General features: G+C 71.8%; 37 protein-coding genes and 2 pseudogenes (1 of these 39 running past the window's edge). 21 read left to right on the top strand and 18 right to left on the bottom strand.

Translation table 11 applies throughout. The features are described 5' to 3' along the window. Together ACWEOZ_RS03915 and ACWEOZ_RS03910 are read left to right on the top strand one after the other, a co-directional pair. Nucleotides 1-147, top strand: a 147-nt coding sequence (locus ACWEOZ_RS03915) for a sigma-70 family RNA polymerase sigma factor (RefSeq protein WP_451909250.1), incomplete at its 5' end; no start/stop codon positions are given. A gap of 74 nt (nt 148-221) precedes the next feature. Next, complete coding sequence (locus ACWEOZ_RS03910; RefSeq protein ID WP_451909226.1) at nt 222-1535, top strand: alpha-amylase family protein; 1314 nt, start codon at nt 222-224, stop codon at nt 1533-1535. Between the two features lie 45 nt (nt 1536-1580). On the opposite strand, the gene ACWEOZ_RS03905 is transcribed toward ACWEOZ_RS03910, so the two are convergent. Further along, complete coding sequence (locus tag ACWEOZ_RS03905) at nt 1581-1736, bottom strand: hypothetical protein (RefSeq protein WP_203777291.1); 156 nt, start codon at nt 1734-1736, stop codon at nt 1581-1583. Between the two features lie 83 nt (nt 1737-1819). Continuing rightward, a complete protein-coding gene (locus ACWEOZ_RS03900; protein ID WP_451909225.1) occupies nt 1820-3577 on the bottom strand; it encodes a sulfatase-like hydrolase/transferase in 1758 nt (585 codons plus the stop codon). 158 nt (nt 3578-3735) lie between these two features. Between ACWEOZ_RS03900 and ACWEOZ_RS03895 the strand changes: the two genes are divergently transcribed. The 4 genes from ACWEOZ_RS03895 (at nt 3736) to ACWEOZ_RS03880 (ending at nt 8520) form a co-directional block, all read left to right on the top strand. Continuing rightward, nucleotides 3736-4107, top strand: a complete 372-nt coding sequence (locus ACWEOZ_RS03895; RefSeq protein WP_451909224.1) for a DNA polymerase ligase N-terminal domain-containing protein — start codon at nt 3736-3738, stop codon at nt 4105-4107. 117 nt (nt 4108-4224) lie between these two features. Beyond that, nucleotides 4225-7083, top strand: coding sequence for a GH92 family glycosyl hydrolase (locus ACWEOZ_RS03890; protein WP_451909223.1), 2859 nt, complete (start codon nt 4225-4227; stop codon nt 7081-7083). A 140-nt stretch (nt 7084-7223) separates the two neighbouring features. After that, a complete protein-coding gene (locus ACWEOZ_RS03885) occupies nt 7224-7895 on the top strand; it encodes a DedA family protein (protein WP_451909222.1) in 672 nt (223 codons plus the stop codon). A gap of 43 nt (nt 7896-7938) precedes the next feature. Beyond that, nucleotides 7939-8520: a hypothetical protein gene (locus ACWEOZ_RS03880; RefSeq protein ID WP_451909221.1), complete on the top strand. Its 582-nt coding sequence runs from the start codon at nt 7939-7941 to the stop codon at nt 8518-8520. Between the two features lie 4 nt (nt 8521-8524). Here the strand turns inward: ACWEOZ_RS03880 and ACWEOZ_RS03875 are convergent, their stop codons facing one another. Then, entirely contained in the window at nt 8525-9484 is a 960-nt protein-coding gene (locus ACWEOZ_RS03875) for a Dyp-type peroxidase (RefSeq protein WP_451909220.1), read from the bottom strand. A gap of 10 nt (nt 9485-9494) precedes the next feature. Beyond that, entirely contained in the window at nt 9495-9851 is a 357-nt protein-coding gene (locus ACWEOZ_RS03870; protein WP_451909219.1) for a colicin immunity domain-containing protein, read from the bottom strand. A 572-nt stretch (nt 9852-10423) separates the two neighbouring features. Between ACWEOZ_RS03870 and ACWEOZ_RS03865 the strand changes: the two genes are divergently transcribed. From ACWEOZ_RS03865 to ACWEOZ_RS03840, 6 genes are read left to right on the top strand one after another with little or no spacing between them, the layout of a single operon-like run. Continuing rightward, nucleotides 10424-10948 (top strand): IS110 family transposase, encoded by a 525-nt coding sequence (locus ACWEOZ_RS03865; RefSeq protein ID WP_451909218.1) that lies wholly within the window; start codon nt 10424-10426, stop codon nt 10946-10948. Then, nucleotides 10894-11586, top strand: coding sequence for a transposase (locus tag ACWEOZ_RS03860; RefSeq protein ID WP_451909249.1), 693 nt, complete (start codon nt 10894-10896; stop codon nt 11584-11586). The genes ACWEOZ_RS03865 and ACWEOZ_RS03860 overlap by 55 nt, the downstream gene beginning before the upstream one ends. A 16-nt stretch (nt 11587-11602) precedes the next feature. After that, a complete protein-coding gene (locus ACWEOZ_RS03855) occupies nt 11603-13033 on the top strand; it encodes a flavin-containing monooxygenase (protein ID WP_451909217.1) in 1431 nt (476 codons plus the stop codon). A 2-nt stretch (nt 13034-13035) separates the two neighbouring features. Then, nucleotides 13036-13869, top strand: coding sequence for an SDR family NAD(P)-dependent oxidoreductase (locus tag ACWEOZ_RS03850; RefSeq protein WP_451909216.1), 834 nt, complete (start codon nt 13036-13038; stop codon nt 13867-13869). A 45-nt stretch (nt 13870-13914) separates the two neighbouring features. Next, nucleotides 13915-14904: an ATP-binding cassette domain-containing protein gene (locus ACWEOZ_RS03845; protein ID WP_451909215.1), complete on the top strand. Its 990-nt coding sequence runs from the start codon at nt 13915-13917 to the stop codon at nt 14902-14904. Next, nucleotides 14901-15731, top strand: a complete 831-nt coding sequence (locus ACWEOZ_RS03840; protein ID WP_360815674.1) for an ABC transporter permease — start codon at nt 14901-14903, stop codon at nt 15729-15731. Before ACWEOZ_RS03845 ends, ACWEOZ_RS03840 begins: the two co-directional genes overlap by 4 nt. Here the strand turns inward: ACWEOZ_RS03840 and ACWEOZ_RS03835 are convergent. The 3 genes from ACWEOZ_RS03835 to ACWEOZ_RS03825 form a co-directional block, all read right to left on the bottom strand. Beyond that, nucleotides 15728-18931: a BTAD domain-containing putative transcriptional regulator gene (locus ACWEOZ_RS03835; RefSeq protein WP_451909214.1), complete on the bottom strand. Its 3204-nt coding sequence runs from the start codon at nt 18929-18931 to the stop codon at nt 15728-15730. The two genes, ACWEOZ_RS03840 and ACWEOZ_RS03835, sit on opposite strands and share 4 nt — an antisense overlap. Nucleotides 18932-19072: 141 nt before the next feature. After that, nucleotides 19073-20236 (bottom strand): hypothetical protein, encoded by a 1164-nt coding sequence (locus tag ACWEOZ_RS03830; RefSeq protein WP_451909213.1) that lies wholly within the window; start codon nt 20234-20236, stop codon nt 19073-19075. 6 nt (nt 20237-20242) lie between these two features. After that, nucleotides 20243-22384 carry an alkaline phosphatase family protein gene (locus ACWEOZ_RS03825; protein WP_451909212.1) on the bottom strand — a complete coding sequence of 714 codons (2142 nt, stop codon included), beginning with the start codon at nt 22382-22384 and terminating at the stop codon, nt 20243-20245. A 116-nt stretch (nt 22385-22500) separates the two neighbouring features. Between ACWEOZ_RS03825 and ACWEOZ_RS03820 the strand changes: the two genes are divergently transcribed. Together ACWEOZ_RS03820 and ACWEOZ_RS03815 are read left to right on the top strand one after the other, a co-directional pair. Beyond that, complete coding sequence (locus ACWEOZ_RS03820) at nt 22501-22989, top strand: DUF6174 domain-containing protein (RefSeq protein ID WP_451909211.1); 489 nt, start codon at nt 22501-22503, stop codon at nt 22987-22989. 100 nt (nt 22990-23089) lie between these two features. Then, a pseudogene (locus tag ACWEOZ_RS03815) lies at nt 23090-24232 on the top strand (glycoside hydrolase family 18 protein); the annotation flags it as partial. On the opposite strand, the gene ACWEOZ_RS03810 reads toward ACWEOZ_RS03815, so the two are convergent. From ACWEOZ_RS03810 to ACWEOZ_RS03795, 4 genes are all read right to left on the bottom strand, one after another. Further along, a complete protein-coding gene (locus ACWEOZ_RS03810) occupies nt 24229-25029 on the bottom strand; it encodes a LamG-like jellyroll fold domain-containing protein (RefSeq protein WP_451909210.1) in 801 nt (266 codons plus the stop codon). The pseudogene ACWEOZ_RS03815 and the gene ACWEOZ_RS03810 sit on opposite strands and share 4 nt — an antisense overlap. A 161-nt stretch (nt 25030-25190) precedes the next feature. Further along, nucleotides 25191-26717 carry an MFS transporter gene (locus ACWEOZ_RS03805; RefSeq protein ID WP_451909209.1) on the bottom strand — a complete coding sequence of 509 codons (1527 nt, stop codon included), beginning with the start codon at nt 26715-26717 and terminating at the stop codon, nt 25191-25193. Nucleotides 26718-26829: 112 nt separating this feature from the next. Beyond that, on the bottom strand, nt 26830-28155 hold the full coding sequence (locus ACWEOZ_RS03800; protein WP_451909208.1) for an NAD(P)/FAD-dependent oxidoreductase: 1326 nt from the start codon (nt 28153-28155) through the stop codon (nt 26830-26832). A gap of 37 nt (nt 28156-28192) precedes the next feature. Next, nucleotides 28193-29185, bottom strand: a complete 993-nt coding sequence (locus tag ACWEOZ_RS03795; RefSeq protein ID WP_451909207.1) for a DUF2867 domain-containing protein — start codon at nt 29183-29185, stop codon at nt 28193-28195. A 37-nt stretch (nt 29186-29222) separates the two neighbouring features. Between ACWEOZ_RS03795 and ACWEOZ_RS03790 the strand changes: the two genes are divergently transcribed. The 3 genes and pseudogenes from ACWEOZ_RS03790 (at nt 29223) to ACWEOZ_RS03780 (ending at nt 31749) form a co-directional block, all read left to right on the top strand. Next, entirely contained in the window at nt 29223-29864 is a 642-nt protein-coding gene (locus tag ACWEOZ_RS03790) for a TetR/AcrR family transcriptional regulator (RefSeq protein ID WP_451909206.1), read from the top strand. Nucleotides 29865-29931: 67 nt separating this feature from the next. Next, a pseudogene (locus ACWEOZ_RS03785) lies at nt 29932-30390 on the top strand (trehalase-like domain-containing protein); the annotation flags it as partial. Then, entirely contained in the window at nt 30364-31749 is a 1386-nt protein-coding gene (locus tag ACWEOZ_RS03780; RefSeq protein ID WP_451909248.1) for a glycoside hydrolase family 15 protein, read from the top strand. The pseudogene ACWEOZ_RS03785 and the gene ACWEOZ_RS03780, both read left to right, overlap by 27 nt. A 2-nt stretch (nt 31750-31751) precedes the next feature. On the opposite strand, the gene ACWEOZ_RS03775 is transcribed toward ACWEOZ_RS03780, so the two are convergent. Next, a complete protein-coding gene (locus ACWEOZ_RS03775) occupies nt 31752-32702 on the bottom strand; it encodes a sporulation protein (RefSeq protein WP_451909247.1) in 951 nt (316 codons plus the stop codon). Nucleotides 32703-33036: 334 nt separating this feature from the next. Between ACWEOZ_RS03775 and ACWEOZ_RS03770 the strand changes: the two genes are divergently transcribed. The 3 genes from ACWEOZ_RS03770 to ACWEOZ_RS03760 are packed head-to-tail and all read left to right on the top strand — an operon-like array spanning nt 33037 to nt 35804. Next, nucleotides 33037-33567, top strand: coding sequence for a SigE family RNA polymerase sigma factor (locus tag ACWEOZ_RS03770; RefSeq protein WP_451909246.1), 531 nt, complete (start codon nt 33037-33039; stop codon nt 33565-33567). Continuing rightward, nucleotides 33564-34733 carry a hypothetical protein gene (locus ACWEOZ_RS03765; protein ID WP_451909205.1) on the top strand — a complete coding sequence of 390 codons (1170 nt, stop codon included), beginning with the start codon at nt 33564-33566 and terminating at the stop codon, nt 34731-34733. The genes ACWEOZ_RS03770 and ACWEOZ_RS03765 overlap by 4 nt, the downstream gene beginning before the upstream one ends. Before the next feature lie 42 nt (nt 34734-34775). Further along, entirely contained in the window at nt 34776-35804 is a 1029-nt protein-coding gene (locus ACWEOZ_RS03760) for a lysylphosphatidylglycerol synthase transmembrane domain-containing protein (RefSeq protein WP_451909204.1), read from the top strand. Here ACWEOZ_RS03760 and ACWEOZ_RS03755 read toward each other — a convergent pair. Genes ACWEOZ_RS03755 through ACWEOZ_RS03740 form a run of 4 tightly spaced genes read right to left on the bottom strand, consistent with a single transcriptional unit; the run spans nt 35770 to nt 38738 of the window. Continuing rightward, a complete protein-coding gene (locus ACWEOZ_RS03755; protein WP_451909203.1) occupies nt 35770-36489 on the bottom strand; it encodes a tetratricopeptide repeat protein in 720 nt (239 codons plus the stop codon). The two genes, ACWEOZ_RS03760 and ACWEOZ_RS03755, sit on opposite strands and share 35 nt — an antisense overlap. A 45-nt stretch (nt 36490-36534) precedes the next feature. Then, nucleotides 36535-37212, bottom strand: a complete 678-nt coding sequence (locus ACWEOZ_RS03750) for a tetratricopeptide repeat protein (RefSeq protein ID WP_451909202.1) — start codon at nt 37210-37212, stop codon at nt 36535-36537. Next, nucleotides 37188-38138 (bottom strand): cyclase family protein, encoded by a 951-nt coding sequence (locus tag ACWEOZ_RS03745; protein WP_451909201.1) that lies wholly within the window; start codon nt 38136-38138, stop codon nt 37188-37190. Before ACWEOZ_RS03745 ends, ACWEOZ_RS03750 begins: the two co-directional genes overlap by 25 nt. Nucleotides 38139-38150: 12 nt before the next feature. Continuing rightward, on the bottom strand, nt 38151-38738 hold the full coding sequence (locus ACWEOZ_RS03740) for a TMEM165/GDT1 family protein (RefSeq protein WP_360551232.1): 588 nt from the start codon (nt 38736-38738) through the stop codon (nt 38151-38153). 240 nt (nt 38739-38978) lie between these two features. Here ACWEOZ_RS03740 and ACWEOZ_RS03735 point away from each other — a divergent pair, with 240 nt between their 5' ends. Then, nucleotides 38979-39914, top strand: coding sequence for an NAD(+)/NADH kinase (locus tag ACWEOZ_RS03735; RefSeq protein ID WP_451909200.1), 936 nt, complete (start codon nt 38979-38981; stop codon nt 39912-39914). Here the strand turns inward: ACWEOZ_RS03735 and ACWEOZ_RS03730 are convergent. Together ACWEOZ_RS03730 and ACWEOZ_RS03725 are read right to left on the bottom strand one after the other, a co-directional pair. Continuing rightward, nucleotides 39911-41506 carry an alpha/beta fold hydrolase gene (locus tag ACWEOZ_RS03730; RefSeq protein ID WP_451909199.1) on the bottom strand — a complete coding sequence of 532 codons (1596 nt, stop codon included), beginning with the start codon at nt 41504-41506 and terminating at the stop codon, nt 39911-39913. The two genes, ACWEOZ_RS03735 and ACWEOZ_RS03730, sit on opposite strands and share 4 nt — an antisense overlap. A gap of 97 nt (nt 41507-41603) precedes the next feature. After that, a protein-coding gene (locus ACWEOZ_RS03725) for an MFS transporter (RefSeq protein ID WP_451909198.1) crosses the window boundary here: on the bottom strand, nt 41604-42229 show its 3' portion. It continues 604 nt past the right edge of the window; only the last 626 of its 1230 coding nucleotides appear in the window; its start codon lies beyond the right edge, outside the window — the gene reads right to left on this strand; it ends in the stop codon at nt 41604-41606.

Raw genomic sequence — 42229 nt, 5'->3', positions numbered from 1 at the left:
CAGAAGATCCTCACCCTGCGCTTCTACGGCAACCTGACCCAGTCGCAGATCGCCGACCAGGTGGGCATCTCCCAGATGCACGTCAGCCGCCTGCTCACCAAGGCCCTGACGAAGCTGCGTACGCAGCTCGCCAGCGAGACCATCTGAGCAACCGCAGACTGAACGCCGGCCCGGTTCGGGCCGGCGTTTCTGCGTATCCTCAACCCCGAGGGAGTGACGTCGTGAGTGAGCCGGACTGGGTTGAACACGCGGTGTGGTGGCAGGTCTATCCGCTGGGCTTCGTCGGCGCCTATCCCGAGGGCCGCGAGAACGGCCGGCTGGAACGGCTCACCGCCTGGCTGGACTACGCCGTGGAGCTGGGTGCATCCGGTCTCCTGCTCGGGCCGATCTTCGCCTCGCAGACCCACGGCTACGACACCCTCGACCACTTCCGGATCGACCCGCGCCTCGGGAACGACGCCGACTTCGACGCCCTGATCGCCGCCGCGCACGAGCGTGGGCTGCGGGTGCTGCTCGACGGCGTGTTCAACCACGTCGGGCGCGGGCATGCCGCCTTCCAGGCTGTGCTCACCCAGGGCCGGGAGGCACCGACCGCGTCGTGGTTCCGGCTCACCTGGTCGGAGCACGGCGGCGAGCCCGGCTACGACAATTTCGAGGGCCATGACGCACTCGTCGCCCTCAACCACACCGAGCCGGCCGTCGCCGACTACGTGACCGACGTCATGACCCACTGGCTGCGGCGGGGCGCCGACGGCTGGCGGCTCGACGTGGCGTACGGGGTGCCGGCCGAGTTCTGGGCCACGGTGCTGCCCCGGGTGCGCGCCGAGTTCCCCGGGGCGTACGTGATCGGCGAGGTCATCCACGGTGACTACGCGGAGTTCGTCGAGAAGTCCACGATGGACTCGGTGACCCAGTACGAGCTGTGGAAAGCGATCTGGAGCGCGCTGAATGCGGCCAACTTCTTCGAGCTGAGCTGGGCCCTCGAACGGCACAACACGTTCCTGGACAGCTTCGTGCCCCAGACCTTCGTCGGCAACCACGACGTGACCCGGCTGGCCAGCAAGCTCACCGACGAGCGGCACGTGCCGATCGCCCTGGCCCTGCTGTGCACCGTGGGCGGCACGCCGTCGATCTACGCCGGCGACGAGCAGGGCTTCCGGGGCGTCAAGGAGGACCGCGAGCACGGCGACGACGCGGTCCGGCCCGCCTTCCCGGCCGAGCCCGCCGACCTGGCGCCGTACGGCTGGACGCTCTACCACCTGCACCAGGAGCTGATCGGGTTGCGCCGCCGGCACCCCTGGCTGCATCACGCCCGGACCACGACAGTGCACCTGACCAACGAGCAGTTCGCCTACGAGGCCTCCGACGGGAGCCGGAAAGTCATCGTGGCCCTGAGTGTCGGTGCTGCTTCCGCGGAGCTGCCCGTGCCGTACGGGAAATCGGTTCTGAATGGCAGCGCGGAATTGCGGCGGGCCGGCTCGGCCGACGCCGCGGTGGTCCTGCCGGCTAACGGCTGGGCCGTGCTCGAGGCATGAAAAAGCGCCCGCCGTCCGGCGGGCGCTCTTCAACGATTCAGGCGATCAGAACCATACCTTGCGACCGCCGACCGGCCGGCCGACAGCGCCCAGGATCCACAGGACGGCGCCCACGACCAGCAGAACAGCACCGATCGTGTAGAGGATCGAGACGTTCAGGAAGATGCCCAGCAGGAGCAGGATGAGACCGAGGATCAACATGGGGGACTCCGTTCATCGGCGGCGTTTCCGCCGACCCCCAGATACCCAGAGCCCTCGATTTCCAATCACGCCCCAAAACCGGTTCAGCGCTTCGGTGGTGCGAGCACCCGGTTGACGTCCCCGGAGGGGCCGAAGGTGGTCAGGAACCGGTCCCGGAATTCGTCCATCGGCCAGATCGGGGCCCGGGGGTCCGGCTTGATCCCGTCGGTCCAGCCCCAGCTCGCCGTCTTGGCCATGACGGCGCGGTCCTTGGCCAGGATCGTGATCGGCACGTCCCGGCTGGCGCCGTCGCCGACGACCATGGCGGACGGCTGGTGGTCGCCGAGGAAGACCATCACCGTATTCTTGTCGCCGTAGAGCTCGAGCCAGGAGACCAGGGTGGTGAGGGTGTACTGGATCGAGCGGGCGTACTCGCGCCGCAGCTTCACCGGGTCCCGCCAGACCTGCTTGACCGTCTTGCCCTCCTGGTGGATCTGCTTGTAGACCGAGCCGTCACCGACGTCGTCCCAGTCGATGAACTGCGGCAGCGGCGCCCACGGGGTGTGGCTGGAGACCAGCGGCATCTCGACGAACATCGGGTCGTGGGCCGGGCCGTGCACGTTCTTCTCGAACCACGACAGCGTGTACTGGTCCGGCTGCGGCGCCCAGCTGAAGGCCGGTCCCTGGTAGCCGGTGTTGCGGGAGTCGTAGACCTTGTCGTAGCCGTAGAAGTTGCCCTCGGGCCAGGCCCGGGTGGCGCCCGGCATGACACTCATGGTGTCGAAGCCGGCCTTCTTGAAAGCGCTCGTCAGGGTGAGCCGGTTGCTCGACGTGAGGTTGCGGTAGCGGTTCTGCTTGTCGATCCACAACCCGGACAGCAGCGTGGAGTGCGCCAGCCAGCTGCCGCCGCCGGCCGTGGGCGAGCCGAGCCAGCCGCTCTTGGTCACATAACCGGCCTTCTTCAAGGTCTCGGAGCTCTCGGCCAGCAGCTCCGTCGTGCCCGGGCTGAGCGCCGGGTCCTCGATGGCCGAGCGGCCGTAGCTCTCCACGAAGAAGACCATGACGTCCTTGCCGCGCAGGCCGGTGAGGAGCTGGTCACCGGACTTGCCGGCGAACGCGTCGGTGGCGGCGAGCCGCTCGAACTCCTTGCCGCTGCGCAGGCCGCCCTTCACCATGTGGGCGCGGTCCCAGACGTACATCGCCGAGCTGCGGGCGGCGATCGGCATGTCGTCGAAGGTCTGCACGCCCAGCACGAGCAGGACCACCCAGACGGCCGTACCGGTCAGGGCGGTGCCGGTGGTGGCCCGGCGGTGCCGGGCGGCGACCCGGGTGACGCGCATCGCGGCCAGGCTCATCAGGGCCATGATCGCGATGATCAGCAGGATCACGCCGATCAGCGCGCCGGTCGCGCCGGCCTTGCCGGCCGAGTCCTCCAGGAAGGCCTGGGCGTCGTCGAGGAGCACCCAGTCGAGCACCGGGTCGAAGGGCCGGGACAGGGTCGCGTAGAAACCCATGTCGGTGATCTTCTCGATGGTCAGCACGGCCAGGCCCGCGCCCAGGACGCCGGCGGCGATCCGCTTCCACCGGCCGGGCAGCAGGATGACCAGGCCGACGGCGACGAAACCTTCGATGGGCAGGCGCAGGTAGGTGCCGGGCCGCTCGAACCGGCTGACGATGTTCGGCATGATCAGCGCGCCGAAGATCAGGGCGATGGCCGAAACGGTCAGGACGTGGCCGGCGATCGTGCGCACCCGGCCACGCTGAGTGGCGGCCGGCGTCTCGCCGTCAGCCTCCGCAGTGACCTCGGGTGCCGCGACCACCTCGGGATCCGGATCCGGGGATGCCACGGCCTCGGCCGTCACCTCGGGCTCCGCGGGTGCCGCGGCCTCGGGCTCCCGTGCCGTGCGACCAAAACGGGAAGCGAGCGCTTCGCGTACCGAACCAGACAAGACTTGGCCCTCCTCCGGGACATCCCGAAGAGGGGAACGGATCTCGGCGCGATGGAGTTCAATCGGAGGAGATGAACAACCCCCCGGCCGTGCCCGAACCGGCCTTCGTCCTGCACGACCACCGCAAGCCGCGACCCCATTTCGACCTGCGCCTGGAGCAGGACGGCGTGCTGCGGTCCTGGGCGCTGCCGCGCGGACTGCCCACCGACCCGGCGCGCAACCGGCTGGCCATCGCCGTGCCGGATCACGCCCTGGATCACCTCACCTACACCGACGAGCACAAGTTCATCGCGGACATCGGCTGGTGGCGGCCGGAGGACAGCAACGACCGCCGGCTGCTGTTCACGCTGCACGGGCGCGGTCCGGTCCGGCGTTACGCGCTGATCCACACCGATGGCACGAGCTGGCTGGCCCACCTGACCAAAGACCAGCCGGCCACCTGATCCCGGCGCTGTCCACAAGTTGTCCACAGGCCCGGGTCCCGGGTTGACACATAGGACCAGATCAATAGAGGCTGATCCCCGACATGGCCTGACATCGATGTCATCAGGGAGCAGCGGATGTTCGGATCCCGTACCGTCGCCGTGCTCGCGGGGATGGTCCTCACCGTGCCGATCGGTGCGGCGGCCCAGGCAGCACCGCCACCGCCGCTGGTCGCCGATCCGGCGGCGTACGTGAACCCGTTCATCGGCTCCACGAATCTCGGCAACACCTACCCGGGCGCCGTCACGCCGTTCGGGATGCTCGCCTGGAGTCCGCAGACCTCGCGCGGCAATCAGCTCTCCACCCCCGCGCCCGGCGGCTACCAGTACACCGCGACCCGGATCCGCGGACTGAGCCTGACCCACCTCAGCGGCGTCGGCTGCTCCGGCGCGAACGGCGACATCCCGATCATGCCGCACGTCGGTGAGATCACCAGCTCGCCGACCGCGGACGCCACCGACGCGGTCTTCGCCAGCACCTTCTCGCACGCGAACGAGTCGGCCGAGCCGGGCTGGTACCGGGTCGGCCTGGACAGCGGCGCGGGCGCGGAGCTGACCGTGACCCCGCGGACCGGCTTCGGCAAGTTCACGTTCCCCGCCGACAAGCCGGCCGGACTGCTGTTCCGCACGTCGCTGTCGGAGACCGGCAGCGAGGCGGCGACGGTGCACATCGATCCGGCCACGCGGACGGTCAGCGGTTCGGTGAGCGCCGGCAACTTCTGCGGCCCGCAGAGCACGGACAACTCGCACGCGTACTACACGCTGCACTTCACCGCCGAGCTCGATCAGCCGTTCGCCGCCACCGGCACGTGGACCGACACGACGTTGCAGCCGGGCAGCACCGACGCCACCGGCGGCAGCGGTTACAGCAGCGCCGGACGGCCGAATCCGGGCAAGGGCTCCGGCGGCTACGTGAGCTTCGCTCCCGGCACGACCAGCGTGGGGATGCGGGTCGCGATCTCGTACGTGAGCCGGGCCGGCGCCGAGGCGAACCTGGCCGCGGAGTCACCGGAGCGCCTCAGCTTCGCGGCGATCCGGGCCGGCGCCCGCAGCGCGTGGTCACGACGGCTCAAGAAGATCGGCATCGGCGGCGGGACCGAGGACCAGCGGACCACCTTCTACACCGCGCTCTACCACGCGATGCTGGAACCCACTCTGACCAGCGACGTTGACCGCCGCTACCAAGGCGCCGACGACGCCGTCCACAAGTTGTCCACAGGCCAGAGGGCCCAGTACGGCACCTTCTCCGGCTGGGACGTCTACCGCGCCCAGGTGCAGTTGCTGGCCTTGCTGGATCCGAAGATGGCCAGTGACTACGCCCAGTCGCTGTACAGCTATGCCACCCAGCGCAACGGCGAATGGGACCGCTGGCTGCTGCAACACGGCAAGACCGCGGTGATGTCCGGTGATCCTGCCGCGGCGGCGGTGGCCGGCATGTACGCCTTCGGCGCGCGCGACTTCGACGTGCGGGGCGCGTACGACTCGCTCGTGCGGGCGGCGACCGTACCGACCGAGAACGACTCCAGCGACGCCGGCTGCAACGTCGAGTGCGTCGGGCAACGGCCGTCCCTCGACAAGTACCTGACCTTGGGATACGTGCCCGCCGACGACTGCCACTGCTGGGGCGGGGCGGCCGAGACCCTGGAGGACGCCGCCGCCGACTACGGCATCGCCGAGCTGGCCAAGGCGCTGGGCGACACCGACCGGTACCGGGAGTTCCTGGACCGCTCGCACAACTGGCGCAACGTCTTCGACCCGGCCGCGCGGGCCGACCCGGGCCTGGCCCACAACATCCGCGAACGGATCACCGAGATCACCGCCAGTGCCGACAACCCGCCCGGCGAGGCCAAGACCCAGGTCTTCGACGGTGACAAGGGCACCAAGTGGCTCACCTTCGCCACGACCGGCTGGGTGCAGGCCCGCACAGAGGCCCCGCTGACCGTCGGCACGTACGCGCTGACCTCGGCCAACGACGTCCCCGCGCGCGACCCGAAGGACTGGCGGCTGCAGGGCTCGGCGGACGGCTCGACGTGGACGACCCTCGACACGCAGACCGGGCAGAGTTTCTCCGCCCGCGGCCAGACGCGCGAGTTCACCGTGGCGGACCCGCAGCCGTACAGCTACTACCGGCTCCAGGTGGACGCCAACGGCGGCGCCCCGATCGTGCAGCTCGCCGAGCTCGAACTGGCCGACCCGGCCGTGCCCACCCCGGTCCCCGCCGACGGCGCCTTCGTGGGCTGGATGCGCGACCGCTACGCCGACGGTCACTGGGCCGAGGGCTTCAGCCCGTCGACCGGCGCCGGCTTCGTCGAGGGCAGCAGTGCGCAGTACACCTGGATGGTCTACTCCGACGTGGTGGGCCTGGCCGCGGCGATGGGCGGCACCGACGTGGCGACCGAGCGGCTGGACGAGTTCTTCCGCAACCCGGACGGCACGTTCGACCTGAGCGCCACCAAGGGCACGAAGTTCGACGCCACCAACGAGCCCGACATCCAGACGCCGTACCTCTACAACTACTTCGGCGCCGCGTACAAGACCCAGGAGACCGTCCGGGCGATCATCGACGGCAAGTGGAGCAACGGTACGGGTGGCATCCCCGGCAACGACGACGCCGGCACGATGAGCGCCTGGTACGTCTTCTCCGCGCTCGGCCTCTACCCGACGGTGCCGACCCGGGCCGAACTCGCCCTCACCAGCCCGCTCTTCCCGCGGGCGGTGATCCACCTGGCGAACGGGCGGGACGTGACCATCAAGGCCCCGCGTACGGATGACAAGTCGGTCTACGTACACGAACTGACGGTCAACGGAAAAACGACCACCAGGGGATGGTTGCCCGCATCCGCCCTCACCCGGGGCGCGGCGCTGACCTACAAACTCGCCCCGACACCCAGCCTGACCTGGGGAAGTGGGCCTGGAGACGGCCCACCGCAGAACTAGGCGCGAAACCGGCGGGAACCGGACGGAGGGCCCGGGCGAGGGATCGTCCGGGCACCGGAAGGTTTGTGATCCGCCCGGGTGGATACGGTTGGGGCCGGGGCCGCAAGCCCCGACGCCGACGACGGGAGACTGCACAACCCATGCCCCCCGCCGACGATCTGCCCAGTTTCCTGCACAGCGTGGCCCCCATCCTCGACCGGTGGGGCTATCTGGCCGTGGCAGGCGTGATCGGTGTGGAGAGCTTCGGGGTCCCCGCGCCCGGGCAGACGATCATGGTCGCCGCGGCGATCTACTCCAGCTGGGGCCGGCTGGACATCTTCGCCGTCGCCGCCATCTCCTTCATCGCCGCCGTGCTCGGCGACAACGTCGGCTACTGGATCGGCGTCCGCGGCGGGCGCAAGGCCGTGCACCGCTTCGGCAAGTACATCTTCATCACCCCGGCCCGCCTGGAACGCGCCGAGAAGTTCTTCGCCCGCCGGGGCAACCGGGTCGTGGTGGTGGCCCGCTTCATCGACGGCCTGCGCCAGCTCAACGGTGTCATCGCGGGCATCACGGCGATGCCCTGGCGCACCTTCCTGATCTACAACGCGATCGGCGCCGCGCTCTGGGTGGGCTGGTGGTGCACGATCTCGTACCTGCTGGGCACCCACCTGGTGGAGATCATCGACCAGCTGCACAAATACATGTACTGGGCGATCGGGGTGGGGGTGATCGCCGTCGGCACGTACATCTGGCTGCACATGCGGCACATCCGCCGGCGCCGCGCCCGCGAGGCCGGCGAGCCGGTCACGGCCGAAGACGCCCCGGCCTGACGGTTGCCGGGCACCCGTCCGGGTATCAGCGAGGTGAGACCGGATGGGAGTGATAGATGTGACCACGACCGCCCGACCGCTGGACCGTCGCCGCGACAAGGCCGGCACCGCGAATGCCGCGGCCGCCGCCGCCGACGCCGCGGTGACCGACATCGACCGGCAGCTCGAGACCCTCTCGAGCCTGACCGAGCAACAGCAAGGGGCCCTGCGTCGCGCCGCCGAGGAAGCCGAACGGCTCAAGCGGAGCCTCAAGGCCGCCGGCAAGCGCCGCGCCGAGCTGGCCAAGGAACGCAAGAAGGCCGTCGCCAAGGCGGAACAGGCCCGGGCCAAGGCCGACCTGGCCGAAGCTAAGTACGACAAGGAAGTGCTGGCCGAGCTGGTCCGCCGGGAGAAGGAGAAGGACCGGGCCACGGCTCAGCCGGCCGCCGGCAAAGAGCTCGAGGCTGCGCCGGAACGTGCTCCCGCCGTACCGTCGTCGTCCCGCCCGGCCGCTGACGCACCGTCGGCCCGGTCACCGCGGCGTGCGGCCGCGGATCCGCCGCCGGAGAAGCCCGACGAGGCCACGCAGTCCGCGCGGCGCACGGCCGCCCGCAAGACCGCGAAAGCAGCCCGGCTGATCCGCTGACGCGTCAGCCCGGGACCGGGGCGGGCGGCAGGTCGTCGAGGAAGTCGCCGGTCGGGGCGAAGAACAACGAGCCGGTACGGGCCGTCGAGAAGTCCAGGATGCGGTCGTGGCTGCCGTACGGGTCACCGAGGAACATCCGGCGCAGCATCAGCTCGGGCACGTCGGGGGTGGCCGCGTACGCGATGTAGTAGGTCCCGAACTCCCCGGCCGCGACCGACCCGAACGGCATGTTGTCCCGCAGGATCTTCAGCTCGGTGCCATCCGGAGCCTCGACGGTGTTGAGCGCGACATGCGAGTTCGCCGGCTTGTCGGCGAGCTCGATGTTGTCGAGCTTGGTCCGCCCGATCACCGCCTCCTGCTGCTCGACCGTCAGCTCGTTCCACGCCGTCATGTCGTGCACATACTTCTGCACCATGACGTAGCTGCCGCCGGCGAAGGCCGGATCCTCGTCCCCGACCAGCACCGCGGCGGACGCGGCCGGGCCGACGGGGTTCTCCGTGCCGTCGACGAACCCGAGCAGGTCCCGCTCGTCGAAATACTTGAACCCGTGCGTCTCGTCGACGATGTCAGCGACGCCGCGCAACTGCTCACCGATCTTGGCGGCCAGCTCGAAGCAGACATCGACCTGCCCGGCCCGCAGATGGAAAAGCAGGTCACCCGGGGTGGCGGGCGCGGTGTGCCGGGCACCCTTCCACTGCCGGAACGGGTGCAGCTGCGCGGGCCGCGGCCCGGCGAACAGCCGGTCCCAGAGCTGCGAGCCGATCCCGGCGACGCAGGAGAGCTGGGCCGCGGGCACCCGGAAGCCGACGGACCGCTGCAGGCCGCTCAGGTCTTCGAGCAGGTCGCGGACGGCGGTCTCGCCGCCTTCCCGCACGGTGGCGACGAGGAAGATCGCCGCATCGGTCAGCGGGCTGAGCACCGCCTGGTGGTTGACGGTCGGTCCAACTGATCGAGGCGCAGTCACGAGGCGCAGCCTAGCCGTAGCCGCGAGAACGGCCGCGGTATTCGGCCGCGGTCTTCTCCAGGCAATGCGCCCACCCTCGTCGCTGGTCGTCCCCTGATCTCTCCTGGTCCTCGACAAACTCGAGAAGGCCACGCGCCGCCGCGAACAGTTCCGCCTCGCCAACTACGCCCGGTCGTGACGAGGGCTCCTCCACGAACTCTTCAGCGGCGTAGAAGAGGGAGTCGAGCACCTCATCGGCACGCTCGTCGAAAAAGCGTTTCTCCGCCTTGAACTCCCGCAAGAAGCGGGTCATGAACTCACTCGGGCTGATCAGCTTCTCGACCAACTGCAGCGACAGGTCCACGTAGACCCGCGGCACGACGGACACGGCCACCACTGGGTCTACCGCCAAGGGCGCGCAGGATCGAAGGGTTCGGTCAGCCCATCCCACAAAGATGACAGCGTTCTGGAAGAAAACATCGTCCCCGTTCCGATAGAGAGACCACCAGAATATGGCCTGTACCCCTATGGGCAATTGTGCACGAGCACCGGGGTATTGCCGGCGAGCGCATAGTACGTGCAGTTCGGTGATCGTGAGGTCGTGCATGTGACGACGGCCCGGTGCGGGTGAACTCCTTGAACGCGTGCCGGGTGTCCCGTCAGCGGTGCGCAGCTCGGTTCTTGTGCGGAGCGGTGACACGTTCGGCTATAAATTCAGCCCGGGCCCGATAATCGGCTACTTATCTACTGGTGGCACGACCGCTGCCCGGCCAGGCATGGTCGAGGTGACCGGTGGAGTCGCTCTCTTTTCGGCTGCCCACCGTAGGTTGGTGTGGCTCTCATTTGGCGTGCGTTCTGCCGGTCACCGCGGCGCGGAGAGGCTCAAGAGGGGTATGCCCAGCTCAAAGTAGCGGTGCCCTCCTAGCCGACACCACCGTCGGCTCGAGGAAGGAAAGCCAGATGGCGCCAGTCATCATCGGCGTGGACCCGCACAAGCGTTCCGCCACTATCGAGATCATCAACGACCGGGAAGTGACTGTCGGACAAGGCCGGTTCGCGACCGACCGCGACGGCTACAAGGCGATGCTGACCGCCGGCCGTAGGCACCCAGATCGGTTCTGGGCTGTCGAAGGATGCTCCGGTATCGGCCGTCACGTCGCTCAGCGGCTGGTCGCCGACGGCGAAACCGTGGTCGACGTGCCGGCGAAACTGTCCGCCCGGGCACGAGTGTTCGCCACCGGCCAGGGCCGCAAGACCGATCCGGTCGACGCCCGCAGCGTCGCCGTGGTCGCCCTACGCACCAACGGTCTGCGGCCGGTCGCGTCGATGACACCACGGTGGCGTTACGGCTGCTGGTCGACCGCCGCGATCAACTCGGCCGGACCCGCACCGAGGTCGTCAGCCGGTTGCATCACCTGCTGCTCGAACTGGTGCCCGGCGGCGCGAAGAAATTCCTGTCCGCGCAACAGGCCCGCGCGATACTGAACACCGTGCGCCCCCGCGACGTCGTCGGCAAAACCCGCCGCTGGCTGGCCTCAGAGCTGATCCACGAACTCGTCACGATCGACAAGAAGATCAAAATCGCCAATCACGAACTGACCGACCTGGTCGCCAGCACCGGCAGCCGACTGCAGAACCTGCACGGCATCGGCCCGTCCGGCGCCGCCCGCCTGCTCGGCGACATCGGCGACATCACCCGCTTCGCCAGCCGCGCCCATTTCGCCTCGTGGAACGGCACCGCACCGATCGACGCCTCCTCCGGGGACCAGAACCGCCACCGGCTCTCACGGGCCGGGAACCGGCGCATCAACCGGGCCCAGCACATCATGGCCATCGTCCAGCTACGACACGACACCGAAGGCCGCCGCTACTACCGGCGCAAACTCGCCGCTGGCAAAACCGCGATGGAAGCCCTGCGGGCACTCAAACGCCGACTCTCCGACGTCGTCTACAAACAGATGGCCGCCGACGCAAGACTGCTCGAGACGGGCCCGGGAGGACACCTGGGGGCGACTCTCAAATCCAGCGCGACCGACCCGATCCCCATGGCCGGCACTTCGGACAAGTCACTTCCCGGACCCGCCACACCACAGCCTAAAACACCGCTCATGACCAACGCTTGACACAGAGGGGTGCCAGATGAGTGAGCACAGGGAGGTCCTCGTCATCGGCGCGGGGCTGTCCGGCATCGGCGCGGCCTACCGGCTGCAGACCGAGTGCCCGGGCCGAAGCTACGCGATCCTCGAGGCCCGGGAGACCAGCGGCGGGACCTGGGACCTGTTCCGCTATCCGGGGGTACGGTCCGACTCCGACATGTTCACCCTCGGCTACCCGTTCCGGCCCTGGCGGCAGCCGAAGGCCATCGCGGCCGGCGGCACCATCCTGGAATACCTGCGCGAAACCGCCGCCGAGTACGGCATCGACAAGCACATCCACTACGGCCGGCGGGTGGTCGCCGCGTCCTGGTCGACCGCTGAGGCCCGCTGGACGGTCCGGACCGGCACCGGCGAGATATGGACCTGTTCTTTCCTGTACGTCTGCACCGGTTACTACCGTTACGACAGCGGCTACGAGGCCGACTTCCCCGGCCGGGAGAGCTTCACCGGTGCGGTCGTGCACCCGCAGCACTGGCCCGAGGATCTCGACTATGCCGGCAAACGGGTGGTGGTCATCGGCAGCGGCGCGACCGCGGTGACGCTGGTGCCGGCGATGGCGGAGCAGGCCGCGCACGTGACGATGGTGCAGCGCTCCCCCAGCTATCTGCTCTCGCTGCCGGCCAAGGAGGGCGGCGCCCGGGTGGTCGGCCCGCGGGTGGTCCGGGCCCGCAACGTCCTGCTGACCTGGGCGTTGTTCCAGGCGTCGCGGCGCTGGCCCGCCCGGGTGGCGAAGTCGTTGCGGGCGGGTGTGGCCAAGCAGCTGCCGGCCGGCGTACCGGTGGATCCGCATTTCGTCCCCCGTTACGACCCGTGGGACCAGCGGCTCTGCGTGGTGCCGGACGGCGACCTGTTCGCGGCGATGCGGGCCGGCCGGGCCTCGGTGGTGACCGCCACGATCGACGCGTTCACGCCGGACGGGATCCGGCTGACCGGCGGCGAGCACCTGGCCGCCGACGTGATCGTCACTGCCACCGGGCTCACCATGGTCGCGTTCGGCGAGATCGCGCTCAGTGTCGACGACCGGCCGATCGACTCCCACGAGCTGCACGTCTACAAGGGAATGATGTTCGACGGCGTACCCAACCTGGCCTGGTGTGTCGGCTACACCAACGCCTCCTGGACGCTGCGGGCCGATCTCACCTCCCGGTACGTCTGCCGGCTGCTCAACTACCTGGACCGGCACCGGATCGACATCGCCACCCCGCGGCTGCCCGCCGGCGCCCACGACACCGGCGAGCCGCTGATGAACCTCTCCTCCGGCTACGTCCGGCGCGCCGCCGTCGTGCTGCCCCGGCAGAGCGACCGCCGGGCCTGGCGGATGCTCAACAACTATCTCCTCGATATGCCGCGGATGCGACTGAGCCGGATCGACGACGGTGACATGATGTTCGCCCGGACCAGGACGGGAGAATGACCGTGGAACGCTTCGCATTCGCCGGGCGCACGTGTGTCATCACAGGCGCGGCCAGCGGCATCGGTGCCGCGCTCACGCTCGACCTGGCCCGGCGCCGGGCCGTGCTCGCCCTGGTGGACCGGGACGCCGAGGGCCTGGAGCGGGTCGCCGCGCTGGCCCGCGAGCTGGGCGCGCAGCAGGTCAGCACCCACGTGGTGGACCTGTCCGACGGCGGTGACCGCCTCGATCTGGCCGCCGCGGTCGCCGAGCGCCACGGCGGCGCCGACCTGCTGGTCAACAACGCGGGTGTGGCCCTGAACGGCACGTTCGAGCAGGTCAGCATGAAGGACTTCGACTGGTTGATGGAGATCAACCTGCACGCCGTGATCCGCACGACCAAGGCGTTCCTGCCGCAGCTGCTCAGCCGCCCGGGCGCCCACGTGGTCAACATCTCCAGCCTGTTCGGCCTCATCGCACCCCCGACCCAGGTCGCCTACGTGACCAGCAAGTACGGCGTGCGCGGCTTCTCCGAGGCGTTGCGGCACGAGCTGGCCGGCAAGGTCGGTGTCACGGTGGTGCACCCCGGCGGCATCAAGACCAACATCGCCACCAGCGCCCGGCTCAGTGGCCCGGACGTGGACGGCAAGCAGGCCGCGCAGGCCGCCGAGTTCACCCGCAAGGCGCTGACCCTGCCGCCCGAGGAGGCGGCCATGCTGATCGTGGCGGCCGTCCAGGCCCGCAAGCCACGCCTGGTGATCACCCGGGTGGCCAAGCTGGCCGACGTGCTGGCCCGGGTCGCGCCCGGCCGGTACTGGAACGTCATCCAGCGCCAGCTCGACAAGCGGGACCTCATGTAGGCGCCGTGTCGGTGCCGTGTCAGCGGGCCCGCGCACCCTGGGGGCATGACAGCTGATCTCGTGATCGAGGCCGAGGGCCTCGTCAAGCACTTCGGGTCGACGAAAGCCCTGCAGGGCGTCGACCTCGCCGTGCCCCGGGGGACCGTGCTCGGCGTCCTGGGACCCAACGGCGCGGGCAAGACCACCGCCGTCCGCATCCTCTCCACCCTGCTCACACCCGATGCCGGCCGCGCCCGGATCAGCGGCTTCGACGTCGTCCGCGACGCCGAGCGGGTCCGCCAGGTGATCGGCCTGACCGGCCAGTACGCCTCGGTCGACGAGGACCTGACCGGCCGGCAGAACCTCGAGCTCTTCGGCACGCTGCTCGACCTGGGCCGGGCCGGTGCCCGCCGGCGGGCCGCCGAGCTGCTCGACTGGTTCGACCTGACCGACGCCGCCGGCCGCCAGGCCAAGACCTATTCCGGTGGCATGCGGCGGCGCCTCGACCTGGCCGCGAGCCTGGTCGGCTCGCCCGACGTGATCTTCCTGGACGAGCCCACCACCGGGCTGGACCCGGCCAAGCGCGAGGACATGTGGGACGTGGTCCGCTCGCTGGTGGCAGCGGGCTCCACAGTGCTGCTCACCACGCAGTACCTGGAGGAGGCGGATGCGCTGGCCGACGCGATCACGGTGATCGACCACGGCCGGGTCATCGCGCACGACACCCCCGAAGGACTCAAGCGGGTGGTCGGCGGTCAGACCCTGGAGGTACGCCCGTCCGACGCCACGCAGCTCGACCTGACCGCCGCGATCCTCTCCGAGGTGTCCTCGGGAGCCCAGGCCGACGAGATCCGCAAGGGCATGCTTGCCGTGCCGGTCACCGACGACAGCGCGCTGACCGAAGCAGTCGCCCGGCTCGCCGCCGCGGGTGTGGCGGTCACCGAGCTCTCGCTGCACCTGCCGAGCCTCGACGAGGTCTTCTTCACCCTCACCGGGCGCACCGCCTCTGACGACGACACCACAACCACCACGATCAAGGAAGAGGTGGCGGTATGACCACGACCCTCAACGCCCCCCGGACCAGCCGCCCGGTCATGCCCGCGGCCGTGCAACCGCATCCGCGGCCGTTCCGGCTCGCGCGGCACTCCTTCGCGCTCGCCAAACGCAGCCTGATCAAGACAGCCCGGACGCCCGAGGCGCTCATCGACGTGACGCTGCAGCCGGTGCTGTTTTTGATCATCTTCGTGTACGTCTTCGGCGGCGCGGTCGCCGGTTCGACCCACGACTACCTGCAGTTCCTGCTGCCCGGCATCCTGGCCCAGACGATCGCGACCGGCTGCATCGCGATCGGCGTCAACCTCAACACCGACATCGCCAAGGGCATCTTCGACCGCTTCCGGTCGCTGCCGGTGCCCCGCTCGGCGCCACTGCTGGGCGCGGTCCTCGGCGACATCGTCCGGTACGTGATCGTCACGCTCTCCACGCTGGCGATCGGCTACGTGATGGGCTTCCGGATCACCACCGACCCGCTGAGCGCCGTCGCGGGCTGCGCGCTGGCCGTGCTCTTCGCGCTGTGCCTGAGCTGGCTGCCGGTGTTCGTGTCGATGAAGGTCCGTACCCCGGGCGCGGTCCAGGGCCTGATGTTCGCGCTGATCATGCCGCTGAGCTTCGCGTCCAACGTGTTCGTCGGGACCAGCACGCTGCCGGGCTGGATGCAGGGCTTCGTCGACGTGAACCCGCTGACCCACCTGGTCGGCGCGGTCCGGGGCCTGTTCCTCGGCTCGCCGATCGGCAACCACGTGTGGTGGACCCTCGCCTGGTGCGCCGGCTTCGTGGTGGTGTTCATGCCGCTGGCGCTGCGGGCGTACCGGAAGAAGGTCTAAGCCAGCAGGGCGGCCATGAGCTCGCGGATCCGTGAGCTCATGGCCGTCGCCGTTCGCGGCGCGATCGCGGCCAGCAGCTTCCGGCGGTCGGCCTCGCCGCCGAGGACCGCGTCCAGGCGACCGTCCTCCCCCGGCGGGAACAGGTTGCCGACGTTGGCGCCGATCCGCATCCCGAGGGTCCACAGATCGCGCGCGGTCGCGTCGTCCCGGCGGAAGGCCGCGAGCTCGGCCCCGCCCAATGCCCACACGCCGAGCAGCGGATTGTCGTGGACGGACAGGGTCTCGTCCCGGGCCAGCCGCAACAGTGCCGTCGCGTCGGCGTCGGCGTCCGGGGTCGGCCGCGCCTGCGCCACCCGTACGCGCAGCACCGCCACCGCGACCCGGCAGACGACCCGCATCTGCGGCGAACGGTCGGCGGAGGCCTCCACGGTCCGGCTGACCGCGTCGCCGTAGGCCAGGGCCTCGTCGTAGCGCTCACGCCGGCAGGCCAGGTGGGCCAGACCCAGGTACGCCTGGGCGGCGTCGTTGTCGTCGGCCTGGCCCGAGGTCGCCAGCGCCCGCAGGCGATGCTCGGCGTTGGGGTCGCCGGCCAGCGCCTGCTGCACATCCAGCAGTACCCGGATCGACCGGGCGTCCTGCGTCGCACCCACCAGCTCCATGTGCCGCACGCTGCGGCCCAGCCACTCGGCGGCCCGCGCGTCGCCGCGGGCGCTGATCCAGTGACCGGCGGCCTGGGCGGCCATCGCCATCCCCCAGTGGTCGCCGGCCACCTCGAACCGCTGGTACGCCAGCTCGGCGTCCTCGGCCGAGGCCTCCGCCATGCCCCCGTTCTCCCGCATCGCCGCCCGGATGAAGTACCCCAGCGCCTGCACGTACGGGTCGGAGTGGTCGATCAGCTCCACCGCACTCCGCAGGCCGCGCTCCGGGTTGTAGGAGTCGAAGGCCGGAAGCGCCGACGCCAGTACCCGCTGCCGCGGCGACACCTCGCCGGGACGTTCGGCCAGCAGGCGTTTGAGGACGCGACGGGCCAGCGCGATGAGCCGGGGCGGACCGGTGATGCCGGCGTTGATCCCGACGACCAGGCACAGCCAGGCCAGCCGGTCGGCGTCGGGCAACGGCCGCCCGGTGGACCGGCCGTGCATCAGGGCCGACCGGCGGCGGGCCGCGGGGTCGTGCAGGTTCAGCAGGTCGCCGGCCCAGGTGCTGACCTCGACGTGGAGCCCGCGGACGGTCCACACGTGAAAGAGCGCGGCGGCGATGTCGACGGCCGCCGGCTGGTCGTCGTGAGCCAGGGCGAAGCGCAGGCCGGCCAGCAGGTTCTCCTGCTCGGCGGCGCATTCGGCGAAGGCGTCGAGCTGCCCGGGGCCCACATAGCGCGAGGTCAGGCTGAGCGACCGGGCCCGGGCCCAGTCCGTCAGCCCGGCCGAGGCGGCCGGGGCGTCGGCGCCGAGCCGGGCCTCGCCGTACTCGCGGACCGTCTCGAGCATCCGGTAGCGCGGGTTGCCGCTCTCCGCGTCCAGGCTCACCAGTGACTGCTCGACGAGATCGGCCAGCGCCCGCCGGACGTCCGGGCGGCCGGCCACCGCGGCGGCGATCTCGGCGGTGAACGCGGCCGGGATGACCGCAAGGCGTTGCAGCAGCTCACGGGCGTCGGGACCGAGCAGCTCCCGGCTCCAGTCGACCATCGCCCACAGGCTGGCGTGCCGCTCGGGCAGGCCACGCAGAGCGTCGTCGAGCAGCGCGAACCGGTCGCTCAGCCCGGCGAGCACGTCGTCGATGGGCATGTGCCGCAGCCGGGCCGCCGCCAGCTCCAGAGCCAGCGGCAGGTTGTCCAGGTGGTGACAGAGGGCGAGCGCGCGGTCCCGGTCCCAGGCCGGTACGGCTCCGGCCGCCCGCGCCCGGGTCTCCAGCAGCCGCAGCGCCTCCTGGTCCGGCAACGCCGCCAGCCGGTGCACGACCTCACCCACGAGAGCGAGCGGCGCCCGGCTCGTGGCCAGCACCGCGACCTCCGGACCGGTGGCCGCGAGCAGATCGGCGACGACTGCCGCCGCGGCGTCCAGCACGTGCTCGCAGTTGTCGAGCACGATCAGCCCGTCGAGATCGGCGGCGACGGCCCGCAGGCGGTCCCGCGGGCTCAGCACCCGCCGCTCCAGCGTGATGCCGGGCGCGGCCGAAGTGTCCGCCCCGCCGAGTACGGCCAGCACGGCCGGCAGCACCTCGTCCGGGGCGCGCAGGCCGGCCAGCTCGACCACCCGGACCGGCCCGGCCGAGCGCCGGGCGACCTCAGCGGCGAGCCGGGTCTTGCCCGCCCCGCCGGTGGCCACGATCGTCACCAGCGGTGCCTCGGTCAGCGCGGCGGTCACGGCCAGCACCTCGGGCTCCCGCCCGACCAGCGCGGTCGCCGACCGCCGCCAGCCCCGCGGCAGCACGCTCACCGGCCGGCGGGGCGTCCCGGGGGGCGCCAGCTCACCACGCAGCAGGGCCAGATGGGCCTCGGCGAGCACCGGGGAGGGGTCCGCGCCGTACCGGTCGGCCAGCTCGGTGCGGAGCTGCTCGACCACCTCCAGCGCCTCGGCGTCCCGGCCCTGCGCGGCGAGCATCCTGACCAGCAGGGCAGCGGCCGGCTCGTCCGGCGGTGCCTGCCCGACCAGCCGCCGCAGGTCGGCCTCGTCGAACGCACCCGCGCCGGCCAGCGCGGCCTCGGCCCGCACCGCGGCCAGCTCGGCGAAGAGCCGGCCGTCCCCGGGGGCCGGGTCCGGAACCTCGGGGAACAAAGCCCGGGCCTGATCGGCCACGGCCCGCGCGGCCACCGCATCACCCGAGCTCAGCGCGGCCCGGGCCCGATCAACCAGCACGCGTACGGCGACAGCGTCTACCTGCACCCGGTCGGTCGGCACCCGGTAGCCACCGGCGACCGCGTCCACGGGCACCCCGAGCCGCCGTACCCGGGAGATCAGGGCCTGCAACGCCCCCGCCGCATCGTCGGGAGGATCGCCCTGCCAGACCGCCTCGACCAGCGCCACAGTGGAGACGACGCGTCCGCGGGCGCCGATCAGCTCCCGCAGCAGGGCGGCAAGCCGCTCACCCCGCACCGGCCGCCCGTCGACAGCCAGCGTCCCCAACGTCGTGATCGTGCTCTGCTTGATGGCCTCGCTCCGCTCGGCGGGGATTGCGCCCCACGAGGTCGTTGTCGAGGTCACCGAAAATGACTACGGCAAAGGGCCCCTGGTCATTTCGGCGCCCTCGACAACGACGGGCGCAATCCGACTTTGGTTGCGGTCAGGGGCCACCGGGTGCGGGCGGGCGTTTCGGGTGGGGTTCGATGCGGTCGGTGGTCCTTGCTAGAAAAAGGTTAGGCGTTTGCGGTTCTGGCCGTTGATCGTGGTGAAGTCCCCGCCGGCGGCGATGCGGCTCTGCGGGCGGTCCACCGCCAGGGCGCGGACGCCGATCACCCCGTTCGCCTGCGGGGCCCACGGGGTCAGGCCGCCCCGGCTGTCGATCGCCGCGAGTTTGACCCGGTTCACCGCGCCGTCCGTGCAGGCGCCCTGGTTGCCGTTGCGGTTGGTCAGGCAGGCCCGGTCGAAGTGGCCGCCCACGTAGACGATGCCGGCCAGCGTCGCGACCGCCACGGTGTCGCCGTCGAAGGTACGGGACCAGCGGACCGTGCCGCCGGCGGAGTAGGCGAGCACCTTCCCGCCCTGGCCGCCGGTGGCCGCGTAGACCCCGTTCGCGTCGGTGGCCAGCGCGTTGACCTGCGCCGGTGCGTTGGGCCGGAAGGCGCTGAACACCATGCCGCTGGTGGCCGAGAGCGCGGCGATCCGCAGCGTCCCGCTCGTCCCGTTGATCTTGTGGAAGGCGCCACCGGCGTAGAGCCGCGAGCCGGCCAGCGTCAGGGCGTGCACGGAGTCGTCGGCGCCGGCCCGCCAGCCGCGGTCGAGGCCGCCGCCGGTCAGGGAGAACGCGGCCAGGTTGGACCGCGTGATGCCGTCGATGGAGGTGAAGCTGCCGCCGACGTACAGCCGGCCGTGGCCGGCCGCGAGGGTGTACGGCGCCCCGGCCACCGAGTGCGAGAACGTGCCCACCTCGCCGGAGGTCGCGTCGATCCGGGCCAGCGCGTCGCGCCGCCAGCCGGAGACGCGGTGGAAGTCACCTCCGGCGTACACGGAGGTGCCACTGACGGCCAGTGCCCGGACGGTGGCGTCGGCGGCCGGTGACCAGTTCAGCAGCGCGCCGGACGACGCATCGAACGCCGCCAGCCGTTGCCGGTCGTAGGTGCGTCCGCCCCAGCCGACGCTGGTGAAGGAGCCGCCGACGTAGACGGTGCTGCCGCGGTACGCGACCGCGTACACGGAGCCGTTGAACAGCGGGGCCTTGCCGGGGCTGGCGCTGACCGCCCGTACCGGGGCCGCCCCGGAGGCGATGACGACGGCGGCAGCCGCGCCGACGGTCAGCAGACGACGGGAGGTGGTACGCAGCGAACTACGTACGAACTGGAAGAAACGCACACAGGCTTAACCGTCGCGGCTGGGCGAAAGTCGCGCCGCCGCGCCGTCGTGCTGCGCGCCACGCGGGGCCAGGTCGGTCAGCTGGAGCTTTTCGCCGGTGACGAGCTCGCCCTGGGCCGCCGGCCGGGTGCGCAGTCCGAGCATCGTCAGCCACTCGACGAGCTGCCGGTGCACGGCGTCGGGGCCGACCAGGTCGCCCTGGGTGATCTGCCACTCGGCCGGGTGCACCAGCATCGCCTCGGTCTGCCAGCCGCCCAGCCCGCCGTGCGAGCCGACGAGCTCCTCGAAGGCCGCCACCTCGTCGGTGACCGGGTCGACCGAGCTGATCAGCACCAGGTCGCCGATGTGCTCGGCCTCCTGGTGCCGCAGCAGGTCGGCCCGGGCATGCGGCCCGTACGGCAGCAGCGGGTCGACGCCCTCCACCGTGCCGTCGGCGAGCCGGTGACTGCCCGCGGCCCCGACGGCCACCGGCCCGCCGTCGTCCACGATCACCAGACCGACCCCCGGATGCCTGGTCAGCCCGGGGATGAGCTGCGGATACTCCCGATCGATGACGGCCCGGTCGACCCGCTGCGGGAACCGGGTCAGGTAGATCAGCGCCAGGTTGCCGGACGAGACGACGAGCAGCGGCGCGATCGGCGACGGCGGAAAGCCGGGCTCCGCGGTGGCCTCGGACTCGGCCGGGGTCGAGGGGGCGTCGGCCGGGCACGCGGAGAAGCGGGCGACCGCCTGCTTCAGCGTCTCCCCGTGCCGCTGACGGAAGGTGGCGCCCTGGCTCTGGCCGTGGTCGGAGAGCACGACGATCTGATACTTCCGGGCCGCCTCGGGCTCCAGCCGTTCGATCACGCCGAGCATCCGGTCCAGGCTTTCCAGCTGCCGCATCGATTCGGGGCGGGCCGGGCCGGCGTGGTGGGCCACCTCGTCGTAGTCGACCAGGTCGCAGTAGACGGCCGGGGCACCGCGGGCCATCTGCTCGGCGATCAGCGACACGTTGACGTCGCGCAGCAGCATCGAGGCGGGCCGCAGCGCCAGGAACGCGCCGGACCGGCTCACCCGGGGCTGCAGGTTGCGGCGGCGCTGGAGCCGGGCCTGGTGCAGCTCGGTGAAGACCTCGCCGACGCCGAGCACGAGCGCCCGGGTGAAGCCGAACGGGCTGGCCATGAAGGCGGCCCAGCCCCGGGCCGAGCGGCCGGGCAGCGCGGCGTGGCTGACGGTGAGCAGGCTGATCGTGGCGTCGCCGGAGAACGCGTTGCCGATGCTGACGCCGCCGTCGCGCAGCAGTCCCCGGCCGTCGGAGAGCCGCGGTTCGATGACCGCCGCGTCGCGGGGGCGGTTGGACACCATCAGCCGGCCGGTCGCCTTCTCGTACCAGCGGAAGGCCGGGATCTGCCGGGAGGCGCCGTGCAGGATGCCGGCCTGCGCCGCCGGGGTGGTCGACGGCAGGCCGGTGTGCCAGCCGCGCATGGCGTGGGTGCCGGTGCGCAGCCAGCATCCGATGGTGGGCAGGTTGCCGGCGCGTACGGCCCAGCGCAGCACCGGCTCGCTCACCCCGTCGAGCTGCACCATCAGCAGGCCGGGCTCGGTGCCCTGCTGCGGCCGGCGCAGGCTGAGCAGCCGGCCGCCGCCCTGCCGGGCCTGGCGCCGCCGGATGCCGCGCATGAGCCGGCGGGCCTCCTTGACGAAGGTGTCCTCGGTGCCGCTGTCGGCCATCCAGTCCAGGATCGCCGCGCAGACCACCGCCAGCAGCGCCGCGACGCCGACCGTGGGCCAGCCGCTGAGCCGCTTGGACGGGTCCAGCTCCAGGGCGACCGCCATCACGATCACCTGGGCGGTGACGCCGAGCAGCATGGCTCCCCAGCCGCCCAGCGCGACGACACCGGCGAGCAGCAGCGGGCGCAGCACCGCGCCGACGGCGGCGACCAGCAGCACCAGGCCGAGGGTGTCGATGACGTCCGTGCTGCGGACCCCGGGCATCAGCCACAGGGTGAAGGTGAGCACGACGAAAGTGGTGAGCGCGCTGCGGAAGACGGCCCGGGCCCGGTCGATGACCCGGGGCCAGGCGAACAGGGCGCGCAGTTCCGCCCGGCGGTTCCGGGCACCGGGAACCGGCACCGGATCCCGTGGGCTGCCCCCTGTGCTTACGGCCACCCGAAAACGATCGCACAAGGCGTGCGGCTGCGGTTCCCCACGTAGCGAACGCCACTCGCGCGGCGGGCGGAACCGGTCACCCGGCCGGCCCGTCGTACCGGACAGCGTCGACTTCCGTGGAGGACTCTGTGCGCGTCAAGACGGTTCTGCCCACCATGCTGCTGCTCGCCCTCACCGGCGGTTGCGCCGGCCAGCAAGCCGGCGGCACGCCGGAGCCGGCCGCCGCCACCTGGACCCCGCCGGCCAAGTACGGCTTCGTTCTCGACTCCCAGTGCGGCGAGCGGGCGCTCATCGGCCGGTTCCGGGTGACCGTGCAGGACGACAAGGTGGTCCGCACCGAGGGTCTCGACGACAGCGCGCGGCGGGCGCTCATGTTGCGCATCGCCGATCTGGTCCCGACGCTGCGGCAGCTGGAGGCCGAGGCGGAGGCAGCGCGCCGGGACGGCGCCGACGTGGTGGAGGTCGAGCGGGACAGCACTGATGGCCATCCCACCCGGATCAAGATCGACACATCCCGGGACGCCGTGGACGACGAGGCCTGCTACACGATCGAGGAGTACACGATCGGGTTAACGGGCGGCCCGGCGCCGTCGCCGTCGCGATAGGTTCGGGGCTCGGCGAGGGACTGGGGAGGCCCGCATGCGGGTCGTACCCGTCGTCCTGGCGGCAGCGCTGCTGCTGACCGGGGCCTGCGACTCGCCCGCGCCGGTGAAGCCGGCGCCATCGCCGGCCCCGGCCGGCCAGCGCGTCGTCGGTTACTTCACCGACTGGGGTGTCTACGGCCGCAACTTCCAGGTGCGCAACGTCGAGGCGAGCGGCGCGGCCGCCGGGCTCACCCATCTGGTGTACGCATTCGGCAAGGTCACCGACGGCGGCTGCCGCACCAGCGACAAGTGGGCCGACCACGAGAAGCCCATCGCGGCGGCGGACAGCGTCGACGGGGTGGCCGACGCCCCGGGTCAGGGCCTGCGCGGCAACTTCGGCCAGCTCCGCAAGCTCAAGGCCCGCCATCCCGGGCTCCGGGTGATCTGGTCGTTCGGCGGCTGGACCGGCTCGAAGGGCTTCACCGGGGCCGCCGCTGATCCGCGCGCGTTCGCCGAGTCCTGCCGGGCGTTGCTCACGGACTCCCGCTGGGCTGACGTCTTCGACGGCATCGACATCGACTGGGAATACCCCAACGCCTGCGGGCTGGTCTGCGACAAGAGCGGGCCGGGAGCCCTGGCCGGGCTGATCGGGGCACTGCGCGCGGAGCTGGGTCCGAAGGCGCTCATCACCGCGGCGGTGCCGGGTGACCCGGGCAAGCTGGCGGCCACCGACTACGCCGCGGCGGCACGCGATGCCGACTGGCTCAGCGCCATGACCTACGACTTCTTCGGCACCGGCGGCGGGCCGGGACCGACGGCGCCGCATTCGCCGCTCACCGCGTACCCGGGCATCCCGCGCGCCACCTCGACCACCGACGCCGCGATCAGCAAGCTGATCTCCCTGGGCATCCCGGCCCGGAAGGTGCTGCTGGGCGTGGGTTTCTACGGCCGTGGCTGGGCCGGGGTCAGCGTCGCGGCGCCGGGCGGCCGGGCGACCGGCCCGGCGCCGGGCAGCAACGAGAAGGGCATCGAGGACTACGCGGTGCTGCGCCGGACCTGCCCGCCGACCGGCACGGCCGGCGGGACGGCGTACGCGCTCTGCCGCGGCCAGTGGTGGAGCTACGACACCCCGGAGACCCTCAGGACCAAGATGGCGTACGCCCGCAGCCACGGCCTCGGCGGCGCGTTCGCCTGGGAGCTCTCCGGGGACACCGCGGACGCCCAGCTGGTCGGGGCGATGGCCGCCGGCCTGCGGGGCAGCTAGCCGATCCGCACCCAGACGTCGTCCAGCGTGCCCTGGAACTGGTCGTTGTCGGAGTAGGCACCCTTGCCGCCGATGCTCAGCGGACGGTCGTTGGCCACCGACAGGCCGGCCGCGATGGCCCGGTTCCCCCGGACCGCACCGTCCACGAGCACCGTCAGGGCGGTCGCCGTACGCCGGCACTCCACCACGTGCCACGTGCCGTCGGCGACCGAGACCGTGCTGGTCACGAGCTTGATGCCGGGGCGGGCGCCGACCAGCACACAGCTCGCCCGGCCGGCCGCTCCGTCCACCTGCAGCTTGTACTGGCTGCTGGTGGCCGAGTAGCCCTTCTGCACGACGTTCTGGCCCTTGCTGGTCTGGCTGGGCGACAGCAGCACCCTGGCGCCGTACGAGATCGGTCTGGTGCCCGGGTTGAGGTTCGCCGCGCTGGGGCTCTGCAGCGCGGCGTGCGGGCACCGCTTCTTGCCGGTGCACTTGCCCGGGAAGCGCAGCGCGTGGCCCTGGCCGCGCCGGACCATGCTCACGGTACCGCCGTTGCCGGTGATCAGCCTGAGGGTGTGGCCGTGCCCGGATTCGTCGGTGATCGAGGTGGCCCGGCCGCCGTCGAAGCCGTACCGCGCGACCAGGGTCCCCCCGGTGGCCGCCCTGCTCACCGTCGCCGCGTCCGCCGCGGTACGGGCCGCCGCCACCGTGGCGGAGGGCGTGCCGACCTGCTCATGGGCCGAGGCCGCGTCCGGCACGGAGCCGGCGAGCAGGCCGGCGAGAACCGCGGGGACGACGAGAGAACGAGATCGCATGTCCGAATTATTACTTGTGAACCATTTGCTGGGTCGGTCAACCGCCTACGACGGTCGGCCGATCATGGTGACTTTTCGGACTAATTCCGGCCCGTAACCGCAGACCGCCCCGGCCGTGAGCGGCCGGGGCGGGTCGTGGGCCTGGTCCGGCCGGACTGCTTTCAGCCGACGTGGACCGCGGCCTCGCCGGTCGGCAGGTCTTCCTTGCCGACCTTGATCAAGACCGCGGTGATGATGCCGGCGAGCAGGATCAGCCCGGCCGCCCAGGTGAACGCGTCGGCATAGCCGTCCACTTGCGCCTCCAGCTGCACCCGCTGCGAGGGCGGCTGCCCGGCGGTGAGGTGGCTCGCGATGTAGGCCGTGATGGCGCTGGTGGCGATCGTGTTCAGCAGGGCGGTGCCGAGTGAGCCGCCGACCTGCTGGGTCGCGTTCAGCGCCGCGCTGGCCGCGCCGGCGTCGTGGTCCGGCACGCCGACCAGCGCGAGGCTGGACAGCGGCACGAACGTGAAGCCCAGGCCCAGGCCGAGCAGCAGCTGCGCCGGCATCAGGTGGGCCCAGAAGGACGTGTCCAGGTCGATGAAGCGCAGCGAGATCATGCCGGCCGCGGCGAGCACCGGACCGATCAGCATCAGGACCTTCGGACCGATCCGGGGCAGCAGGTTCGACGCCACGGTGGCCGAGATCAGCACGCCGACCGTGGTCGGCAGCGAGGCGAAGCCCGCCTCCAGCGGGGTGTAGCCGAGCACGTTCTGCAGGAACAGCGTCAGGAACAGGAAGGCGCCGAACAGGCCCGCGCCGACCAGCATCGAGGTCAGGTAGGCGCCGCCGCGGTTGCGGTCGAGCACGATGCGCAGCGGGAGCAGCGGGTTCCGGCTGGACCGCTCGATCAGCACGAAGATCACCAGCAGCAGCAGGCCGGCGCCGAGGAAGCCCCACGTGGTGCCGGAGTCCCAGCCCTTGTCCGGCTTGGCCGCCTGGGTGAAGCCGTAGACCAGCGAGGTCAGGCCGAGGGTGACGACGATCGCGCCGGGCACGTCGTACGAGGTGTCGCCGTCGGACTTGCTCTCCGGCACCAGCGGGATCGCCAGGAACAGGGCCAGCAGCGCGATCGGGATGTTGACGAGCAGGCACCAGCGCCAGCTCGCGTACTCGGTCAGCACGCCGCCGAGCAGCAGACCGACCGCCGAGCCACCGCCGGCGATGGCGCCGTAGACCGCGAAGGCCTTGGCCCGCTCCCGGGCCTCGGTGAACAGCACGGTGAGCAGCGCCAGCGAGGCCGGGGCGAGCAGCGCGCCGAAGGCACCCTGCAGGGCCCGGGCGCCGAACAGCAGCGGACCCGTGGTGGCGAGGCCGCCGATCGCGGACGCGACCGCGAAGCCGACGGCACCGACCATGAACGTGCGCTTGCGGCCCCAGTAGTCGGCGATCCGGCCACCGAGCAGCAGCAGCCCGCCGAAGGCCAGCGTGTAGGCCGTGATGACCCACTGCTGGTCGGCCACGGTGATGCCCAGGTCGACCCGGGCGCTGGGCAGGGCGATGTTCACGATGGTGGCGTCGAGCACGACCATGAGCTGGGAGATGGCGATCACGCCGAGCGCGGCCCAGCGCCGGGGGTGCAGCGGGGGAGCGTGCTCCGGCCGCACGTCTGACGCTTCTGCGGCAGCGGACATCAGTCGATCCTTTCGCATATGCGGAGCCGGCCAGGACGCCGTCCCGGACCGGCCCGCACACCGACACTACTGAGATCCACTCCCCCGACAGGCTGCTGAGCTGGGAAATGAGACGCGACTCGCACCCTGCTCAGGAGGGTTTGGACTCCGCGGTGACCCCCGTGTCCGGCATCGCCTGCGGGAACGCGCTGTCCAGGGGCACCGCCCCCGCCGCCACCAGTCCGAGCTGGACGCCCTGCTTGGGGAGGACGGCGTCGAGCAGCCAGTCCGCGGCCACCCGCACCCTGTTGCCCGGCATCGACAGCAGGTGGTAGCCCCGGGTGACCACCTTGGCGGGGAAACCGGACAGCGGCACGCCGAGCGGGTTGGCCGCCGAGTCCAGCCCGCCGAGGTCCACCACGAAGCCGAGGTCGTGGTGCTTGTACGCGCGGCGCCGGCCCCGGCCGTACGAGGCGGCGATATTTTTCGCGACCATGGCGCCCTGCCGGGTGGCGTGCTGGGCGGTCATCCCGGTGATTTCCCCGGGCCGGGTCAGGTCGGGCACCGCCGCGGCGTCCCCGCAGGCGTAGACCTCCGGATGCCCCGGCACGTTGAGGAACTCGTCGACCACCAGGCGGCCGTGCGCGGTCGGCAGCCCGATGTCGGCGACCAGCGGGTCCGGGCGTACGCCGACACACCAGATCAGCGAGCGGGTCGGGACGAACGAGCCGTCGCTGAGCCGTACGCCGTTCTCGGTCGCCTGCTGGACCGAGCTCTTGAGCAGCACCTCGACGCCACGCTCGCGCAGCACCCGGTCGGCGGCGGTGGCCAGTCGGGTGTCGAGGCTGGGCAGCACCCGATCGGCCGTGTCGATCAGCAGCCAGCGGGGCCGGCCCTTGAGGTTGTCGCGGTGCCTGGTCAGCGCCTCGGTGAACAGCACTCCCTGGGCGGCCACCTCCGTACCGGTGTAGCCGGCGCCGACCACGACGAAGGTGGACCGGGCCGCCCGCTCGGCCTCGTCCGTGCTGTTGTCGGCCATCTCGATCTGCCGGGTGATGTGGTCGCGCAGGTACAGCGCCTCCGGGATGCCGCGGAAGCCGTGCGCGTACTCGGTGACGCCGGGCACCGGGAGCAGCTTGTTGACGCTGCCGGCGGCGATGACCAGCCGGTGGTAGCCGAGACTGCCCTTGCCGCCCTCGGGATCGGCGTAGGAGACCGTGCGGCCGTCGAAGTCGAAGCCGTCCACCTCGCCGAGGACCACCTTGACCCCGGGCAGGGTGGCGGCCAGCGAGACGGAGACCCGCCGCGGCTCCAGGATCCCGGCGGCCACCTCGGGCAGCAGCGGCAGGTAGAGGAAGTAGTCGGTGGGGTTGACGATGACGATCTCAGCGGCGCCGCGGGAGAGCTTGGACAGCGTGCGGGCGGCCTGGAAACCGGCGAAGCCGGCTCCCACGATGACGATCCGGGGTCGAGCCATGACGAGTCCTTCCGTGGGGACCTGTACCGGGTCCACGCTAGGCGACAGCTGTGGACCGCCACGGGGCGACGGTGGTGCGGCCGGCGTGGCGCAGCATCGCCCGGACCACCAGCGGGTGCACCAGCCGTACGACAGCGAGGTAGGCCCGGCCGGCGCGGGAGCGGGTCGCGGCCAGGGTCGCCACGGTGATCGTCGTGCCGCCGGCGTCCGGCTCGACCAGGACTCCGGCCCGGAAGTCCAGGTGGCCGGCGTCGGTGCCGAGCACGACCTCGCGCTCGTTGCGGGTGATGGTGTCGAAGGCCGAGGCGTCGCCCTGCTCGATGCCGAGGGGGGCGACCAGCCGATTGCGCAGGTGCAGCAGCGCGACCACGATCCGGGGCGGGTCGCGGAAGACCGCATCCGCCCAGTCCTGCGGGTCGGTGGTGGTGCCGGGTGGCACCCGCAGCGCGAAGGCGTCGGCCAGGTCGGGACGGTCGACCGAGCCGTGCAGCAGGGTCGCGGCGGCGGGAACCGGCACGCCGCGGACCCGGGTGCTCTCCATGCCGACGGCGAGCCGGGCCCGCCACGGGTAGCGCACCGGGTGGGCGACCGTGCCGGTCACGGCGCGTTCCGCATTGTCGAGCAGGTGCTCGATGACGGTGTCGTGGCAGACCCGGACCAGAGCCGGCCAGAGCAGGCGCATGCGGCCGACCGGCCGGGCGCTCAGCCGGTGCCGCAGCACGCAGGCGTGCGGGCCGTGCTGCTCCACCTCCAGGGTGTGGGTGCCGATCAGGCCGGTCCGCGGGTGGAAGGTGAGCTCGATCCGCCGGCCCGGCTCATAGCCGGTGACGTGATAGCGAACGGGACCGTGCCCACCGTCGGCGCCGACCGCGAGCGGCCGGTCGAACCGCACCGGAGCCCAGGCCGGCACGGGCCAGAGCGGGTCGTCGGCCGCGCCGATCCGGCCCACCAGCCGGCCCACCTCGGCCGCTCCGACCGGAAGCTCCCGCTCGTGGATGTTGTGCACCATGGCCGCCATCGTCGCCTCCATACGGTACCGTATGTTTTCCATACGCTACCGTACAGTGGTGAGTGAGCAACGCGTCAAGGGCAGTGCCCGAAGGCGGACGGCACCCCGGCTGACTGCCGACGACTGGACCTCGGCGGCCCTGGAGGCGATGGCCGGCGGCGGCCTCGCGGCGGTCGCGGTGGAGCCCCTCGCGGCCCGGCTCGGCGCCACCAAGGGCAGCTTCTACTGGCACTTCGCCAACCGGGACGCGTTGATCGAGGCGGCCGTGCTGCGGTGGGAGCGTGATCACACCGAGGCCGTCATCGGCCTGGTCGACGCCGAACCCGACCCGCTGGACCGGCTCCGGCTGCTCATCGGCCTCGTCCTGAACTCCACCGTGCGGCCGGAGGACGGTTCCATCGAGCTGGCGATGCTGGCCACCGCCGGCCACCCGCACGTCGCCCCGGTGCTCGCCCGGGTCACCGAGCGGCGGGTGGCGTACACCGCGGGCCTGTTCGCCGCGCTCGGCTGGCCGGCCGCGGAAGCCCGGCGCCGCGGACTGCTCGCGGTCACCGCGTACCTGGGTTACGCGCAGATGGCCCACGTCGCGTCCGGATCGCTGCCCCGGGAAGAGGCGGACCGGCGCCGCTACGTCGATCAGGTCGTCCGGCTGCTCACTGCGGCCGAGCAGCCGGAGACCCCAGCGGTCAGGCGCTCCTGACCATCACCGCCGACCGGTTGATCCCTTGAGGAACGGACCGTCGGCTGGGTAGAGACGCCGCCACTTCGGGTATGGGCAGGAGATGGCCCTGCCGATCGAGGACTACGCGATCATCGCCGACACCCAGACCGCCGCGCTGGTCGGGCGCAACGGCTCGATCGACTGGCTGTGCGTGCCCCGGTTCGACTCCGGCGCCATCTTCGCCGCCCTGCTGGGCAGCGAGGAGAACGGGCACTGGACGATCGCCCCGGCCGGCGAGGTCCGCTCGGTGCGGCGCCGCTACCGCAGCGAGACGCTGGTGCTGGAGACCGAGTTCGAGACCGACGAGGGTGTGGTCCGGCTCGTCGACTTCATGCCGCCACGCGGCGAGGCGCCGGACCTGATCCGCATCGTCGAGGGGGTCCGCGGGCAGGTGCCGATGACCATGCGGCTACGGCTGCGCTTCGACTACGGGCACGTGGTCCCCTGGGTCTACCGGGAGCAGGGTGACCTGGTCGCGGTGGCCGGGCCGGACGCGGTCTGGCTGCGTACGCCGGTCGAGACCCACGGTGAGAATCTGGCCACCCGCGCCGACTTCACCGTCGCGGCCGGCGACCGGACCCCGTTCGTGCTGACCTGGCGGCCCTCGCACCTGTCGCCGCCCGAGCCGGTCGACCCGGTCGAGGAGCTCGGCGCCACCGAGGGCTACTGGCGCGGCTGGGTCTCCGCCTGCACCTACGAGGGCGAGTGGCGCGACGCGGTGGTCCGGTCGCTGCTCACCCTCAAGGCGCTGACCTACGCGCCGACCGGCGGCATCGTCGCCGCCGCGACCACCTCGCTGCCCGAGAAGCTCGGCGGCGTCCGCAACTGGGACTACCGCTTCTGCTGGCTGCGCGACGCGACCATCACCCTGCAGTCGCTGCTCTACTCCGGCTTCCAGAGTGAGGCCAAGGCCTGGCGCAAATGGCTGCTGCGGGCGATCGCGGGCGATCCGGCCGAGCTCCAGATCATGTACGGCGTGGCCGGCGAACGCCGCCTCGACGAGTACCGCGCGGAATGGCTGACCGGTTACGACGGCAACCCGGTGCGGATCGGCAACGCGGCCGCCGAGCAGTTCCAGCTCGACGTGTACGGCGAGGTCATGGACGCGCTGCACCAGGGCCGGCGGGCCGGGCTCAAGGCCGACGACCCGGCCTGGGGACTCCAGGTCAAGCTGATGGACTTCGTACGGCAGCACTGGACCGAGCCGGACGAGGGCATCTGGGAGGTCCGTGGCGGCCCCAAACAGTTCGTGCACTCCAAGCTGATGGCCTGGGTGGCCGCCGACCGCGCGGTGAAGGCGGTCGAGGAGTTCGACCTGGACGGTCCGGTGGACGAATGGACCGAGCTGCGCGACGCCATCCGCGCCGACATCCTGCAGAAGGGCTACGACCCCGCGCGCCGCACGTTCACCCAGTTCTACGGCTCCGAGGAGCTGGACGCCGCCCTGCTCATGGTGCCGCTGGTCGGCTTCCTGCCGGCGGACGACGAGCGGGTCGCCGGCACGGTTGCGGCGATCGAGAAGCACCTGCTCAAGGACGGCTTCGTGCAGCGCTACACCCAGCACCCGGACACTGATGTGGACGGCCTGCCGCCGGGCGAGGGCGCGTTCCTGGCCTGCACGTTCTGGCTGGCCGACAACTACGCGCTGATGGGCCGGCACGACGAGGCGCGCGAGGTCTTCGAACGGTTGCTGGCGCTGCGCAACGACGTCGGACTGCTCTCCGAGGAGTACGACACCGAGGCCGGCCGGCTGGTCGGCAACTTCCCGCAGGCGTTCAGCCACGTGCCGCTGATCGACACCGCGCGGACCCTCACGGACGCGGTCGCGGCCACCGAGGCCCGCGCCCGCGAGGGTCGCCGGTAGGACTACTCCTCGCCGCCGCCGTCGTCCTCGAAGACCTCTTCGATGACCTCGCCGGCCAGGTAGCCGGCGGCCAGGCCACCCGCGACGCCGGCCACCATGCCGCCCGCCCCGGAGCCGTGACCACGCCCGTGGCCGCCGTGACCGTGGCCGCCGCCGTACGCGGGAACGCCGTAGCTCTGGTGCTGAGTGACGGCCTCGCGCACCCAGCCGTCGACGACCTGCACCCAGTCGGCGGTGTCCGCGTCGGCGTGCGGGACGGTGTAGCGGCCGTACGCGTCGTGCCCGCCACTGAACATGCCGCCGCGCTTGTCGAACTCCAGCACCACCTCGACGGTGTGCGGGTTCGTCACGAAGGTGAGCTCGACCTCGTTGATGCCCTGCGCGTACTGGGCCGGCGGGTAGTATTCGATCTCCTGGTAGAACGGCAGGCTCTGCTGCACGCCGGCGATCCGGCCGTACTCCAGGTCGGCCTGCTTGAACTGGAAGCCGAGCCGGGCGAACGCGTCCAGGATGCGCTCCTGCAGCGGCAGCGGGTGCACGGCGATCGGGTCCAGGTCCCCCTTGTCGACGGCCCGGGCGATGGCCACCTCGGTGCGTACACCCATCGTCATGCCGCGCAGGTGCTGACCGTAGACGGCGGTGATCGGCGTCTCCCACGGCAGCACGAGCTGGAACGGCAGCGACAGCTCCTGCTTCTCGGCCAGGCGCAACGGCCCGCTCACCCCGAGGCGGTGGAACTCGCCGGTGGCGCCGTACTCGCCCTGGCCGCCCTCGACCTCGACCCGGGTGACCAGTCCCAGGGTGATGTGCTCGATCTCGACGTCATGGCTGCCACCGACCACATTGACCGTTCCGGTGAGCGTGCCGCCGGGACGCCCGGACGGCTCGGCCAGCACGGTGTCGACACTCGGCCCACCCACACCGAAGGCACCCAGCATCTTCTTGAAGCCCACGAACACCCCTCATCCACCGACGGTCAGGTCGGGCAGAAGCTAACAAGTCCGGCTGAATGCTTCCTGAGAAGGCGATACCACCGGAACTCGCTGGCCGTTCGGCCACGACGAAATCAGCCGAACGTACTGTCACCCGCAGCACGCCGTTCGCGCGTCCTTCCTGGCGTACGCGCGTGAGCCGGCGCCGGTGGCAACGGGGGGCATCGGCTGGCGCGGCCACCGGGGCACACCGCGGAGAAACCGGGTTCGGAGACGAGAAGTGAGCACTGACGCGGCCATTGACCAGCCGCTGTACGCTCACGACTCCTTCCGGACGCCGATCGGACAGCTGGGGATGGACGACGCGCGCGACTCTGCCTACGCGGATTTCGTTCGTGAGCGGTCCCATGCCCTGCTGCGCTCGGCCTTCCTGCTGACCGGCGACCAGCACCTCGCCGAGGACCTCGTGCAGGAGGCGCTGGCCCGCACCCACCGCGCCTGGTCCCGGCTGGAGAAGCCGAGCAACGCCGAGGCGTACGCCCGCAAGGTCATGTATCACGCCCAGGTCTCCCTCTGGCGGCGGCCGAAGGTCGCCGAGTCCCTGCCCGGCGACGACCTGGAACGCCACGCCGGCAGCACCGACGACCCGGCCGAGGCCGCGGTCCGTCGGGTCACCCTGCAACGGGCGCTGCTCTCGCTCAGCCCGAAACAGCGCGCGGTGATCGTGCTGCGCTACTTCGAGGACCACACCGAGGCCGAGGCGGCGCAGATGCTCGGCATCTCGGTCAGCACGGTCAAGACCCAGTGCGGCCGCGCGCTCGACAAGCTCCGCACGCTGGTGCCCGACCTGCGGGTCCTGGCCGACGTGCACGAGGCCGGCCGATGACCGGGCCCGATCCGTTGCGCGACGAGCTGCGCGAGCTGGCCGACGCCGTCGCGCCCGCCGACCTGTACGAACGCTCGCTGGCCCGCTCACGCCGGCTGGGCCGCCGGGAGGCCGCGGTGGGCACGACGGCCGCGGTGGTGGCCCTCGCGTTGCTGGGCAGCGGTCTGTGGCAGCTGCCCCGCTCCGGTCCGCAGCCAGTGGCGCCGGTGGCCGGTCCGCCACTCGCGTCCTCGGGCCCGGTCCCGGCCGCGACTGAGGACAGGAGCACCGCGGCGGCCGACCAGACCAAGGCGCCCCGGCGCCAGAGCCGGCCCGACCGGCCGCGTCCGGCGCGCACCACGAGCAGCCCGCGCTCGACGTCCATCGCCGACCTGCCCGGCCACGTCTTCTACGCGGACACCGGCGACGAGGGCCGGCTGGTCCGGCTGACCCCGGGAGATCAGCCGGAGACGGTGCTCTCGAAGCCGTACGCGACGGTCGGCGTCTCCCCCGACGGGGCCCGGGTGGCCTACGTGGCCGACGGCAGTCTCATGGTGGTGGACACCGGTGGCGGCGAGCCGCAGCAGGCGTACACGGGGACAACCTCGGCGACGCAGGCCCCGGCGTGGTCCCCGGACGGCGCCCAGCTGCTCATCGACGCCACCGAGCCGGCCGTGCTGGACGTGGCCACGGGCGCCCTGAACCCACTGCCCAGCGGCCTGGACGGGCAGCATTTCCGCTGGTCCGGCGACGGCTCCACGCTGGTCTACGCCACCGCCGGCTGCGGGCTGGAGGTCGCGGAGGCGAACGCGCAGTCCGGCACGCCCGTGCCCGAGAGCGATGACACGGCCGGCCGCGCCGCCTGCCGCCCGGTGAGTGTCGACGCCACCGGTGACCTCGTGACCGTGCACCTGGAGCAGAACACCACGAATCCGGCCGGCAGGACGGACTCGGCCGCGGCGCCCGCCGACGCGGTGCTGGACACGGTGACCGGCGACATCGTCGACCTGCCGGTCTCCGGCCGGATCATCGGCGCCGTCTTCGACCCGGCCGGCAACCTGCTGGTCCGCTCGTACCACGACGGCAGACGCAAGCTGTCCCTGTTCGCCCCGGACTTCACCCTGCTCCTGCGGGCCCGCGAGCCGGCCGCGCTGGAGGGCCTCTCGCTGGTGGCCTACACCCGCTGAACGCCGTGCCGGCCGGCACGGATGGTGCGACGATGAGCGGCGATGGCCGTTTCGCAGGAGACCGCACCGCCGGCCTGGTGGCGCCGCACACCGGCCGTCGTAGCCGTCGTCGTGCTCATTCTCGGCACCGAGCTGGTGATCGGGTGGTCGTCGCTGGCCGGGGCGGTGCACCAGCTGCGTACCCCGGCCTGGAACTGGGTCGCCGGCGCGGTCGTCGCCGAGATCGCCTCGATGGGCACCTACGCCCGGATGCAGCAGGCGCTGCTGCGCGGCGCCGGCACCAGCGTCCCGGTACGCCGGCACGTAGCCCTGGCGTACGCGGCCCACTCACTGAGCGCGACGTTGCCCGGCGGCCCGGTCTTCTCCACCGCCTTCAACTTCCGGACCTTGCGCCGCTACGGCGCCTCCTCCGCGGTCGCCTCCTGGTGCATCGCCCTCAGCGGGGTGTTGTCGGCGGGCGCCCTGGTCGTGATCGGTGCCGTCTTCGGCATCCTGACCCGCAGCACCGGCAGCTGGCGGACGTTGCTCTGCTACATGGCCGGCGCGCTGGCCGTCGCGTTCCTGGTGCGCCTGGTGGCCCAGCACCCGGAGTGGCTGATCGGCCCGGCCCGCCGGCTGCTCCGCGGCGTCAACAAGGCGCGCCGGCGGCCCGGGGACTCGGGGCACGCCCGGCTGGTGAACTTCGTCGACCAGCTGCGCTCGGTACGGGTCCGCCCGGCCGACTTCACCATCGCGGTGGTCCTGGCCGTGGCGAACTGGCTGCTGGACGCGCTGTGCCTGTGGATGTGCTGCATCGCGGTCGGCGCCACCGGCATCCATCCGGCGCAGCTGGTCATCGCGTACTGCGCCGGGATGGCCGCGGCCAGCGTGCCGATCGTGCCCGGCGGCCTCGGCGTGGTCGACGGCGCGCTGGTGCTGGGTCTGGTCGCGGGCGGGCTGACCAGCGCTTCCGCGGTGGCAGCGGTGGTGCTCTACCGGCTGATCAGCTTCGGCTTCATCATCGGTACGGGCTGGCTGGTCTGGCTGATCATGCGGGCTAGGGCAGGTACTCCTCGGGGCGTACCGGCGTAGCCGCGGCACCGCCGCGCTTGCCGAACAGCTTCCAGCCCCGCTTCTTCTTCTCCGGCGCCCGGACGTTCTCGCCGTTGAGCACCGCGAGCCGGTGCTGGGCGACCGGGTTCTCCGGCTCCAGTTTCAGCGAGATCAGGAACGCCTGGCGGGCCTGGTCGGCGTGCCCGAGCGCGTCCAGCGTCACGCCGTGGGTGAAGTAGTAGTGCGCCTCGTCGGGGGCCAGCCCGATGGCCGTGCGGGCGGCCTGCTCGGCGTCGGCGTACTGCCGGTCGGCGGCCAGCAGGGACCAGGCGACCCGGTCGTGCCACAGCGGGTTCTTCGGCTCGACGATGACGGCCCGGTAGGCCATGGTCACCGCCTCCTCGTGCCGCCCGAGCAGCGTGAGCGCGCGGCTGGCGATGGCCAGCGGCCGGGGATCCTCCGGGACCAGCGTGATCGCCCGGTTCGCCGCGTCCAGGGCCTTGTCCACCTCGTCCAGCACGAGCCGGATGCGGGCCAGCAGGATCCAGCCGGCGGCGGACTCCGGGTCGGCGGCCAGCACCGGCCCCAGATGGGCCGCCGCGGCCGCCGGGTCCACCCGCTCGAAGAGGGCGGCGGCCCGCGCCACCCCGATCTCCGTGGGCGTGCTCAGCCCGGGCGCGCCGGGCTGCTGCACCCGCGCCCGCGCCGCGTCCAGGTCGGTCATCGCCTTGCTCCGGAGTTAAAGCTCACACCGCCATCATCGGCACCGTCACGGCTGTTCTGAGCGGTTTCCGGGAAACCCACCCAGCAGGAGCACCGCCGCCAGCACCAGGCAGGCCACCGCGCCCGCGGTCGCCTGACGCACCAGCAGCACGGTTCCGACCAGCACCATAACCAGCGCGGGGACGAGCATGGCGCGGTTGCCGGAACTGGCCCGGGCTTTTCGCGGGGCGGGCGCCTCCAGCCCGGCGAGCAGCTGCTTCGCCACCGCGTGCCGCGGATCCAGCTCCAGCACCGCTAGCAGCGTGCGCCGCGCCTGGCTGCGGCGGCCGAGCCCGGCCTGCACGGCGGCCAGCGTGAGCAGCCGGTCCGGGCTGCTCGGCTCCAGCGCGGCGGCGGTCCGGACGGCCTCTTCGGCGTCCGCGAACCGCCCGGCGCCGAGCAGGGCGCGGGCCAGCCGGTCATAGCCGGCGGCCCGGCGGGGATGGGCTCGCACCGCCCGACCGGCGAGATGTACTGCCTCGTCGTGCCGGCCGGCCGCGGTGAGATCGGCGCAGAGCGCGTCGGCCGTGGCAGCGTCCGCCGGGAGGTCGGCGCGGAAGGCGTCGGCCGCGGTGAAGTCGGCGGAGCGGGCGTCGGGAGCGGGATCGTCGTCCGCGCCGGGCGAGGCGTCCAGGTCGAGCGGGGCGTCCGGGTCGGGGGTCACCCGCCTGACGTCGGCAGCCACCCTCCGGACCTGAGGTGGTCGTGCGGCTCGACGGCCGGCACCGACGCGTACGCCCGCACCGGGAACGTGCCGAAGGCGGACACCCGGGGCGGCGCGGCCGTGAACCGGGCACCGGTCGGCGGCAGCTCCCCCAGCCCGGTGAGGTGCTCGACGATCGGGATGCCGGCGGCGAGCAGCAGCGTGTGCGCGGGTCGTTCGCCGGCCGGGGTCATCGCGTCGATGTTCGCCGCGTCGATGCCGACCAGCGCCGCGCCGTGGTCGACCAGCCACTGTGCTCCGGCCGCGCTGAGGTGGGGCGCGTCGACGACGTACTCCGGGGTGGCCCAGTGGACGTCACCGCCGGTGTGCAGCAGCACCGCCCGGCCCGCGACCTCCAGGCCCTCCAGCGCGTCGACGCCGACCGTCCGGACCCCGCTGCCCGCGGTGCGCACGACAACAGCGGGCAGGTCGGCCAGCCGTTCCAGGGGCAGCCCGGCCAGGTCGGTGCCGTCCGGGTAGCGGTGGAACGGGCTGTCCAGGTAGGTACCCGTGTTGCCGGCCATGGTGATCAGGTCGATGGCGAACTCGGTGCCCGGCGCGTACACGGCGCGGGAGGCCTCGCGGGTCAGGTGCGGGGTGAACTGGGGAGCCGGCAGGTCGGGCAGGGTGACCAGTCCCTCGGCGATGACGTGGCTGAGCTCGACCCAGCGCCGGGCCGGCTCGGCCGGGGCGGCTGGGAGGCCCAGATGCGGCTCGGCGAAGATCCGGACGTTGCGCAGCTCGACCCGTTCCACGTCGCGCAGCCGGCACGCCGCCACGAACAGCGCGCCGATCTGCGCCTCGGTGGCGTCGGCGTACGGCACGTCGACTTTGAAACTCTGCGCGTGCAGGCCCCCGCCGGTGCTGAACATGACGGTGGCGTCGAACTCGGCCCGGTACTGCAGCACGGCGTCCCCTTGCTAGTTGAGCTCGATGAGGGCTTCCACGAGCAGCCAGATGCCGAAGATAGCGAAGAGCGCGGCGGCGCCGTACTTGATGACCTTCTCCGGCAGGTGCCGGCCGAGCAGCCGGCCGACCAGGATGGCCAGCGCGTCGGCGGCGACCATGCCCAGGGTGGAGCCGAGCCAGGTGCCGAACCAGCCGTGCTGGGTGGCCAGGGTGATGGTGGCGAGCATCGTCTTGTCGCCCAGCTCGGCCAGGAAGAACGCGCCGCCCACGGCCAGGATCGCCGAGCCGGTCGACCGCTCGGCCTTGGTCTTCTCCTCGTCGGTGAGCTTGTCGCCGCGCAGCGTCCACGCGCCGAACGCGAGGAAGGCGATGCCCGCGACCAGGGAGATCCAGCCGGTCGGCAGGGTGGCGCCGAGACCGTAGCCGATGCCGACGGAGACGGCGTGCACCACGGCGGTGGCCACGGTGATGCCGATCAGCACCGGCACGGGTTTGAAACGGGTGGCGAACGTGAGCGCCATGAGCTGCGATTTGTCGCCCAGCTCGGCGACGAAGATCACCGCGAAACTGAGCGCGGTGGCGACGAGGAACCCGTCCATGAGAACTCCCGGTGAGCAGCGGACCGGGGTTCGGACGCAGGGCGACCTCGACCCGGCCGTGAAGAAACGCGGCCAAGTCGAAGGTCTCGCTCGCCCCGAAATCCCGTACGGCGGATCCGAGGCCGTGTGGCCGGGCTCTCGAACCGCAGAGCCAGTATGTCGACCAGCACGTTGGGAGCTACTCCCCTTCGCGGAACGAAGCCTACCGGGCAGCCCGGTGGATCTCGCTAGGGTTGGCCTGTGAGCCTGGAAACAGCGGTGGACACGGTCGGTCTGGTCCTGCATCCCACCAAACCGGTCGCCGATTCGGTGGCCACGCTGGCGGCCTGGGCGCGTACCCACCGGGGCCGGGTGCTGGCCCGCACGGCCGACGCGGGCCGGGTGCCCGCGGACGTCGAGACCGTTCCGGAGCAGGAGTTCCTCGAGCGGGTCGGTGGCCTGGTGGCGCTGGGTGGCGACGGCACGATGCTGGGCGCGATGCGGCTGGTGGCCGACCGGCCGGTGCCCGTGCTCGGGGTCAACCACGGCAACCTGGGTTTCCTGGTCGAGGTGACGCCCACAACGCTGGGCGAGGCGCTGGAGCAGCTGCACCGCGGGGACTTCACGGTGGAGTCGCACGGCTGCCTGGTGGCCGACGCCGGCCCGGTCGCCCTGACCACCCGCTACGGCTTCAACGACGTGGTGCTCGCCCGGCTCGGGCGCGCCGGCGCGGTCTCGGTGGACCTGACGGTCAACGGCCGGCAGTACGGCTACTACCGCTGCGACGGCGTGGTCATCTCGACGGCGAACGGCTCGACGGCGTACAACTACGCGGCCGGCGGCCCGGTGCTGTCCCCTTCGGCCGCCGCCGTCGTGATCACCCCGGTCGCGCCGATGGCGGGCATCGGGCGGTCGGTGGTGCTCGGCGCGGGTGACCGGGTGGCGCTGACCGTGGCCGCCGACAGCGCGCCGGTCGCGGTGGACGTCGACGGTACGGCGGCCGGCGAGCTCACCGGCGGCGACGTCCTGTCGGCCGGGTTCAGGGAGAAGGCCGCCGAGGTGGTCCGCCTGTCCCCCGACCGGCACCAGAACCGCAGCCAGGTCAAGCTGAGCCTGCTGGATCTGCCGTTGCGCCGGGACCAGCTGCTGGAGCTGATCCCGGCCGAGCTGCGGCACAAGGTCGTGCCGGAGGACTAACGGATGAACTTCTGCAGTTCCAGCCGGGTCCGCACGGCAGCACTCTCAGTGCGCTTCGTCGTGGTCGCGCCTGGTGTCGGGTCCGGCGGCGCGATGGGCTTGCACTGCTTGTCCGACCGGTCCGCCTTGACCCGCCGGGGCAGGGCGCCCGTCGCGAGGTAGGCGGCGACCGTGTGGTCCACGCACCGGTTGCCGAAGAGCGAGCCCGCATGGGTCGTGCCGCCGACGCCCTCGATCAGCGCCGAACGCGGGAAGCGCGTGCGGACCTCGAGGCTGCCCGTGAACGGGGTGGCCGCGTCCAGGGTCTCGCTGATCAGCAGGAGCGGCGGGGCCTTGCGCCCGTCGACCGCGACCGGCTTGCCGGGCTCGCCGGCCCAGTCCCGGCAGGGCGCGTTGTACCAGGCGTTGCCCCAGGTCTCGAAGGGTGCGCGCCGGTGCACCCGCCAGTTGTCGGTCTGCCAGCGCTGCCACGACGCCGGCCAGCGGGCGTCGGTGCACTGCACCCCGAGGTAGATCGCGTAGCCGTTGTCCGAGCCGGGCTCTTGGGTGTTGTTGTCGTCGTAGAGCTTGCGCAGCGCCGCCGGGTCGTCGTCGTTGACCCAGCTCGCGAACGCCGACGCGACCGTCTCCCAGCCGAAGACGTAGTACCCGGCCTGGAGGAAGACGTCGGTCAGCTCGTCCGGGCCGAGGACCCCACCGGCCGGCTTACGGGCCAGCTTCGCCTGCTCGGCGTAGAAGAGCTTCTCGACCTTCCGGGCGGTCCGGCCGAGGTGGTAGACGTCGTCGTGGTCGGCCAGCCAGCGGAAGTAGATCTTGATGTTGCGGTCGAACGCGAGGTCCTGGTCCAGGTTGGCGTCGTACCAGACCCGGCCGGGGTCGACGTTGCCGTCGAGCACCATCCGGCGGACCCGGTCGGGGTGGCGGGTGGCGTACACCTGGCCGAGGTACGTGCCGTACGAGAAGCCGTAGAAGTTGATCTGCTCCACGCCGAGCGCGATCCGCAGCCTTTCCAGGTCCCGCACGGTGTCGGTGGTCCGCAGGTGGTCGAGCAGCGCGCCGCCGTTCTTGGCGCAGGCCGCGGCGTAGCCCTTGGCCCGGGCCAGCCAGGCCTTCTCGATCGCGCGGGTGCTGGGCACGTACGGCGGCCGGTTGTACCCGGCGTACTTCGGGTCACAGGTCAGCGCCGGCTTGCTGGACCCGACGCCGCGCGGGTCGAGGCCGATCCAGTCGTACGCGGCGCCGGCCTTGTCCGGAACCAGATCGCCGAGCACCGGCAGGGCCAGTCCGGAGCCCCCGGGGCCACCCGGGTTCACCACCATGACGCCCTGGTAGTCGCGGTCCGGGACCGAGTGCCTGATCCGGGAGACGGCGAGCTGGATCTTCGGCCCGGCGGGCGCCGCGTGGTCCAGGGGGACGGCCAGGAAGCCGCACTCCGCCTTACGCGTCTTGAGGGCGGCGTTCTCGCACTCGCCCCAGGTGATCGTGGGGTATCCGGGAGCGCCACGCGGCGGCTCCGCGTGCGCGCCGGACGCGACGGCTGCGCCGCCCAGTGCCAGCGCGAACGTGGCGGCAGCCGCCAGAAGTCTTGTCATGCCCAGCCCTTCGTGTGGTTTCGCCCCATATGCTCCGGCGCGAACGACTGTTCAACAGCCGTCCACGCCGGGGGGTTACCACGAAAGAGCCGGTCGGTCAGGCCCGCCGTACCCGCTGAGCAGCCAGCGCGGCCAGTCCGAGCGCGACCACGACCAGTCCGTAGACCACCGTGGTGGGGTGCAGGCCGGCGGAGGTCGCGGCGAGCCCGGCGATCACCGCCGGCAGGCTGAAGGCGACGTACGCGATGGTCAGCGCGACCGCGAACAGCTCGCCGCGCTCGTGCGGGGCGGCCAGCACCGCGAGGGTGCCGAAGCTGGCCAGCGCGGAGGCGCCGAAGCCGATCCCGGCCAGCGCCGTGCCGACCGCGCCGAACACCACGTTCCCCGTCTGTACGCCGACCAGGGTCACCGCGGTGCCCACGGTGAGCAGCGCTCCGGCGATGGTGAGCACCCGCGGCGTGGGCCAGGCCCGCAACGCGAACGCGGTCACCGCGCCGGTGCCGCAGAGCAGGGTCACGACCAGGCCGCCGATCAGATGGTTGGAGAGGCCGAAGACACCGACCGCGACGGACGGGCCGAGCGAGAGATAGAGACCGCCCAGGGCCCAGCTCGCCACGATGATCGGCACGAGAGCGAACACCGCGCCGCGCAGCCGGACCGGCACGCCGAGCCGGGGGATCAGCGACGCGATGCCACCGGGACGCCGGCCTGAGGTCTCCGGCA

The sequence above is a fragment of the Actinoplanes sp. NPDC004185 genome (assembly GCF_053603475.1).
Note: the sequence above shows the minus strand (reverse complement) of the source record. Positions and strands in the feature narration are given on the sequence as shown.

Excerpts from the sequence above, each read along its gene's own strand:
- ACWEOZ_RS03765 (WP_451909205.1), top strand. The coding sequence starts at position 33,564 with ATGACCGGGCCCGATCCGTTGCGCGACGAGCTGCGCGAGCTGGCCGAC.
- ACWEOZ_RS03840 (WP_360815674.1), top strand. The coding sequence starts at position 14,901 with ATGACCACGACCCTCAACGCCCCCCGGACCAGCCGCCCGGTCATGCCC.
- ACWEOZ_RS03740 (WP_360551232.1), bottom strand. The coding sequence starts at position 38,738 with ATGGACGGGTTCCTCGTCGCCACCGCGCTCAGTTTCGCGGTGATCTTC.
- ACWEOZ_RS03885 (WP_451909222.1), top strand. The coding sequence starts at position 7,224 with ATGCCCCCCGCCGACGATCTGCCCAGTTTCCTGCACAGCGTGGCCCCC.
- ACWEOZ_RS03895 (WP_451909224.1), top strand. The coding sequence starts at position 3,736 with ATGAACAACCCCCCGGCCGTGCCCGAACCGGCCTTCGTCCTGCACGAC.
- ACWEOZ_RS03880 (WP_451909221.1), top strand. The coding sequence starts at position 7,939 with ATGGGAGTGATAGATGTGACCACGACCGCCCGACCGCTGGACCGTCGC.
- ACWEOZ_RS03845 (WP_451909215.1), top strand. The coding sequence starts at position 13,915 with ATGACAGCTGATCTCGTGATCGAGGCCGAGGGCCTCGTCAAGCACTTC.
- ACWEOZ_RS03795 (WP_451909207.1), bottom strand. The coding sequence starts at position 29,185 with ATGGAGGCGACGATGGCGGCCATGGTGCACAACATCCACGAGCGGGAG.
- ACWEOZ_RS03770 (WP_451909246.1), top strand. The coding sequence starts at position 33,037 with ATGGACGACGCGCGCGACTCTGCCTACGCGGATTTCGTTCGTGAGCGG.
- ACWEOZ_RS03760 (WP_451909204.1), top strand. The coding sequence starts at position 34,776 with ATGGCCGTTTCGCAGGAGACCGCACCGCCGGCCTGGTGGCGCCGCACA.
- ACWEOZ_RS03905 (WP_203777291.1), bottom strand. The coding sequence starts at position 1,736 with ATGTTGATCCTCGGTCTCATCCTGCTCCTGCTGGGCATCTTCCTGAAC.
- ACWEOZ_RS03755 (WP_451909203.1), bottom strand. The coding sequence starts at position 36,489 with ATGACCGACCTGGACGCGGCGCGGGCGCGGGTGCAGCAGCCCGGCGCG.
- ACWEOZ_RS03865 (WP_451909218.1), top strand. The coding sequence starts at position 10,424 with ATGGCGCCAGTCATCATCGGCGTGGACCCGCACAAGCGTTCCGCCACT.
- ACWEOZ_RS03810 (WP_451909210.1), bottom strand. The coding sequence starts at position 25,029 with ATGCGATCTCGTTCTCTCGTCGTCCCCGCGGTTCTCGCCGGCCTGCTC.
- ACWEOZ_RS03730 (WP_451909199.1), bottom strand. The coding sequence starts at position 41,506 with ATGACAAGACTTCTGGCGGCTGCCGCCACGTTCGCGCTGGCACTGGGC.
- ACWEOZ_RS03800 (WP_451909208.1), bottom strand. The coding sequence starts at position 28,155 with ATGGCTCGACCCCGGATCGTCATCGTGGGAGCCGGCTTCGCCGGTTTC.
- ACWEOZ_RS03890 (WP_451909223.1), top strand. The coding sequence starts at position 4,225 with ATGTTCGGATCCCGTACCGTCGCCGTGCTCGCGGGGATGGTCCTCACC.
- ACWEOZ_RS03855 (WP_451909217.1), top strand. The coding sequence starts at position 11,603 with ATGAGTGAGCACAGGGAGGTCCTCGTCATCGGCGCGGGGCTGTCCGGC.
- ACWEOZ_RS03805 (WP_451909209.1), bottom strand. The coding sequence starts at position 26,717 with ATGCGAAAGGATCGACTGATGTCCGCTGCCGCAGAAGCGTCAGACGTG.